The 57,671-nt window shown below is 61.7% G+C and carries 49 protein-coding genes; 24 read left to right on the top strand and 25 right to left on the bottom strand.

What is annotated here, in order from left to right:
* The first annotated feature begins 235 nt into the window (after positions 1 to 235).
* The 3 genes from AC1D35_RS08365 (at position 236) to AC1D35_RS08375 (ending at position 2,613) form a co-directional block, all read left to right on the top strand.
* Positions 236 to 1,072 carry a dienelactone hydrolase family protein gene (locus tag AC1D35_RS08365; RefSeq protein ID WP_113309826.1) on the top strand — a complete coding sequence of 279 codons (837 nt, stop codon included), beginning with the start codon at positions 236 to 238 and terminating at the stop codon, positions 1,070 to 1,072.
* A 402-nt stretch (positions 1,073 to 1,474) separates the two neighbouring features.
* Positions 1,475 to 1,804, top strand: coding sequence for a hypothetical protein (locus tag AC1D35_RS08370; RefSeq protein ID WP_113301402.1), 330 nt, complete (start codon positions 1,475 to 1,477; stop codon positions 1,802 to 1,804).
* 200 nt (positions 1,805 to 2,004) lie between these two features.
* Positions 2,005 to 2,613 carry an exonuclease domain-containing protein gene (locus AC1D35_RS08375; protein WP_113309827.1) on the top strand — a complete coding sequence of 203 codons (609 nt, stop codon included), beginning with the start codon at positions 2,005 to 2,007 and terminating at the stop codon, positions 2,611 to 2,613.
* Between the two features lie 11 nt (positions 2,614 to 2,624).
* On the opposite strand, the gene AC1D35_RS08380 is transcribed toward AC1D35_RS08375, so the two are convergent.
* The 6 genes from AC1D35_RS08380 to uvrB all read right to left on the bottom strand — a co-directional run bounded on the left by AC1D35_RS08380 (position 2,625) and on the right by uvrB (position 8,290).
* Entirely contained in the window at positions 2,625 to 3,011 is a 387-nt protein-coding gene (locus tag AC1D35_RS08380) for a GNAT family N-acetyltransferase (RefSeq protein ID WP_113309828.1), read from the bottom strand.
* Positions 3,012 to 3,145: 134 nt separating this feature from the next.
* Entirely contained in the window at positions 3,146 to 3,451 is a 306-nt protein-coding gene (locus AC1D35_RS08385) for a hypothetical protein (RefSeq protein ID WP_113309829.1), read from the bottom strand.
* Between the two features lie 187 nt (positions 3,452 to 3,638).
* Positions 3,639 to 3,899 carry a BON domain-containing protein gene (locus AC1D35_RS08390; protein ID WP_113309830.1) on the bottom strand — a complete coding sequence of 87 codons (261 nt, stop codon included), beginning with the start codon at positions 3,897 to 3,899 and terminating at the stop codon, positions 3,639 to 3,641.
* Positions 3,900 to 4,037: 138 nt separating this feature from the next.
* A complete protein-coding gene (locus AC1D35_RS08395; RefSeq protein ID WP_113309831.1) occupies positions 4,038 to 4,304 on the bottom strand; it encodes a DUF1488 family protein in 267 nt (88 codons plus the stop codon).
* A gap of 430 nt (positions 4,305 to 4,734) precedes the next feature.
* On the bottom strand, positions 4,735 to 5,202 hold the full coding sequence (locus AC1D35_RS08400; protein ID WP_477938511.1) for a DUF3828 domain-containing protein: 468 nt from the start codon (positions 5,200 to 5,202) through the stop codon (positions 4,735 to 4,737).
* Positions 5,203 to 5,344: 142 nt separating this feature from the next.
* Positions 5,345 to 8,290 (bottom strand): excinuclease ABC subunit UvrB, encoded by a 2,946-nt coding sequence (gene uvrB, locus AC1D35_RS08405; protein WP_477938512.1) that lies wholly within the window; start codon positions 8,288 to 8,290, stop codon positions 5,345 to 5,347.
* 526 nt (positions 8,291 to 8,816) lie between these two features.
* Between uvrB and AC1D35_RS08410 the strand changes: the two genes are divergently transcribed.
* On the top strand, positions 8,817 to 13,766 hold the full coding sequence (locus AC1D35_RS08410; RefSeq protein ID WP_477852155.1) for an IPT/TIG domain-containing protein: 4,950 nt from the start codon (positions 8,817 to 8,819) through the stop codon (positions 13,764 to 13,766).
* 140 nt (positions 13,767 to 13,906) lie between these two features.
* Here the strand turns inward: AC1D35_RS08410 and AC1D35_RS08415 are convergent, their stop codons facing one another.
* The 7 genes from AC1D35_RS08415 to AC1D35_RS08445 all read right to left on the bottom strand — a co-directional run bounded on the left by AC1D35_RS08415 (position 13,907) and on the right by AC1D35_RS08445 (position 22,757).
* Positions 13,907 to 15,697, bottom strand: a complete 1,791-nt coding sequence (locus tag AC1D35_RS08415; protein ID WP_113309851.1) for a glycoside hydrolase family 15 protein — start codon at positions 15,695 to 15,697, stop codon at positions 13,907 to 13,909.
* Between the two features lie 66 nt (positions 15,698 to 15,763).
* Entirely contained in the window at positions 15,764 to 16,390 is a 627-nt protein-coding gene (locus AC1D35_RS08420) for a cysteine hydrolase family protein (protein WP_113309836.1), read from the bottom strand.
* Between the two features lie 90 nt (positions 16,391 to 16,480).
* The gene (locus tag AC1D35_RS08425; protein WP_113309837.1) at positions 16,481 to 17,785 is read right to left on the bottom strand and encodes a hypothetical protein; all 1,305 of its coding nucleotides are present in this window, start codon (positions 17,783 to 17,785) and stop codon (positions 16,481 to 16,483) included.
* Positions 17,757 to 18,803: a type 1 periplasmic-binding domain-containing protein gene (locus tag AC1D35_RS08430; RefSeq protein ID WP_113309838.1), complete on the bottom strand. Its 1,047-nt coding sequence runs from the start codon at positions 18,801 to 18,803 to the stop codon at positions 17,757 to 17,759. The genes AC1D35_RS08425 and AC1D35_RS08430 overlap by 29 nt, the downstream gene beginning before the upstream one ends.
* A 185-nt stretch (positions 18,804 to 18,988) precedes the next feature.
* Positions 18,989 to 20,164 carry an MFS transporter gene (locus AC1D35_RS08435; protein ID WP_113309839.1) on the bottom strand — a complete coding sequence of 392 codons (1,176 nt, stop codon included), beginning with the start codon at positions 20,162 to 20,164 and terminating at the stop codon, positions 18,989 to 18,991.
* Positions 20,165 to 20,442: 278 nt separating this feature from the next.
* Positions 20,443 to 20,643 carry a hypothetical protein gene (locus AC1D35_RS08440; protein ID WP_113301388.1) on the bottom strand — a complete coding sequence of 67 codons (201 nt, stop codon included), beginning with the start codon at positions 20,641 to 20,643 and terminating at the stop codon, positions 20,443 to 20,445.
* Between the two features lie 395 nt (positions 20,644 to 21,038).
* Positions 21,039 to 22,757 carry a BTAD domain-containing putative transcriptional regulator gene (locus tag AC1D35_RS08445; protein ID WP_477852153.1) on the bottom strand — a complete coding sequence of 573 codons (1,719 nt, stop codon included), beginning with the start codon at positions 22,755 to 22,757 and terminating at the stop codon, positions 21,039 to 21,041.
* Positions 22,758 to 23,033: 276 nt separating this feature from the next.
* Between AC1D35_RS08445 and AC1D35_RS08450 the strand changes: the two genes are divergently transcribed.
* From AC1D35_RS08450 to AC1D35_RS08485, 8 genes are all read left to right on the top strand, one after another.
* The gene (locus AC1D35_RS08450; protein ID WP_113301385.1) at positions 23,034 to 23,699 is read left to right on the top strand and encodes a peroxiredoxin; all 666 of its coding nucleotides are present in this window, start codon (positions 23,034 to 23,036) and stop codon (positions 23,697 to 23,699) included.
* Positions 23,700 to 23,890: 191 nt separating this feature from the next.
* Entirely contained in the window at positions 23,891 to 24,928 is a 1,038-nt protein-coding gene (locus AC1D35_RS08455) for an MBL fold metallo-hydrolase (RefSeq protein WP_113309842.1), read from the top strand.
* A gap of 158 nt (positions 24,929 to 25,086) precedes the next feature.
* Positions 25,087 to 28,887 carry an AAA family ATPase gene (locus AC1D35_RS08460; RefSeq protein ID WP_162748536.1) on the top strand — a complete coding sequence of 1,267 codons (3,801 nt, stop codon included), beginning with the start codon at positions 25,087 to 25,089 and terminating at the stop codon, positions 28,885 to 28,887.
* A gap of 131 nt (positions 28,888 to 29,018) precedes the next feature.
* Positions 29,019 to 29,918 (top strand): helix-turn-helix domain-containing protein, encoded by a 900-nt coding sequence (locus AC1D35_RS08465; protein WP_477938513.1) that lies wholly within the window; start codon positions 29,019 to 29,021, stop codon positions 29,916 to 29,918.
* A gap of 182 nt (positions 29,919 to 30,100) precedes the next feature.
* Positions 30,101 to 30,847 (top strand): SDR family oxidoreductase, encoded by a 747-nt coding sequence (locus tag AC1D35_RS08470; protein ID WP_113309845.1) that lies wholly within the window; start codon positions 30,101 to 30,103, stop codon positions 30,845 to 30,847.
* Between the two features lie 241 nt (positions 30,848 to 31,088).
* Positions 31,089 to 31,703: a hypothetical protein gene (locus AC1D35_RS08475; protein WP_113309846.1), complete on the top strand. Its 615-nt coding sequence runs from the start codon at positions 31,089 to 31,091 to the stop codon at positions 31,701 to 31,703.
* A gap of 82 nt (positions 31,704 to 31,785) precedes the next feature.
* The gene (locus tag AC1D35_RS08480) at positions 31,786 to 32,280 is read left to right on the top strand and encodes a GNAT family N-acetyltransferase (RefSeq protein WP_477852149.1); all 495 of its coding nucleotides are present in this window, start codon (positions 31,786 to 31,788) and stop codon (positions 32,278 to 32,280) included.
* 210 nt (positions 32,281 to 32,490) lie between these two features.
* Positions 32,491 to 32,868 carry a hypothetical protein gene (locus AC1D35_RS08485; RefSeq protein WP_477852148.1) on the top strand — a complete coding sequence of 126 codons (378 nt, stop codon included), beginning with the start codon at positions 32,491 to 32,493 and terminating at the stop codon, positions 32,866 to 32,868.
* Between the two features lie 98 nt (positions 32,869 to 32,966).
* Here the strand turns inward: AC1D35_RS08485 and AC1D35_RS08490 are convergent, their stop codons facing one another.
* From AC1D35_RS08490 to AC1D35_RS08515, 6 genes are all read right to left on the bottom strand, one after another.
* Positions 32,967 to 33,764, bottom strand: a complete 798-nt coding sequence (locus AC1D35_RS08490; RefSeq protein WP_113309847.1) for a class I SAM-dependent methyltransferase — start codon at positions 33,762 to 33,764, stop codon at positions 32,967 to 32,969.
* Between the two features lie 371 nt (positions 33,765 to 34,135).
* Positions 34,136 to 37,294, bottom strand: coding sequence for a multidrug efflux RND transporter permease subunit (locus AC1D35_RS08495; protein WP_113312234.1), 3,159 nt, complete (start codon positions 37,292 to 37,294; stop codon positions 34,136 to 34,138).
* Positions 37,295 to 37,300: 6 nt separating this feature from the next.
* Positions 37,301 to 38,494 carry an efflux RND transporter periplasmic adaptor subunit gene (locus tag AC1D35_RS08500; RefSeq protein ID WP_113312235.1) on the bottom strand — a complete coding sequence of 398 codons (1,194 nt, stop codon included), beginning with the start codon at positions 38,492 to 38,494 and terminating at the stop codon, positions 37,301 to 37,303.
* A gap of 137 nt (positions 38,495 to 38,631) precedes the next feature.
* Positions 38,632 to 39,201, bottom strand: coding sequence for a TetR/AcrR family transcriptional regulator (locus AC1D35_RS08505; RefSeq protein WP_113312236.1), 570 nt, complete (start codon positions 39,199 to 39,201; stop codon positions 38,632 to 38,634).
* A gap of 140 nt (positions 39,202 to 39,341) precedes the next feature.
* The gene (locus tag AC1D35_RS08510) at positions 39,342 to 40,100 is read right to left on the bottom strand and encodes an adenylate/guanylate cyclase domain-containing protein (RefSeq protein WP_477835105.1); all 759 of its coding nucleotides are present in this window, start codon (positions 40,098 to 40,100) and stop codon (positions 39,342 to 39,344) included.
* 83 nt (positions 40,101 to 40,183) lie between these two features.
* Positions 40,184 to 41,101: a LysR family transcriptional regulator gene (locus tag AC1D35_RS08515; RefSeq protein ID WP_477852146.1), complete on the bottom strand. Its 918-nt coding sequence runs from the start codon at positions 41,099 to 41,101 to the stop codon at positions 40,184 to 40,186.
* Between the two features lie 111 nt (positions 41,102 to 41,212).
* Between AC1D35_RS08515 and AC1D35_RS08520 the strand changes: the two genes are divergently transcribed.
* Positions 41,213 to 42,088, top strand: coding sequence for an NmrA/HSCARG family protein (locus AC1D35_RS08520; protein ID WP_477938514.1), 876 nt, complete (start codon positions 41,213 to 41,215; stop codon positions 42,086 to 42,088).
* Positions 42,089 to 42,271: 183 nt separating this feature from the next.
* On the opposite strand, the gene AC1D35_RS08525 is transcribed toward AC1D35_RS08520, so the two are convergent.
* Positions 42,272 to 43,009, bottom strand: coding sequence for an SDR family oxidoreductase (locus AC1D35_RS08525; RefSeq protein WP_477852144.1), 738 nt, complete (start codon positions 43,007 to 43,009; stop codon positions 42,272 to 42,274).
* A gap of 93 nt (positions 43,010 to 43,102) precedes the next feature.
* On the opposite strand from AC1D35_RS08525, the gene AC1D35_RS08530 reads away from it, so the two are divergent.
* Positions 43,103 to 44,005: an AraC family transcriptional regulator gene (locus AC1D35_RS08530; protein WP_477852143.1), complete on the top strand. Its 903-nt coding sequence runs from the start codon at positions 43,103 to 43,105 to the stop codon at positions 44,003 to 44,005.
* 87 nt (positions 44,006 to 44,092) lie between these two features.
* Entirely contained in the window at positions 44,093 to 44,545 is a 453-nt protein-coding gene (locus AC1D35_RS08535; protein ID WP_477938515.1) for a TspO/MBR family protein, read from the top strand.
* A gap of 122 nt (positions 44,546 to 44,667) precedes the next feature.
* On the opposite strand, the gene AC1D35_RS08540 is transcribed toward AC1D35_RS08535, so the two are convergent.
* Positions 44,668 to 45,432, bottom strand: a complete 765-nt coding sequence (locus AC1D35_RS08540) for a hypothetical protein (RefSeq protein ID WP_113312242.1) — start codon at positions 45,430 to 45,432, stop codon at positions 44,668 to 44,670.
* A 156-nt stretch (positions 45,433 to 45,588) separates the two neighbouring features.
* On the opposite strand from AC1D35_RS08540, the gene AC1D35_RS08545 reads away from it, so the two are divergent.
* The 3 genes from AC1D35_RS08545 to AC1D35_RS08555 all read left to right on the top strand — a co-directional run bounded on the left by AC1D35_RS08545 (position 45,589) and on the right by AC1D35_RS08555 (position 48,355).
* Complete coding sequence (locus AC1D35_RS08545; protein ID WP_113312243.1) at positions 45,589 to 46,494, top strand: hypothetical protein; 906 nt, start codon at positions 45,589 to 45,591, stop codon at positions 46,492 to 46,494.
* A gap of 31 nt (positions 46,495 to 46,525) precedes the next feature.
* Entirely contained in the window at positions 46,526 to 47,383 is an 858-nt protein-coding gene (locus AC1D35_RS08550) for an N-acetylmuramoyl-L-alanine amidase (RefSeq protein WP_113312244.1), read from the top strand.
* A gap of 168 nt (positions 47,384 to 47,551) precedes the next feature.
* Positions 47,552 to 48,355: a class I SAM-dependent methyltransferase gene (locus AC1D35_RS08555; protein ID WP_113312245.1), complete on the top strand. Its 804-nt coding sequence runs from the start codon at positions 47,552 to 47,554 to the stop codon at positions 48,353 to 48,355.
* A 97-nt stretch (positions 48,356 to 48,452) separates the two neighbouring features.
* Here the strand turns inward: AC1D35_RS08555 and AC1D35_RS08560 are convergent, their stop codons facing one another.
* Positions 48,453 to 49,289: a hypothetical protein gene (locus AC1D35_RS08560; RefSeq protein WP_113312246.1), complete on the bottom strand. Its 837-nt coding sequence runs from the start codon at positions 49,287 to 49,289 to the stop codon at positions 48,453 to 48,455.
* A gap of 230 nt (positions 49,290 to 49,519) precedes the next feature.
* Complete coding sequence (locus AC1D35_RS08565; RefSeq protein ID WP_113301537.1) at positions 49,520 to 49,786, bottom strand: hypothetical protein; 267 nt, start codon at positions 49,784 to 49,786, stop codon at positions 49,520 to 49,522.
* A 339-nt stretch (positions 49,787 to 50,125) separates the two neighbouring features.
* Here AC1D35_RS08565 and AC1D35_RS08570 point away from each other — a divergent pair, with 339 nt between their 5' ends.
* Complete coding sequence (locus tag AC1D35_RS08570) at positions 50,126 to 50,815, top strand: type 1 glutamine amidotransferase domain-containing protein (RefSeq protein ID WP_113312248.1); 690 nt, start codon at positions 50,126 to 50,128, stop codon at positions 50,813 to 50,815.
* 151 nt (positions 50,816 to 50,966) lie between these two features.
* Here the strand turns inward: AC1D35_RS08570 and AC1D35_RS08575 are convergent, their stop codons facing one another.
* Positions 50,967 to 51,599, bottom strand: a complete 633-nt coding sequence (locus tag AC1D35_RS08575; RefSeq protein WP_477938516.1) for a Vgb family protein — start codon at positions 51,597 to 51,599, stop codon at positions 50,967 to 50,969.
* A gap of 30 nt (positions 51,600 to 51,629) precedes the next feature.
* On the bottom strand, positions 51,630 to 52,850 hold the full coding sequence (locus AC1D35_RS08580; protein WP_477852141.1) for a helix-turn-helix domain-containing protein: 1,221 nt from the start codon (positions 52,848 to 52,850) through the stop codon (positions 51,630 to 51,632).
* Positions 52,851 to 52,968: 118 nt separating this feature from the next.
* Here AC1D35_RS08580 and AC1D35_RS08585 point away from each other — a divergent pair, with 118 nt between their 5' ends.
* The 5 genes from AC1D35_RS08585 to AC1D35_RS08605 all read left to right on the top strand — a co-directional run bounded on the left by AC1D35_RS08585 (position 52,969) and on the right by AC1D35_RS08605 (position 57,619).
* Positions 52,969 to 53,751, top strand: a complete 783-nt coding sequence (locus tag AC1D35_RS08585) for a DUF899 domain-containing protein (RefSeq protein ID WP_113312287.1) — start codon at positions 52,969 to 52,971, stop codon at positions 53,749 to 53,751.
* Positions 53,748 to 54,029 carry a hypothetical protein gene (locus AC1D35_RS08590; RefSeq protein ID WP_113301532.1) on the top strand — a complete coding sequence of 94 codons (282 nt, stop codon included), beginning with the start codon at positions 53,748 to 53,750 and terminating at the stop codon, positions 54,027 to 54,029. The genes AC1D35_RS08585 and AC1D35_RS08590 overlap by 4 nt, the downstream gene beginning before the upstream one ends.
* Positions 54,030 to 54,204: 175 nt before the next feature.
* On the top strand, positions 54,205 to 54,795 hold the full coding sequence (locus AC1D35_RS08595; RefSeq protein WP_162748669.1) for a hypothetical protein: 591 nt from the start codon (positions 54,205 to 54,207) through the stop codon (positions 54,793 to 54,795).
* A gap of 182 nt (positions 54,796 to 54,977) precedes the next feature.
* Positions 54,978 to 56,231: an MFS transporter gene (locus AC1D35_RS08600; protein ID WP_113312285.1), complete on the top strand. Its 1,254-nt coding sequence runs from the start codon at positions 54,978 to 54,980 to the stop codon at positions 56,229 to 56,231.
* 200 nt (positions 56,232 to 56,431) lie between these two features.
* Entirely contained in the window at positions 56,432 to 57,619 is a 1,188-nt protein-coding gene (locus tag AC1D35_RS08605; RefSeq protein ID WP_113507737.1) for a GGDEF domain-containing protein, read from the top strand.
* Positions 57,620 to 57,671 lie beyond the last annotated feature (52 nt).

Consider the following 57,671-nt stretch of genomic DNA (forward strand, 5'->3'; position numbering starts at 1 on the left):
GCGTATGGAAACGCTGACGGCCGCCGCCATGCGGGATCTCGCTCGACCTCTGTGATCTTCTCGGTGATCGGCCTGTTTGAACCGCAATCGCTGTCACCCACCGTGAGACCGCTCCATACCAGCAGCGGTCGCCGGAACATGCGCCTCTCCGCCGCATTGCCTTGATCGTCGCTTCACCCAAATTGCGTGGTGAAGGTGTCAACGTCGTGCCATCCATCCGCCAAGAGGTCATTCAGTGAAAATCGCGCGGCTCTTCTTCCGCCTCGTCGTCTCCCTGAACTTCATGCCGCAGGCTTATGCCGACGAGCTGGTTCACTTCGACAGCGCCGTCGTGAAGCCAAGCCCGTTTCTGGAGCGCAAGGCGAAGGAACAGGGCGAGGCGCTGCCATCACTGCAGGCGACTCCATTGATCGGTTATCTGACCCGCCCGCAGGGTGACGGGCGGTTTCCGGCTGTCGTGCTGATGCATGGATGCGGCGGTATAAGGTCTCACGTGAAGGATGCTTGGCCGGAGCAGCTGGCCTCCTGGGGTTATGCCGTGCTGGTCGTCGATAGTTTCACCACCCGCAACATTAAGAATACCTGCAAGACCTATCTTCCCGATCGCGTCTTCGATGCCTATGGCGGTCTGGATTTCCTGTCGAAACAGGGCTTCATCGATGCCAGCCGCGTGGCGCTGATGGGCTTTTCGGCCGGCGGGATTGCGACGCTGGAGGCGACGAAGATCGACGGGAACGAGCAGCTGATGGATGAAAAGTTCAAGGCGGCGGTTGCCTATTATCCCGTCTGTGCCGTGCATGAGAGCGATGCGACCGTACCGACGCTGATCATGGTCGGCGAACTCGATGACTGGAGCCCGGCCGAGAAATGCCGCAGGCGGATCGCCAATCTCAGCGGCAAGGGGCCGCCGATCGAACTTCATGTTTATCCGGGCGCGCGCCACGATTTCGATGATGAGGCGATGACGAAACCGAAGACGGTGTTCGGGCATGTGGAGGAATATAATGCAGCTGCGGCAGAGCAGTCGATCGCCACCGTTCATGACTTCCTGCAGACCTATCTCGGGAAATAGGGGCCGGCAGCCGGCCTTTTTCCCGTCAATCCGCCTTGCTCGCCTCCGCTACGGCCCGCGTTTCTGGATTGCCGCCAATGCCCGGTACGACGGCGCGAGAAAAAAGCCCGGTGGGGTTTTCCGGGCTTGAGATCAGATGATGGGCGTGGCGGCTCGTTTCCGCCTGCCTCCTTATGCGGCCTTCGTCTCCTCCGACCGTGTCGCTTCAGCCATTTCGATGAGGTATCCGGGAAATATCCGTCCTCCGGCGCATGCGATCTGGCTAATGTAGCTTGATTGAAACCTGCAGCCCAGCTCGTCCAGGAATTGCGCAGGAGAAAACTGTGGACATCGCCGGGGAACAATCGCCATCACCAGCGGTTCCATATGGGTCAACCAACTGATCCACCTAGGAGAATGCCAATGCGCATGAGAATTGTCGCAGCCTCGCTGCTCGCCCTCGGCATGGCCACATCAGCCTTCGCCCAGTCCAACCCGGCTCCAACTGGCGCCACCATGGATAAGAACACCACCGATTCCGGCGGCGGCGCCGGCACCGATATGAAGAAGAAGCCTGCCGCGATGGACAAGACCACGACCGGCAGCACGACGGGCGGCGCGATGAAGATGAAAAAGCCCGACTGCCCTGACCACGCCAGCAGCTCAGGCACCGGCTCCGGCAAGCTGCAGACGCAGGGCGGCACCAGCAACGCCACCCCGATGGACGAAGCCTGCGCCTCACATAACAATTGATCGCAGCGTGGGTCGAAGGATGCCCGGTCATGATGTGGCCGGGCATTTTTTTGTGGGCTGGGTGGCACTTTCGCTCCCGGATTGGCTTTTCGGGGAGAGAGGCGACGGCGACGGACTATCGTGGGACGCCCCCATGGCAATAGCCAAATATCCGGCTATGCTCACTCCAAGACCAAAGCAGACTTGGGAGCACATCGCGCGTGCCGCATATCTACATCGTCACCGATTGCGAATTCGACGGCCCCATACCGGGCACCCATTCGATGCTCTCCTTCGCCTCCGTTGCCCTCTCCGAGACCGGCCGGATCGTCGGCGAATTCGAAGCCGTGCTGCAGCCGCTCGAGGGAGCCGGGCGCGACCCTGTGACCATGGCTTTCTGGCAGGCCCATCCGCAAGCCTTTGCCGCCGCGACTGATAATGCCGAGCCCGCAGCCGAGGTCATCTCCCGCTTCATCGCCTGGGTGAAATCCTTGCGCGCCGAGCCGATCTTCGCTGCGCATCCGGTCGCGCTCGACGGCCCCTGGCTCGATCATTACCTGAAGCGCTTCACCGGCCGGCCGCTGTTCGAAGGGCCGTGGATCGCCGACCGCCTGTTCCGCCATCCGCCGCTCTGCATCCTGTCGCTGGTGGCGGGTGCGACGGGCCGCAGCCCCTGGGAATGCGATATCGCCCATTATCCGCGCGAATGGCTCGGCAATATCGAGCACACGCACCGCGCCATCGACGATGCCCGCGGCTATGCCAACCTCCTGCATTTCTTCCTGACCCGGCGCGAACCCGGCGGCGGCTATCGCCCACTTCTGTCGTAGGGTCTCCCCGTCTAGCCGAGCTGTATCAGCCCAGCCTCGGTCGGCCTGAAGCCGCAGGCGCGGTAAAAGCCCTGAAGATGCGGCTCGTAATCGACATGCAGCCATTCCGTCCCGCGCTCCCGCGCGATCCGCGTCGCCTCCATCACCAGCTGTGTGGCAATGCCCTGCCGGCGCAGATCCGGATGCACACAGGTATCGAGGATAAAGGCATGAATGCCGCCATCCCAGGCGACATTGACGAAGCCGATCAGCCTGTTCTCGTCATAGGCGCCGACATGGGCAAGGCTGCGCGGCAGGATGCCGGTAAAATCCGGCGCCCGCGCGCCATCCCAGGCGGCGGCCCAGAGAGCGGCGAATTCATCGGGCGAGGGGAAGGGGTTGATGCGCAGTTCTGGCATTGCTTGTTGTCCGAGTCCGGTCGGTGGCGTTTCTGTCGATTCACACTACAGAAAATGCAGCCGCTTGGCGATGCTGGCGCGCAGGTTCGGCTTTCCGAGCCTGCCTTGCAAGGTATCCGCCGCGCCTGTGCAGCTCAATCCTCCCCATCCGCCTCTCTTCCGACGATCTTCCTGCTGTGATCGTCCCGGGCCAGTTCCAGCTCTTCCATTGTCGGAAGCGGATCGCCGGTTGGCGTCTTGTCGCCCGCTTCGCCTTCGCCGGCCTCTTCCCCCACAGCCGCCTCATCGCGGGCCGCATCCACCGCAGCGCGGGCGGATTCGGCTTCGGCGATCATCTCTCTGGCGGAGGGGTTTTGGGCAGGGCGGTTTTCATTGGCGGTGTCATGCCGGCCTGTGGCGGAAGGGGCCCGTCTGGTGATCTTGTCGATTTTCTTGCGCATAGCTTATCCATCGGTCGTTTGGGGCCGATCGCGAATCGGTCGTGTGTGGGGGGAACCGGCTTCGGCTTGCGGGCGGCTCGCGCCCGGCAACGCGGAACCCGGCGCTGGGGCCGGGCTCCTCGCCTCCGGCCTGCGTTCGAGCTTTGCCGGAGGTCGGCGCGCAGCCGCGCCGAGACGAATGGGTGCGCTAAAGATCCCGCGACAGTTCGTTGTGAACGCTGCGCACGCCGCGTGTCCGCAGGGTCACCTGCTCGGCGAGCGAGATTTCCTCGCTGACGTGAACCCAGCCCGCGAGCGTGACGTCGCTGCCGTGCGCCGTCACGAAAATATAGCTCGGGTCGAGATCGCCCGTATGGGCAAGCGCATCGTAGACAGCCGTTTCGAGATCGGCGTCTTCGGGGCGAGCACGCTTGTCCACCACGCTCAGATGTTTTCTGTTGACTGACATGTCTCATCTCCGTGCCGGTTCATCCCGGGCGTGAAACTGAAGCGTGTCGCGATCTCCAGGATTCGCCCGCCACGCTTTACGTCCTTGTCTCGCGCATATCGTTGTCGCAAACCGCTGCGCACTATTGCGCGACATGCTTTAGCGGCGGATATCCCTCTCCGTCAGCGTATAGCGGTCCTTGCCGCCGCGGCCGTAGAGACCGGATGCGGCCTCCAGAATGGCGGGGCGCGCCGCATCGAAGGCGCTCAGGCATTCGGCTTCCGTTCGGCCCGTCTGGGCGATGGAGCGCAGCGCGCTCGCCTCGATCAGAAACCGCACCTCGAACATGCCGTCATAGCCGGAGAAACGAACCCCATCGCGGCCCTCGTCGAAACTGCGGCTTCTATTGGGGAAAATCAGGGACATCGCAGTTTCTCCAGAAATTGGTGCCTCCGGCTCCTGCCAAGGACGCATAAGCGGCCACGCCTGATGCAGGCGGGATATGCACGGCTGATCATCGAATGCATCAGAGGTCTTTTTCAGCACGGTCTCTTAAATGTCTGGGCGTATGAGAAACATTGCTCTTTGCCAGCCCTTGCGGGCGCGGCCATGCTGCTCAGGATCGCTGCGAAAAAGCTGTTTTGCAGAGTGTCGGAAGACAGCGCGTCTTCCCTTGAGGGCATCGGGAAACCGATGCAAAAGGCGGCTTTATTCCATATGCCGCCATGATGGGATATGGGGTGCGGGCCGGCCATTGCAATGACCGGGCGCTAATAAACCCGGCCCGTTTCAGAGGGGCCCGGCGTTGTTCGAAGGCTGGTTCGGTGGCAATGACATGCCAAGCGCTCAGGGCCGCCTATTGCGCGTCGCCCAGCAGCGCACTGAGGCTCCACGGCTCTTCGCCCTGCTGGTTGGCAATATCCTCCACCTTCCAGCCGCCATGCTCCTTCACCAGCGTGTAGTAGAGCGTCACCTCTTCGCCGTTGCGGAACTGCACCTCCAGCTCGGCCCGGTCGTCCAGCAGGATCGGTTGACCGATCCGGAGATTGCTCGCCTCGCCGTCCTGCCCGGCAATGACGGGATCGAAATCGAGCGCTCCGACATCGCCTTCCTGCGTGTTGTCGAGGTCGGCTTGAAGGAGCTCGTTCAGGTGGTCGGAGAAGAAAGCCGAGTAGGGCGAGGGGGCGTCGTCAGCGGCGGCGTCTGTGTTGAAGGTGTAAAGGGCTTGGAGGAGGGCCTTCGGGGTTTTGTAGGTTGCGGCGAGAACGGGAGAGGCGATCAGGCTGGACAGGACGAGGCTGAGCATGAGGATGGGCAGGYGCATGCGGGCTCCTTCTGGTGCGGAGGGGATGTTTAGCAGGAGTCGCGAGTGTGGGTTGATATTTCGGAATCAGTCGCGCCGACGTCGTCAATCACTAGGACCTTGCCGCATCAAATCGCTCATAATCGCCGAAGAGCCGCGTCCATTACCGTCCCGGCCGGCCAGTCTTTCCCTTCGTCCGGCTCTTGCGCTTCTGCTCGCCCGGATCCTCATAGCTCCCGACACCCGTCTTCCCACGCACCAGTGGCCGCACATCGCGCTCCGGCTGCCCCTCCAGCAGCGGTGAAAACCGCTGCGTGCCCTTTGCCGCATCCGGCTTTTCCGGCACATGTCCAACCACGGGCTTCTCCRTCCGCCCCACGGTCATCTCATCCAGCGTGTTGCGACGGAAGAGGGTCTTGCTGTCGGCTGGGGTGGTGGGGTCGTGGCCCATGTCGTCGAGGTGCGGCTTGGCGAAGTAGGAAGGCGTGGCCCCCTCATCCGCCCTGCCGGGCACCTTCTCCCCGGCCGGGAGAAGGGATTCGCGGGTCGCCTTGGCGTTCCGTCTGATCCCTTCCATCGACTTGGCTTCCTCGCGGGCCAGCGGGTCGTCCATGGCGGCGAGTTCGACGGCCTTGAGGCGTTTGATTTCGTCGCGCAGGCGGGCGGCCTTTTCGAAGTCGAGGTCGGCGGCGGCGTCGCGCATGGACTTTTCCAGCGCGTTGAGATGGGCCTGCAGGTTGTTGCCGACGAGGTTGCCGCCATCGGCGAAGCCCTTGCCGGAGGCGCCGGAGATATCGGCGCGCACGTGGTCGCGCTCGTAGACGCTGTCGAGGATGTCGGAGATGCGGGCCTTGACGCTTTCCGGCGTGATGCCGTGCTGGGTATTGTAGGCCACCTGCTTTTCGCGGCGGCGGGCCGTCTCGTCCATGGCGCGCTGCATGGAGCCGGTGATGTTGTCGGCGTAGAGGATGACCTTGCCGTCGACGTTACGCGCGGCGCGGCCGATCGTCTGCACCAGCGAGGTCTCGGAGCGCAGGAAGCCTTCCTTGTCGGCATCGAGAATGGCGACGAAGCCGCATTCGGGAATATCCAAGCCCTCGCGCAGCAGGTTGATGCCGACGAGCACGTCGAATGCACCGAGGCGCAGGTCGCGGATGATCTCGATGCGCTCCAGTGTGTCGATGTCCGAGTGCATGTAGCGCACGCGCACGCCCTGTTCATGCAGATATTCGGTCAGGTCCTCGGCCATGCGCTTGGTCAGCACGGTGCAGAGGGTGCGATAGCCCTTGGCGGCCGTTTCGCGGATTTCGCCGAGCACGTCGTCCACCTGGCTGCGGGCGGAGCGCACTTCGACGGGCGGATCGATGAGGCCGGTCGGGCGGATGACCTGTTCGGCGAAGACGCCGCCGGCCTGTTCCATTTCCCAGCCGCCGGGTGTGGCCGACACGGCAATCGTATCCGGGCGCATGGCGTCCCATTCCTCGAAGCGCAGCGGCCGGTTATCCATGCAGGAGGGCAGGCGGAAGCCATATTCGGCCAGCGTCGCCTTGCGCCTGAAGTCGCCCCGATACATGCCGCCGATCTGCGGCACGGTGACATGGCTTTCGTCGATGAAGACGATGGCATTGTCGGGCACATATTCGAAGAGCGTCGGCGGCGGGTCGCCGGGGTCGCGGCCGGTGAGGTAACGCGAATAGTTCTCGATGCCCTGGCAGGAGCCGGTGGCCTCCAGCATTTCGATATCGTAGCGGGTACGCTGCTCCAGGCGCTGGGCCTCCAGCAGGCGGCCGGCTTTCTCAAGCTCGGCGAGGCGAAGTCTCAGCTCCTCCTTGATCGATTTGACGGCGGCGTTCAGCGTCGGGCGCGGCGTGACGTAGTGCGAATTGGCGTAGATCTTCACCGATTTCAGGTCGCCGGTTTTCTGGCCGGTCAGCGGGTCGAATTCGGTGATGGAGTCGATCTCGTCGCCGAACATGGAGATGCGCCAGGCGGCATCCTCAAGGTGGGCCGGGAAGAGCTCGATCGTGTCGCCGCGCACACGGAAGGAGCCGCGCTGGAAATCCATGTCGCGGCGCTTGTATTGCTGGGCCACGAGGTCGGCCAGCAGCTGGCGCTGGTCCAGCTTGTCGCCGACATTCATCTGGAAGGCCATGGCCGTATAGGTCTCGACCGAGCCGATACCGTAGATGCAGGAAACGGAAGCGACGATGATGCAATCGTCGCGTTCGAGCAGCGAGCGCGTCGCCGAGTGGCGCATGCGGTCGATCTGCTCGTTGATGGAGCTTTCCTTCTCGATATAGGTGTCGGAGCGCGGCACATAGGCTTCCGGCTGGTAATAATCGTAGTAGGAAACGAAATATTCCACCGCATTGTCGGGGAAGAAATTCTTGAATTCGGAATAGAGCTGGGCGGCCAGCGTCTTGTTCGGCGCGAGGATCAGCGCCGGGCGCTGCGTTTCCTCGATCACCTTGGCCATGGTGAAGGTCTTGCCCGATCCGGTGACGCCGAGCAGAACCTGGCTGCGCTCGCYGGTTTCCAGTCCGCCCACGAGATCGCGGATCGCCGTCGGCTGGTCGCCGGCCGGCTGGTATTCGGAATCCATGCGGATGGTAATGCCGCCTTCGGATTTGTCCGGCCGGGCAGGGCGGTGCGGCGTCCAGATCTTGCCGTTCTTGTGCAGCGGGTTGCCGCTCTCGATCAGCGCCGAGAGCGCCTCGACTGTGGCGGTGACGCTGCCGGGCGCCAGATTGCCCGCATCTTCCAGCGAGATATCGAGACCTGCGACGGGATTGAGGCCGGCGGCCGCGCGCGTCTTCGGGTCGGACGAACCGCCGATGGAAACGCCACGCGCCGTCTTGCTGATGGTGGCCTTCTTGTTGACGCTCACAGCCTCGGTATGCTTGCGCGCCTCGTTCTCCACCTTCTTGCGGTGCTTGCCCGCCTTGGAGGCGATTTCGCGCTGGCTCTCGACGCCCGCCTGCTCGGCATCGGCCTCGAGCTGCTTCACCCAATCGGAGACGCTGCCGCTGAGCGGCGCACCTTCAAACGACGACTGGGGGGCTTCTTCGAAGCCATTCGAAGCGGGGGATTTCTTCGGAGATTTTGCCATGCGCGGAATATGGCTGTTGTCATCATGAAATGGAAGGGGTTGAGAGTACAAAAGGGAAACGAATGAATCGTTCGGATTTTCGAATAGTCGAGCTATTCCGCTGTAGAAATCTCCGGGTGCGGCAAACCGAGCAGCCTCCGTCATGCCAGTACTCGCGATCTTTTTTGGGGTGTTTCAACCTCTTGTTCACTTTTGAAGAGAATCGCGAATTGACGATTCGACCCAAGCGCGATACGCGAGAACTTGGGGGATTTTTCTACCTTTATTAGAAAATTGTACTTTAGATTCAGCCTTTGATGGCCGGCGGTGCGCGCTTTGAGTTGAGGAGTTTCAGGCCGGAACCGGCCTGGGAGCGCGCTCGTTACCTCGTGGGTTTCGGTTTCATGGGATGGGTTTGTACATGCGGAAATTGCCTGGGCGTCCGAGCGAAGCGGCGAACACTATCGCTGCCCGGGATATTTCTAGAGATCCAGCTCATAGGCTCCGCGCATTCTTTCGATCGCTCTGGATCGCGGCTGCTGCGATCATGTCGCGCGGGTTGCGGCGGAGTGTCCTGGCTATCGTTCTGACGCTTCTTGCCGGGCAAGCGTTCGCGTTGTCGAACGCCTGCAATCAGGTCAACAGCGATTGGAGTGGCGGACGAACGATTGCGCCCCTCGGCGGCGGACAGGATGGGGTGAGCTTCAACTACAGCAATTTCAATGCCAATGAAGAAATCTTCTATTCTGCTACTTCGACTAATAGTAGCAGCGATGAATTGGCGGGCGTTATCACCCCCCCCTATGTCGGGATGACTGACGATAACGTCAATCTGTTCGAATATTCCGCATCAGGAACAGAGTTGTCGGTGAGCGGAACGCAGGCACTGGTGGCGAATATGAGCTACTATCCCTACGCCTACAGTGGCGCGCAATCCGGTGTGATGCACGTTACCATGGGGTGCCGTCTTGTGGCGGTTGCGCCGACCGTGACGGCGGTGAGCCCGGCATCCGGCCCGACCGGCGGCAACACGTCGGTGGTGATCACCGGTACCGGCTTTTCTGCTGCAAATCCCTCCGGTGCAGTCAAGTTCGGCGCGACGAGCGCGAACTATACTATCGACAGCGATACCCGGATCACCGCAACCTCGCCCGCCGGCTCGGCCGGAACGATCGATGTCACCGTTACGACACCTGGCGGCACGAGCGCCACCAGGGCCGCAGATCAGTTCACCTATGTCGCCGCACCCACTGTGACAGCCATCAGCCCGGCATCCGGTCCGATCAGCGGCGGCACGACGGTGACGATCACCGGCACCGGCTTTGCCACCGCCGGGGCGGTCAAGTTCGGCGCGACGGTCGCCGCATACACGATCAACAGCAACACGCAGATCACGGCGACGTCGCCCGCCGGCACTGGAACGATCGATGTCACCGTCACGACATCTGGCGGCACCAGCGCCACCACGGCTGGCGATCAGTTCACCTATGTCGGCGCACCGACCGTGACGGCGGTTAGCCCGGCATCCGGTCCGACCAGCGGTGGCACGACGGTGACGATCACCGGCACCGGCTTTGCCACCGCCGGGGCGGTCAAGTTCGGCGCGACGGTCGCCGCATACACGATCAACAGCAATACGCAGATCACCGCGACGTCGCCCGCCGGCACGGGAACGATCGATGTCACCGTCACAACACCGGGCGGCACCAGCGCCACCACGGCTGGCGATCAGTTCACCTATGTCGCCCCGCCGGTTTTGTGGAGTGTCAGCCCGAACACGGGCTCGACGGCAGGCGGAACGTCGGTGTGGCTGATGGGCACGAATTTCACCGGCGTGACCTCGGTCACTTTCGGCGGCACGTCCGCAACGGTGACGGCCAACACCGGAACCTCGCTCACCGTGACCACACCCGCCCATGCGACGGGAGCGGTCGATGTCGTCGTCACCACACCGGGCGGCTCGGTAACGGGGTCAGGCGGTTTCACCTATCTCACCCCACCCACGGCGACATCCATCACCCCGGCATTCGGGTCGCCCGTCGGTGGCACATCCGTGACCATCACAGGTACGAACCTCACCGGCACGACCTCGGTCGCCTTCGATGGAATTGACGGAACCGGGCTGACTGTCGTCAATGCGAATACGCTGACCGTAACGACGCCGGCCCATTCGCCAAGTTTTGCCAATGTCGTCATCACCGCGCCCGGTGGCACTGCGACAGTGTCAGGCGGCTTCCTATACGCCGCTGTGCCGATGGTATCATCGGTCAGCCCGGCATCCGGCCCGATCTCCGGTGGGACGACCATCACGATTAACGGCTTCGGCTTTTTCGCTGCCAATTCGACGGGTGCGGTCAAGTTCGGCTCGACGGTGGCCACCTATAACGTCGACAGTGATACGCAGATCACCGCGACGGCGCCCGCCGGTGCGGCCGGAAAGGTAGATGTCAGGGTAACAACACCTGGAGGCACCAGCCCCACCAACACCTTCGACTGGTTCACCTATGTCGGTGCACCCACCGTCAGCGCCGTCTCACCAGCCAGCGGTCCAACCGCCGGCGGCACGGAGGTCACGATCACCGGCAGCGGTTTTGCGGATGCGTCCGTCACGAATGCCGTCAAGTTCGGCGCGACAGTGGCGACCTACACGATCGACGACGATACGCAGATCAGAGCGACCGCCCCGGCCGGAACGGGAACAGTCGACATTACCGTCGCGAATGCTGGCGGCACCAGTGCTACCGGCAGCGACGACCAGTTCACCTATGTCGCACTGCCTTCAGCCGATGCGACGCTGTCGAGCCTGACATTGTCGGACGGCACGCTCAGCCCGGCCTTTGCCTCGGGCACACAGGCCTATACGGCAACGGTGCCCAACGGCACGGCCTGGATTACCGCCAGCCCCGTCAAGGCGGACACTCATGCCAGCGTCAAGGTCAATGGTGTTCTTGTGACGGGCGCGAGTTCCGGCCAGATCACCCTTGCCGTGGGTGACAATACGGTCACCGTCGAAGTCACCGCCGAAGATGGCACGACACAATTCAGCTATACGGTGACCGTCTTCCGCGAACCGCAGGCGCTGGGCTTTTCGCCGGCCGCAGGCTCGACTTTCAACTGGCAGGTGGGGCAGACCTACAGCCAGCAATTCGTCGCCACTGGCGGTATCGGTCCCTACATATTCACGGTTGCGCCTTCGGGCGACGCCCTGCCGGCCGGCTATACGTTCACATCCGCGGGCGTGTTATCCGGGGTTGCAACGGCGACCGGCAATGCCGACGTCGATATAACTGTCACCGACAGCGGCAGCCGGACGGCGACCAACACCTACCATTTCCATATCACTGCAAGCCCGATCACCTTGGCTCCGGCGACCGGATCGACCTTGACGGCGGGCACCGTCGGCACGGCCTACACCAATTCCGTCACCGCTTCGGGCGGGGTCGCGCCCTACAGCTACGTTGCGAGCGGCTCACTGCCGCCGGGCATCAGCGTCGGCGCCGACGGCTCTCTTTCGGGAACACCGACGGCGGATGGAACCTATAATTTCAGCATCGAGGCTACCGATAGCGACAGTACGCCGGTTTCGGGCAATGCGAGCTACACGCTGGTGATCGCGCCGGCGCCGACGACCTTGACGCTTTCGCCTGCGGCCGGCAGCCTGACGCACGGAACGGTGGGCACGGGCTATACGACCGGCATCACCGCTGCAGGCGGAACCGGCCCCTACAGCTATGTTGCAAGCGGCTCGGTGCCGACGGGCATGACACTTGCCGCCGACGGCACGCTTTCGGGAACGCCGACGGTGGCGGGAAGCTACAGCTTCACGGTAACGGCGACCGACAGCGCCAGCCCGGCCAATTCCGGCGACGCCGCCTATACGCTGGTGATCGATGCCGCCTCGACCGGGTCTTTCACTTTCAGTCCGGCGAGTGGATCGCATCTGACCACCGGCATGCCCGGTGAGGCCTACAATGCATCCGTCACGGCGACAGGCGGCACGGGTGCGCTGGTCTATAGTCTCGATCACGGCGATCTGCCCGATGGCGTGGTACTCAACATCTCGACCGGCGCGCTGACCGGGCCGGTGGATGCGGGCGCCGATGTCAAGGATTACACATTCACGATCGGCGTTCGCGATGGCAACGGCGCGACGGGAAGTGCCAACTATACAATCACCGTCAAGACGCGGGCCGTTACCGCTGCCGACAAGAAGATCACTGTTGCCCCGGGATCGTCTCCCGCCAATGTGGACCTTACCGCCGGTGCGACGGGCGGACCCTTCGTGTCGGCCGAAATGCTCTCCGTGGAGCCTGCCAATGCCGGCACGGCGGCCATCGTCAACGGCGAATTCGCTCAGGCGGGCGGCGGCGGCGCGATCGGCTGGTATCTGAAATTCACACCGAACGGGCACTATTCCGGCGAGGTGCGGGTGGGCTACCGTCTGACCAGCGCGCTCGGCATTTCCAACAACGGCACGATCACCTACGCGCTGACATTCGACGCAGCCAAGGTCGCCGACGATGTCGATAATCTCGTGCATGGCTTCGTGCAGAGCCGCCAGAACCTGATTGCTTCCAGCATCAAGGTGCCGGGTCTCTTGGAGCGTCGGCAGATGGCGAACGCGACCGATCCGGTCACCGCCCGCATGATGCCGTCGGACCAGGGGATGACATTCGGCTTCTCCACCAGCCTGGCGCAGTTGGAAGCCGCCCGCGACAATGCCGATGGTCTCTCAGGCGGCGGCAATGCGGAACTGTCGCCGTTCAACATCTGGATCGACGGCAAATTCCTGGCGCATAGCCGCAATGACAATGACGGAAAATGGGGCGCTTTTGCCATGATTTCCGCCGGCGCCGATTACCTCGTCACCGACAAGGCGCTGGTCGGCCTCTCCGTTCATTACGACCGGATGACCGATCCGACGGAGGAGGATGCCGAACTCACCGGCAATGGCTGGCTCGCCGGCCCCAATGCCTCGCTGGAGATTGGCAAGGGCGTGTTCTGGGATACGAGCCTGCTCTATGGCGGTTCGTCCAATGATATCGACACGGCCTTCTGGGACGGCAATTTCGACACGTCGCGATGGCTGTTCGACACCTCTGTCACCGGCCGCTGGAACCTCGATACGGTCACGACGATCGAGCCGAAGCTTCGGGCGATCTATCTCTCGGAAACGGTCGACGATTACATGATCGAAAATGACAAAGGCGACATCATCGGCCTCGACGGTTTCACCGAGGAGCAGTTGCGCATCAGCCTGGGTGCGGAGATCGCCCGGGTGTCCACGTTGGAAAACGACCAGACCCTGACCAGGAAGTTCGGCGGCTCGGTCGGTTACTCGGCAATCGACGGCAATGGCATGTTCGGCTCCATCTCGGCGGGACTGTCGCTGCAGACGGCAGGAGGCTGGTCGATCGATGGCGGGCTGTTGCTCAACATCGAAGGCGACGGCGACAAATCCGTCGGTGCGAAGATCGGCGTCAGCGGGCGCATGTAGGCCCGCATGGAGATGAGCAAAGGCAGGTGCCGCCGAGGTGGCGGCATCTGTGTCATCGGATCATGGGCCGCTTCGATCCAGCAGATGGTAAGCCGTGAAACACTGCGCTCCGGTAGGAGTCGCCTGCATCCTGCATATCATCAAGCCGAACGCTGATCCGCCGGCCCTTCTACCGGTGAGAGGTTCAACGCACTGTTGATCAACCCGATATGGCTGAACGCCTGCGGGAAATTTCCCAACATGCGCCCGGCAACGGGATCGTATTCCTCCGCCAGCAGCCCGACATCGTTGCAGATCGCCAGCAGCCGCTCGAACAGGTGCTGCGCATCGTCCCGCCGTCCGATCATGTAAAGGGCATCGACGAGCCAGAAGCTGCAGGCGAGGAAAGCGCCTTCGCCTGGCGGCAGGCCGTCATCGACCTCCTGCGTTTCGTAGCGCAGCAGGAGGCCATCCCGCATCAGCTTGCGTTCGACCGCTTCGACGGTCGCGACATAGCGCGGGTCATCAGGCGGGATGAAGCCCACCATGCCGAGATGCAGCAGGCTGGCATCCATCGCCCTGGACCCGTAAGCCTGAACAAAGCAGCCAAGTTCGAAATCGAAGGCCTTTTCGCAGACCTCGGCATGGATGCGATCGGCGATGGCTCGCCAGCGTGCGGCGGCTTCGGGCTCGCCGTCCTCCTCGGCAATCTTGACGGCGCGGTCGAAGGCGACCCAGGCCATGACCTTCGAATAGGTGAAATGCTGGCGCTGGCCGCGCACCTCCCATATGCCTTCATCGGGCTCCACCCAGACTTTTTCGAGAAAGGGCAGAATGGCGGTCGCCAGTTCGCGCCCGCGCGGATGCGACGGCAGTCCACTCTTGCGGGCCTGCAGCATGGCGTCCGCCACCTCGCCGTATACATCGAGCTGCACCTGTTCGGCGGCGGCGTTGCCGATGCGCACGGGCGTCGAGCCTTCATAGCCCTTCAGCCAGGGAACCTGCCATTCCAGCAGATTGCGCTCGCCGGCGACGCCATACATGATCTGCATCTGCGCCGGGGCGCCCGCCACCGCACGCAGCAGCCAGTTGCGCCAGGCGTGTGCTTCCTCGTAATAGCCGAGTTTCATCAGGGCGAGCAGGGTCAGCGTCGCGTCGCGCAGCCAGCAATAGCGATAGTCCCAGTTGCGCGGCCCGCCGATCTTCTCGGGCAGGGAAGTGGTCGCGGCGGCGACGATGCCGCCTGTCGGCATGTAGGTCAGGGCCTTCAGCGTGATGAGGGAGCGCTTTACCTGCTCCGTCCACTTGCCCACCTTTGGGCACTTCGCCGCGAAGGATTGCCAAAATTCCTCGGTGTCGGGCAGCGCATATTCCACCTGCCGCTGGGCCGGCGGCGGCAGATGCGAGGGAGACCAGGTGAGGGTGAAGATCTGGCTCTCGCCGGCCGCAACTTTGAAGGAGCCGACCGTGCTCATCCCGCGGCCTTCGAGCGGCACGGCGCAGTTCAGCGTCAGCCGGTCCGGCCCGGCAATGGCTGTAATGCCGCCGTCTTCGCCATGCGTGACCCAGGGAACGGTTCGCCCGTAATCGAAGCGGAGGTTGAGCTCCATGTCGAAGGCGACGGTGCCGCTCTTGCCCTCGACGATGCGCATCAGGTCGCTGGTGCCATCGCGCAGCGGCATGAAGTCCGTCATGATGGCGGTGCCGGTCCCGGTCTGAAACTCGGTTTCGAGAATGAGCGTGTCGTCCCGGTAGCGGCGCGTGACGCTGACATCGTCACCTGTTGGTGACAGCGACCAGAAGCCATTCTCTTGCGTGCCCAGCAGGGCGGCAAAACAGGCGGGGGAGTCGAAGCGCGGAAAACAGAGCCAGTCGATGGAGCCGTTCCTGGAGACGAGTGCCGCGGTCTCGCAATCTCCGATCAGGGCGTAGTCTTCAATAAGTGCCGCCAACATAGCCTCCTTCGCAAACAAGCCCGGCTTTAGTTAGAGGGCATATGCGCAGGTCAACCGTGGACATCACCGTGAGGGGGCAACAGCCTGCAGGAATTCTTCCGTATTGGTGATGATCGTATCGCCCATGAAGCGAAGGGATTCGACTGAACGTTTTGCCGCTTCCGCATGGCCGGAGCCGCAGGCATCCTCGATCAGGATCGGAACGATGCCGAGGTCGGCGGCCTGCCGGCAGGTCGGCTCGATGCCGATTTCCATGGCGATGCCGCAGATCGCCAGCGCCGAAAGGCCGGCGTCGCGCATGGCGAGCGCGAGCGGCGTTCCCTCGAAAGCCGACATGCCGAGTTTGTCGAAAACGAAATCCTGCTCTTGCGGCTGCAATTCCGGGATGATCTGCACCGCTTCGCTGTCGCGCATGAACCAGGGTTTGACCTGCCCGGGATCATCCGTGCGCTGCCATGTCATGGCCATGCGCGTCGCAAACAGCCCCATCCACGGCTTCGGCAGCGAAAGATGGCGGCAGAACGCAATGCGCATGCCGGCTCGGCGGGCAGCGGTGACGATATCGGCAATGCGCAGCGCCGTTTCCTCGGAGCCCTCGACCTGCCGGGCGATACCGATCTGCATATCGTAGACCAGCAGGGCAGTTCGATCGGGTGTGAGCCAGTCGGCGAGCGTTTTGGGTATCGTCATTGGCTGGATATTCCTGGCAATGGTGATGGCGTTTTGTAGAGCATGGAGGGGGATTTGCATAGCGCAGGCTGGGGGCTCGACACCGACCGGTCAGGCACTCACGATCCTGAACAGAGCCACCAGCGAAATCACCAGCATCAGTATCCCCGTTGCGGCCACGCACCAGAAAGCGGTCTCCGCGCGGCCGACGGGCGTTTCGACGAGGCGTTTGTAATCGTCGTCGGAGAGGAACCTGTAGAGGCTGTTGCGCCATTCGTTGCGCAGGTAGCCCTGTACCCGGATATAATGCACGCCGCTGCCGATGACCGACAGGACATAGATGGCGAGCACGATGCCGACAAGGATTGCCGCCGGGCCTACGAACTTGCCGCCGGCCGGCACATTCATTCGGGCGATGATCAGGCCGATATTGGCGAAGACGGCGCCGGCGACGGCCGTGCCCAGCGTGCGCATGATTTCGGAGAGTTTTGCGGTGTCTTCCGAAACCGCCTTGCGCAGGTCGCCGAGCGCCCTGAGCGTGTCCTTGTTCTGCTGGGTGACGCCGAAACTGTATGCGATGCGCGCCCCTTCGAGAGCGAGGCGCAACGTACCTGCCAGATCCATGGCGCTGCCGCCGCGCGTGGCGGTTCGCGCAATTTCGGCGGCCAGCAGGCCGTGGCGGTTTTCCAGCTCGCGATCGTTCTCCAGCAGCCATGTGGCGACCGACTGGAGCGTGGCAAACAGGTCGGCGGCCAGATCCTCCTCGTCCTCGACGATGAATCTCGCCGGCGGCGGCCCCTTGAACAGCAGCTTGTTGTCGGGCTCGATTTCCTGCGCCATGGCGCGCAGCAGCCGCGAGGCCGCCCGCTCGCGCCACGGCTCGAGCGCCTTCTCGTCAACCGGCGTGGCGGGCGCTTTCAGTAGCCAGCGGCCGAGATGGTCGCCCGGTCCTTTCCTGCCGAGCAGGCGCGTGACCCTTGCGACGCTTTCGGCGCCGCCCTCGGGCTTGAACTCGCCCTCGTGCCACCAGGGGCAATAGCGAACGGCCCTTGTGTCGATGGCAGCAGTCAGGCCCTCGACCCAGACGATCGTCGATTCCGGAGGTTTGTCCAGCAGCGCCTCGAACCCGCTTCGGGTCAGGATCACTTCGATGCCATCAGGCGTCGCCGGTCTCTCGGCGGTGATCGTCAGGCCCTTGCCGTTGCCGGCTATCAGATGGCGCGGGATCTCGCCGCCCTTGTCGCGGCAGCTAATCCTGGTCCACGCGGCCTCTTCGAACAGTGTGTAGAGCCGGTCGGCATCGGGGCCTTCGAGCTGGTAGACGGAAATGCCGGCCGCCGTCTCGGTGACGGTCGCCTTCTTCTCGTCGATGAGAGTGTTCAGCGCTTCAGCGAGTTTTGACTGGGAGGGTGCCATCTTCCACCAATCTTCGCGTGCGAACGGTAAAGATTATCTCATCGTCATCGGTCTCGCGGGTGACGCTGCGACCCAGTTCCGCGCCCGGAAATTCCAGCCGCACTTCCTCGGCGGTGCGGACGAACTGCCGGGGCTGCATATCCAGCGTGGCGCGGTCCGGGCGGAATTCCACATCCTGCAACTGCTGACGCTTTAGGCCCCGGCGCATGGCCGTATCGATGCGGGCAAGCAGGTTTTCATCGGCGGGGCGATCGGCAGCATGCATGACGGCATCGACGACATCGGCATTGGAAACCGTGGCGCGGCCCTGCAGGGCGAGCTTGGCCTTCGACATGGCGGCGCCGACATCGGCGTCGGGCAGGATATCCCTGACCTCCTGCAGCGTGCCGCGCAGCGCCTCGTTCAGCCGGCTCGACAATTCGGCATTGGTCTTGGCGCGCTTCACGCCGAGATAGCGCTCGAAATAGTCGGTCAGATCAGGCGATTCCTTCATGCGGTCGGAGGCGCAGACCATCTCATCGGCCACGCCATCCCGGACGCGGATCAGGCAGAATTTCTGGACCGCCTGACGCTCCTTGACGAAGGCCTGGACGATCGCCCGCAGAATGCTCCGCCCATTCGCATCGGAGAGCTCGACGGCTTCGCGGTAATCGTACTTGATCAGCACGAAAAGCAGCGTATTCGCCACATCGGGGCGCAGCTGCAGCACGAAGAAGGCGCCGGCAACACTCTGGCGGACATGAAGCTCGAAGAAGCGGCGGGACAGCGCCTGCCCACCCTCGGTGAAACCCAGCCTGCCGCTGGCGATGGCCTCCACCAGCCGGCGGACTTCGGAACCGGCAACGAAGGAGTGGACGCCGTCTCCGGCCTCGCTTTGAATGCGGGCCCGGAAGAATTCCTCCTGCTGGACATTGATCTCGCCGCGCGGCTGAAAGGGCTCGCCCGGCCTGCCGACCAGATGGATGATCATCTTTTCCACCCTGAGCCGGGCAAGTTCCTCGTCGGTCAGATAACCCAATAGTTTTCCTCCCGGTATGGATTACGTTGTCGAACCGCAGGTTGGGCGAGGCAGGCCATTCGATCCGGCGCAGCGGGCAGTTTGCGGCGCTTGAAAAGGGCTCGGTGCAGTAGCATCAGCTTAGCCTGCAACCGCCGCTGAACTCAAGCTGCTGGTCGCCAGATTTTACGCCGAGGCCTGCCGCGTCAGCCATGCGGCCGAATAGGCTCGGCACCTCCGGCGACCGCGACAGGCGTCGCGGCAAACGCCCTGGTGACCAGCAGCGCGGCGATGACGACGGGCACGACAGCCCAGTAGGAAAAGCGGATGCCGAAATATTCACCGATGAAACCGAGCAGCGGCGGGCCGGCGAAGAAGACGATGAAGGTCGTCTGTCCGAGTGCCGCGACATTGATGGAGGCCGGGCGATCCGTGCGCCGGGCTGCGGCGGAAATGGCGAGCGGATAGACCGAGGAGCAGCCGATGCCCGTCAGGCCGAAGCCCACGAGTGCGACGACCGGATGCGGCGCCGTCGCGACCATGACGAGGCCGGTTGTCGCGATAAGCAGGAGGGCAATTGCGACCGGGCGCGGATTGAAGCGGTCGATGACGGGATCCATGCCGAGCCGGCCGATGGCGATGAGCAGGGAGAATATCGTCACGCTGAGCCCGCCGACGAAGGGCGCGACCGCAAAGACGTCGCGCATGTAGATCGCCGACCAGTCGACGCTGGCGCCCTCGGCGAGAAGGGGTGCCGCGCCGATGAGGCAGAGCGGCAGCAGCCCGAGCGTGGGAACGGCGATGAGCGGCGCATCTCCGGGGTGGGCATCCTGCCGCAGCGGCGCGTTTTCGATGCCGGCGAAAATGATCGTGCCGGCGATGATCACGAAGGCGACAGCGGCGGCCATATGCAGCTCGACCGGAACGGCAGCCTGCCGCATGCCGGCGCCGACAAGCGCGGTGATGCAGAAGCCGGCGCTCCACATGCCGTGCGCCCGGCTCATGATGCGGCGGCCGAGCAGCGCCTCGTGGCGGTCGGTCTCGATATTGGCATTGATCTCGAATGCGCCGGTGAAGAGACCGGCAATGAAAAACAGGGGCACCGCCGGCAGGGCCGATGGCATCCAGGGGATCAGCGCAAAGAACAGCGAGGCGCCGAAGACGGTAACGAAGGCGGTGGTGCGTGCGCCAAGCCTTTCGATGAACCGCACGGAAAAGGTCAGGCCGAAGAGCACGCCTGCCGACATGACCGCGAGCAGAAGGCCGAGTTCGCCTTCGGTCAGCCCGAAGGCGCGCTGAAGATCGGGCAGCCGCGACACGAAGGCCCCGAGCGAAAAGGCCACGGCAAACTGGATGAAGAAGATACGCTGGTGCGGCTTCATGTCGGGCGCTCTGCTCCGATCGTGTCTGGACTGAAGCCCAGCTATCCCTCGGTTATCCGGGTTCCGGCTGATGGTGACTGGCGGATAGGCACGTAGTTTCGACATCATGCGGCATGGCTGCTGACAGTTCCTGTCAGCAGTGCGCAAATGCAGGTGAATGGTTCATTCGGTCATGCCGGCCGGCGCGGGAGAGCAGGGAGCTTCGCTGCCCAGATCAGGCCTCAAACAGACAGAGGCGCTCGCCATCTATGAATTTTGCGGAAAAAATGTTGCCCCACCTACAACAATAACCGCTCCAGACTGCCCTGGTCCTTCACCCCATGCTGATAGAAATGCAGGATCTGGATGGCCAGTTCCTCGCGTTCGCCGTCGGTGGCGATATGTCTTGCCATGCAAATATGCTCGTAGACGCGCTGGCAAAGAGCGACGTCGTCTTCCTGCATCGGCGAGTGACTCGCCGACATTTTATCTCTGATCATCGACATTCCCTCAAACGTCCCCTCGAAGACGTTCTAGGGCGCAGATTGTGTTCTTCAACTTTTGGAAGATCACGTCATCGTGCAGCCCCGTTCGCCCGGGGATTTCTTGAATGCCCGTTCAAAATGTTACGCATGTAATAGAAACTGGCCGCCGCTTGCTGTATGGAAGGAGAAGGGCCACCCGATTTGGAAGATGTGGGCAACCCTTCTCCACTGGTTTTGCAGCATCCAGCGTGGAGCATTGTAGGCCGGAATAATGGAACCGCAATTTCACTTTTTAAATCGCGGCGAAATTATTTCAGCTATTGCTTAATAAATGCCCGGCGGTGCTTTCCGCCGGGCATTTGCATTATTTTTGCACAGTAAAAACGGGGATTTGACCGGAATCGGGCAGCTCACACAGCCACGCCCATCTGCGCCTCGTTCATCTGGCTCAGGCACCGCGCCTGATCGAGCGGCCGGCCGAGCTCTTCGTAGCGGGCGGCGGCCTCCGCGAAGGCGGCGACAGAGCGAATCTTGTTGGCCTGCGCCTTGCGCTGCACGCCGCGCGCTTCCCACAAAGCTGCCGCCCAGGGGCCGCCCTGCCACATGCCGGCGATGCGTTCGGCCTCGTTCAGGCGCTTGTCCACCTGTTCCAGATTGCCTGATTGGGCGAGCGCGATCGCCGAGGCGGTGCGCAGGCCCATGGAGCAGGGCTGGCAGGCGCCGGGGGTCAGCAGCCGGTCGCCCGTGAGGATGGCGTCAGCGAGCTTCTCCCTGCTGGTGGCGGAGCGCACGGCGAGCGCCTGCAGGCGCAGGAGCAGGTGGTTGGAAAGCCAGGAGCCCTGCGCATCGGCGAATGCCTTCTGGATCAGCCGGCCGGCGCGCCATTTCTGGCCGCGGGCCAGCGCGATTTCCGCCAGCCGCTCCAAGACCAGCACCCGGCCGGAAACGGCATTGGCTTCCACATGCAGACGCTCGGCCTCGGTCAGCAGCCGTTCGGCCTCATCGAGATTGCCGGCGCAGCGGGCGATTTCGCCGAGGATCAGGCAGGCAAGGCCGCGGCCGGCCGATGATTTCGCCTCATCGGCGACGCCGAGCAGCTCATTGGCGCTTTCGGCAATCAGGCCGTGACCCTTCGCGTCGCAGAGGCAGAATTCCGCAAGGCAGAGATGGCCATCGAAGACGGCGGGCACGAAGGCGCTGCGCTTGCGCACCCATTCGGTGAATTCGCTGCGGAAAAGCTCTCGCCACTGGCCCTGCATATGGGCGGTGAGGCCGAGGATGGCGCCTGCTTCGCCGACTTCGCGGCCAAGCCCTGCATCCAGCGCCTCGGCGCGCGTCTGCCGCGCCAGATCCGCCGCCTTGCCGAACTCGCCGCTCTGCAGATGCACCAGCGCCCAGGCGAGCGAGGCGCGGATGCGCTCGACAGGGGCGGGCGGCTCCACGCCCGAAAGCCCAAGCGCCTGCTCGTAGAGCTCTATCGCCGGGCGGCTCGGGCCGACGCCGAGCTCGGCATGCAGCCTTTCGCGCAACTGGTCGAATTGGCGGATCGCCTCCGTGCGGTTGCCGGCATCGAGCGCTGCCTGCATCAGGGCGCATTGCGCCTCCTCGTCGGTCGGGTCGAGCGCGATCAGCCGGCGCCACAGCTTTCCGGCGCGCAACGTGTCCGTATAGAGCTGCTGCAGGCGCTGGCGGGGGCTATCAAGCCATTCCAGGAAGCGATCGTCGGGCAGCAGCGCGCCGGCATAGAGATCGGCGGCGGCTTCGCATTCGGCCGGGTCCTTGCTGCGGAGTGCGGCTTTCGCCGATGCCTCGAAGCGCGCCGCATCGGTTTCCACCTCTGCCTCGGGCGAAAAGGTGACGATCTCCTTCGAAATCGCAATGGCATCGGGCGCATTCAGCGCCTTGCGGGCGAAATGGATCGCCTTGCGCAGATTGGCGCCGGCCGCTTCGGCATCCAGATCCGGCCAGAAGGCATCCATGGCCTGTTCGCGGTGGACGCGATGATCCGGCGAGATGGCGAGCAGCTTGATGACGGCTGCGGCGCGATCGCGCTTCCAGGCCGCCGCGGGAATTTCGGCATCATCGATGCGGACGGCAAAGCGCCCGAGCAGCTGAATGGAGATTTTCAAGATACGCCCCTGTCGAATGCAATCTGATCGAAGTCGGGCCGGTCAAAAACCGGAGAGTGAAGAAAAAAAGCCATGTCTGAATATGCGCCCCGGCCGCGTTCCCGCCCGCCGCACGGAAAGCTGCGCCGGGGAACGCTGAGGGAACGGGTCGTTCGTAATGTCTGCATCGTACATCCAACACGCCAGACATCAATGACTTCGCGGCGTGTGATCAGGATCAACCCAGATTTCGCGACCCGGCCGAGGAGGCCGGCAACTCAAGAGAGGATCAAGACCATGTCACTGCGTATCAACGACATCGCCCCCGACTTTACCGCCGAGACCACCGAAGGCATGATCGCCTTCCACGAATGGCTGGGCAAGGACTGGGGCATCCTGTTTTCCCACCCGAAGGATTTTACGCCGGTCTGCACCACGGAGCTCGGCTACATGGCGCGGCTGAAGCCGGAATTCGACAAGCGCGGCGTCAAGATCATCGGTCTCTCGGTCGATCCGGTCGACAGGCATTCCGGCTGGGCGATGGATATCGCCGAGACCCAGGGCACCGCGGTGAACTTCCCGATGATCGGCGATCCCTCTCTCGAAGTCTCCAAGCTTTACGACATGCTGCCGGCCGCTTCCGGCGACACGTCCGAAGGCCGCACCGCCGCCGACAACCAGACGGTTCGCAATGTCTACGTCATCGGCCCTGACAAGAAGATCAAGCTCGTCATCTCCTATCCGATGACGACGGGGCGCAATTTCGACGAGATCCTGCGCGTGATCGACAGCCTGCAACTGACAGCCAAGCATCGCCTGGCAACGCCGGTCAACTGGAAGCCGGGCGACGAGGTGATCATCGCCGGCTCGGTTTCCAACGACGAGGCAAAGCAGCTCTATCCGCAGGGCTGGAAGGAGCCGAAGCCCTATATCCGCATCGTGCCGCAGCCGATCCTGACCTGATTACGGGCCATGACGTAACGGCAAGGCTTACATCGCCTTACGTCAGCTACCAAGATTAGGCGAGGGCGGATCTGCCATCCGTCCCCGCCCGCTTCTTCCGCTTTCCCCGGCGCAATATTATGATCGGCCGATAAGTCCGATGCAGTTCGCAGCACGGTTCAGGACAACCAAGCCAGCAACGGAGTGGACAGATGATTTTCCGACAGCTTTTCGACAGTGTTTCCGGCACCTACACCTATCTCATCGCCTCCAGGCGGGGCGGCGAGGCGCTGATCATCGATCCCGTGCTGGAGAAGGTGGACCGCTACATGCAGCTCGTGCGCGAGCTGGACCTGAAGCTGGTCAAGGCGGTGGATACGCACCTGCATGCCGACCACATTACCGGGCTCGGCGCGCTGCGCGACCAGACGCATTGCATCACCGTGATGGGCGAGCAGACCAAGGCGGACGTCGTGGCCATGCGCGTTGCCGAAGGCGACCGCGTCGGCATCGAGGGCCTCAGCCTCGACGTGCTCTATACGCCCGGCCATACGGACGATTCCTATTCTTACCTGATGGGCGACCGCATCTTCACCGGCGACACGCTGCTCATCCGCGGCACCGGCCGCACCGATTTCCAGAACGGCGATCCCCGCGCCCAATATGACTCGATCTTCAACAAGCTCTTGCGCCTGCCGGAGGAAACGCTGCTCTTCCCCGCCCATGACTACAAGGGCGACACGGTCTCCACCATCGGCGAGGAAAAACGCTTCAACCCGCGCCTGCAGGTGAAATCGGTGGAGGAATATGCCGACCTGATGAACAACCTGCATCTGCCCAACCCCAAGATGATGGACGTCGCCGTCCCCGCCAACAGCCACATCGGCCTCCACCAGGACGAGATTGCGCGCAAGGGCTGGGCGGTGAGTGCGAAGGATGCGCTGGGGCTGCGCGGTCGCAGCGATGTGGTGATCGTCGACCTGCGCGAGAGGAGCGAGCGGGAGCGGCATGGGGTGATACCGGGCGCGCTGCATGCGCCCTATGCGGATCTGCAGGAGAACCTGTCAGCGGGCGGGATGCTGCATGAGCTGGCGGTGGCGACGGGCAAGAGGGTGGTGTTTTACTGTGCGTTTGGGGAGCGGTCGGCGATGGCTGTGCAGGCGGCGCAGGATGCGGGGGTGGGGAGTGCCTGCCATATTGAGGGGGGGATTGATGCTTGGAAGAAGGCTGGGGGATTGGTGGGGGAGTGAGGGCATTTCCTCGATATTGGACGTTGTCTAAAAGTCATCTGTCAATGAACCTTTGAGTAGAGTGATAACCGATATTGAAATCCAGCATTTTCTAATGCAGGTTGTTGTCGGGGATTCTCTTGGGGGTTGAATTGACTAGACTTACGAAACAAGAAATCGTGAAGCGACTGCTTAGTGGGCTGCCCGTAGTCTGGGCAGATGCTGCAAGAAAGATTCATTCGACAACTCTCGAAACCCCTGCTGCGCGTCGTCTATTTCAGTTTCTTTTAACGTCGAATGTTCGAGTGCCTACTGATCTACCTGAAAGCTTCATCAAGGGACTAGAGTCGGAGAATTCGGATGAAGACGATCCCGCAAATACTCAAGCGGATTTAAACGAAGGTGTGGTTGTTAACAGCTGGAAGCTGAAGTCGATTACGACTGAGGGATTTGGTGGCCTCAATATTTGGAAAGGTAGCCCCTTTGAATACCACTTTGATAAACAAAGCTTGTTAATCGAGGGACCAAATGGCAGCGGAAAATCGTCCTTTGTCGGGGCGATACTGTGGGCTCTGTCAGGAGAAAGACCTCGCGATCAAACTAAGAGTCAACCAGACGCCCCTCAGCCGGTTTACGGAGACGATCAAAAGAGTATTGGGAATTGGCCACCAGTCGCGACCTACCCGTCAACTGAAATTGGTCTGTCTACACCCCCGGAAGTAAGGGTCGAGCTGGTATTCGAGAATGAGAGCGGCAACAGTGCCCGATTTGAAAGGCGCCTTCGAAACGGTGCTGTCACAGTAACGATTGATCCGCTTTTGAAATTGCCGGATGTTCTGATCGAAACAAGTCTTCTTATGCCGTCTCGATTACCGCTTCTAAGGCTCGATGAAGGTGCAGGTCAACTTACCGCCGCTGTCCAGAAACTCACCGGCTTGGATGATTTGATTGCTTTGGGAGCATTGGTATCCGGCCTATGCAATGGTGGTCGCGAATACCTTTCGTATCGGAAAAAAGAGCTCGCATCAGAAAGGATCAGGTTTGAGGCTGCCTTGCAGGAATGTAAGACAGCTCTAACATCGATGGATATTGCGATGCCGGCGTTCGTACCAGGCGATACAAAGTCCTCCGGAAGCGAAGCTGAAAGCTTTGGGAAAGAACTTGTATCTAAGGCCGGAGCGCTTAGCGAAGCTATTCGTGGAGATATTTCACCTGACTTAGATTTAGGAAAGCTGGCTGTTCAGACGCATGTCGCCACAGCTATCGAAACGGCTCGAAGTGAAGTTAGCATGGGGCTTCAATCTCTTGCGACGTGGAACGATCTCGAACTTGTTCATCAGGCACTTAATGAGGAAAACATCAAGGAAATTGATACCGCCATTGCCAGGGCAATCGCTGCAAAAGAAGATGCCTTGAGTTTGTTAAAGAGAAGCGAGGCCGATAACCGATTTCAGTTGAAAGCCTTGGCGGCTCGTTGGCACGTCAACCATGCAATGGGTCCAATCGATAGTTGCCCTCTTTGCAAAAGGGGATTGGAGCAACTGCCGGAGCTAAAAACAGAACTGGAAGAGTTTCGCGCTTTGGGCGAACGCGCAACTCGTCAGTTCAACGACAATATGAATTTAATTTCAGCGGAATTGGATAAGGTCTTTCCGCCCAATCTCAAACGACTTAGCGATGGCTTTCTAGCTTCGGAGCCTAGCGCCTCGCTGGTTCGTGATTTCACCCAGAAATATGTAGCGTCAGCCCGATCAACCGCAATACTAGTCGGTTTCAAAAGGCTAGCAGACAATGCGTTAACAAGGGTACCGTCTGTTGCTCTGAACGAGGATTACAAGGACCTTAGCCAAGCTGCGGAAACTACAGCCGTAGATCGAAAAGTTAAGGTGCTGAGACGACTGCTGTCACTTGGACGGTGGCACGCCGAACATGGTGCTGAATGGTTGGCGTGGTGGAATGGGCACACCCTAATTAGAGAGCCAGAGCTTCGCGTTGAGGGTGCAGAGGAAACTCTTGGAGAGCATCTCCATAGACTGTCGCTCGCTCTACGAGAAGCCGAACCGTATAGAAAAGCGGCTAAGGCAATGCGTGATGCTTGGGCGGCTGGTACTTCGATTTCAGGGATGGAAGATGAGATTGCCAAGCGTAAGGCTGTTGCTGACGAAATAGGCCCGCTCAAGGAACTGTCGGCTTTAGCGGAATCCGTGGCGCGAGACGCAATTAACGGATTATCAGATCGAATTTCACAAAACCTTGACCGCATCCATTTGGCTGAAAATCTGAAGTTCAAAGACACGACCCTGCGGAAAAAAGAAGGGTTGGTGGTGTTTGGGAACCTTGTTAGCGACTACCGAATTGATGCTACGCTGATCGCCAACACATCTTGGCTCCGTGCAGTCTTATGGGCATTCATTTTTTCGCTACGTGAAGAGGCTCTTGAACAACTGGGCAAAGATGCCTTGCCGTTGTTTGTATTTGATGACCCGCAAACGACATTCGATCCCGATCATCGGCATCGATGGTGCCAGCATATCGCAGCAATGCAGCAGCCGCCTCATGACATGCAAGTCATATTGGTGACGCATGACCCGTACTTCGTAGAGTTGATAAAGATTGGCGGCGTGACAGGGAGAGAGGCCACGATTGCTTCGGCCAACCAAGACATTGGATACCTTGGTGTCTTCGAAGGTGATGCATTGGGACGGCGGTGGGAGCGCTTCACGGATAGTCCAACTCCGACATCTGGTCGGGACTATATTGGGAGAGTTCGCGAACATGTTGAAGGATTGCTCCGAATTATGCTTCGTGCCGAAGATGCAAATGTCTCTGCGGTCGGACGGGGTTTTACTGTGGGTAATTCCCGAAGCAAGATTGAGTATCTCCATGCAAAGGGCTTTGCACCTTGGGACCGAGGTGAGTTCAAGGCCTTGATTAAAGTACTGAATCAAAATCTCACGCCAATTAAGCATATGGAGATGGCTCATCATGCCAGCGGCCTTGCACTCGGTATCGCTGAGGCCGAGGACGTGGAAAAGCATTGGAGCAAGGAGCTTCGGCCGGCAATCGAAGCCTGTGCTGCAATAGCCAGAGAGTATCGGCTTCTACATGCTCCATACACCGCGCTGTATAGCCCACCTCCGAAGGTGCAGTTGCCCGAGGGGTATAAGACTTCGGTACGGAAAATTCAGCTTCAAGTCGTTGGCCGCGCTGCCGCACTTAGCAATGGACGCGCTGCAGATGGGATATTTGAATCTTCAGAGTTTGAATCCGGCACTGCCAAGAAAATCGTTCTGGCGCAGCATGCGGCTTATCGGTGCACTTCAGCCACTATGGAACCGGTGGCAAAGATTGGAGATATTGTCCTCGTGAAGGAGGCGGCCGAACCGTCGGCCAAATCTCTCGTCGTCGCGTTGAGTGGYGAAAGAATTTTGGCGCGTCGGTTTGAGATAGCTGATAATCACAGCGATGTGGCGGTTTTGACGGCACAAGCTGTGAACCCCCGAAACATCGCGCCTCCGGTAATAGCGAAGAGAGCTACCTTGACCCTTCATAAGGTAGTTGGTGTGATTTACCAGCATTCAAGTTTGGTACATCGGGAGGGTGATGACGAGGTTGCCGATTGTGGCGGCGCTGCTGCTATCGATCGCATCACAGAGCAGATGATCGGCCTAATCGAAGTTGTCGGACAAAGCGCTGAGCCATATGCACTGGACAAGCAATATCTAATGGTCTCGTCGGAACTTACGTCCTTGACGGCACTGTCGCAGTTTGAGGGTCGCCCCGTTGTTGCGAGTGACAGCTTCGACAACTACTACTTTAAACGGTTGCGTATTACCGGCGACGGGCGAAACGTCGTGCTGGAAAGCCTTGACAGCGGAGGAGGTCATGGTCCGGTCGTGGTGTCYGCGCCGGGCGGTGAAGGAAATAGCCTCAGTCGCGTGTGGCCGGTTGAAGGCGTTCTTTTTGAGCTTCCATATTAAAGGTTGAGCGCCGAAAATAAATATTACTCGTCTCTAAGACCGGGGTGGCTTCGGTAAAAGTTCAGGTATTGCTCGCACAGTTTTCCTCCGCGGCATAATCAGTCGCTTTTCATCGCTTCCCGAGGCTACCCATGCCCGAAAAATCCACCGCCGAAGCCCTTAGCCAGCGCATCCACGCGCGGCTTCTGGCGCGCAGCCACGGCCCGGCGTGGAGCACCATCTCCGTCCACCTGCTCTCCCACCAGCCGCTGGAAACCAATCTCCTCATACCCGCCGTCGCCGAACCCTTGCTGGTCTGGATCGTCTCGGGCTCAGCTCGCATCGAGGAGCGTGACATCGGCGGGGAGTGGATGTCGGTGGAGGTTTCGGCGGGGGATTTTTATCTGACGCAGAGTGAGACGCCCTATGAGATGCGGTGGGAGACGAGTGAAGGCGAGCCGCTTTGCGTCATGCATCTCTATCTCGGGCTGCCGATCTACCAGCGGGCGATATCAGAGGTTTTTGGTGCTGACGGCGCGGAGCGGTTTCGGCTGGCGGATATTTCGGGGGCGYGGGATGAGGCGATTTCGGGGTTGATGGGGATGATCCTGAAAGAGCTGACGGACGCTGCCGAGCCCAGTGAAATGGTTGTGCAGGGCATTGCGCAGGCGCTCGCCGTCCATCTCGTGCGGCAATACGGCAAGCGGGATAGCGCGGTGCCCGCCCGGCGCGGGGCGCTGCCGGCCTTCAAGCTGCAGCTGATCGTGCGGATGATGGAGGCGGGGCTCGATCAGGCTTTCAATCTCAAGAGCCTGGCAGCCGAGGCGGGGCTTAGCGCCTTTCATTTTTCCCGCGTCTTCAAGCAATCGACCGGTTCTTCGCCCTCGGATTATTTCATCCAGCTGAAGATGGCCGAGGCGCGCCGGCTGCTGCGCGAGACGGAGGCCAGCGTCATCCAGATCGCACTCGATCTCGGCTATTCCAGCCCCAGCCATTTCGCGCAGGTGTTCCGCCGGCAGGTGGGCGTCAGCCCGCGTGACTATCGCGGGTAGAGCCTTTTTCTTTTACGCAATTCCGGACGCAAAACCGCTGCACGCTTTTGCTGGAATTACTTTCTTTCGCAGCAAATCCCCGACAGTTTCAGCAAGCGGCCGAGCGAAAGGCCGCGGCCATCTTTGTAGTTTGTTCCCGTCGAAACCAACCGTCTCAGGACGGCAGAAAAGGGAATGAAACCATGTCTCTCCAAGGAAAAGTTGCTCTTATCACGGGCGCATCGAGCGGTATCGGCGCTGCCGCGGCGCTGAAGCTTGCGGCCAGTGGCGCCAAGGTCGGTCTTGCCGCGCGGCGCACCGATCGGCTGGCGGCCCTCTTTGCCGAGATCGAGAAGGCCGGCGGGCAGGGAATAGCGCTGGAGATGGATGTCGTCGACAGCGCTTCCGTTGCGTCAGGCGTCGCAAGGCTCGCTGATGCCTTCGGCACGATCGATATCCTCTTCAACAATGCCGGCCTGATGCCGCTTTCGGATATCGATGCGCTGAAGACGGATGAGTGGCACCGGATGGTGGACGTCAATATCAAGGGCGTGCTCAACACGACGGCCGCCGTGCTGCCGCACATGATCGGCCGGAAATCCGGTCATATCGTCAACACCTCGTCGATTGCCGGCCGCAAGGTCTTTGCGGGCCTGTCGGTCTATTGCGCCACGAAACATGCGATCACGGCGCTTTCGGATGGCATGCGCATCGAGCTTGGCAAGAAGCACAATATCCGGGTGACCTGCGTGCAGCCGGGTGCTGTCGAGACCGAGCTCTACGACCAGATATCGGACCCGGCCGCGCGCCAGCAGATGGAGGAGCTGAAGACGCAGATGGAATTCCTCAAGGCCGAGGATATCGCCGAGACGGTGCTGTTTGCGCTGCAGTCGCCCCGGCATATGGATATTGCCGAGGTGTTTGTGATGCCGACGCAGCAAGCGTGGTGAGTTTTGCCAGGCCAGTCATTGCCAAAGGAACTGGCTGAAAACCATACACCTCCCGGGATTCGTCAAGGCCCGGGAGGCCTATGATCTGCCCGCGGGATATAGGGCAGCGATCAATATTCCGTCGCGAAGAGGGGAGGTCGAACAAATTCGGCTTTGCCCCAGTTTAAAACTTCTAGGCGAAAGTTTATGTTCTTCAAACTATCGTTTTGACGTTGCTTGAGAAGCATACAAACGAGGCGCGATGATTGATCTCTCCTTTCCATGGGCGATCGGGCCTGTTCCCCTCGGCCTGACCATGGCTGGAGCTTACGGCCTATTCTCAGCTTTTGGCGCCCGCAAAGGTGTCTCCTTTACTGCAATTATGTCCATCTTGGCTCTTGTCTCGGGCGTTGCCGCCTTCACGGTTCACCTTTGGCGGCCATCTGTCGATCACATGACGATTGTGTTGACGGCCCAGGCGGTTTGCACCGTTGTGCTTCTTCTCTTGTGCTGGCTTTTGTCGATCGTTCGGAAGTCGGACGGGAGGAATCAGCAGCCGGAGCAGAACACGGCGCAAACTCGGGCGAGCTTCCGGGAAGTAGTCAAGGGGTTGTTGGTAAGTCTCGCATGTCCGCTTGTCATGAATCTCCTTATTTTCTTTTTCCCTTCCACGCCAAACTATTGTCGTAGGCTCGATTATCGCGGTGGTTACAGCGCCAGCGCCACAAAATGTCATCTTCGGGAGAACTTATTTGGACTTCATGATCTCCCACTGGAGATTTATTTCGGTGTCCTTGTTGGTGTATTTGGGCTCGGCTTATTCATTCTGATCGTATTTAGGCTCTGCCTGAAATCAAAAGCCTTCGTCATCACTTGATATCTGGCCAAGCCTGGCGCCTGCAGCCGCATCATTATCGACGTGACATTAAACGACTACCGCCGCCACGACACATGCCCTAGTGAATCAGGACGAATACCGCGCCGGCAAGCAGGACCATCACATGCAGCTTCTACCCAATGAAACCCAGGCTTTCGAGTGGAGCCGGGATGGATATACCGTCAACACCGATCGCGCCCGTCTCGACATGGACATGATCAGCCGCTTCCTTGCCGAGGAGGCCTATTGGTCTCCGGGCATCTCGCGGGCGCTGGTGGAAAAGGCGATCGCGGGTTCCATGCCTTTCGGTCTTTACGGCCCCGATGGCGCGCAGGCGGGTTTTGCGCGGGTGGTGACGGATGGTTCGCTCTTTGCCTATCTGCGCGATGTCTTCGTGCTCGGCGCCCATCGCGGCAAGGGGCTTGGGATGTGGCTTGCGGAGAGCGCTATCAACCATCCGGATCTTTCAACGGTCAAGCGCTGGATGCGGTCTACCAGCGATGCGCACGGGCTCTATGCCAAGCTCGGTTTTCAAACCCTGCAGCACCCGGACCGGTATATGCAGATCATCCGCTAGGGCGGCCGGGCCGGGATAGGCCCCGCTCACCCACCCGCAGGACCCGCGCCTCCATCGGCTGTTCTATGCTCTTCAACGCCGGCATGCGTATCGCGCCTTACGTTCGCGTGACCCTGGTCATATTTTTCGCCGTGTATTGCAAATATTACTCTCGCAATGTTTGTAGGAAATGTCCGCGCTGTGCGCTTATCCATGGGGAGATAGAACTGAATGAGGACGACTGTACTTCTTGGTGCCGCCGCGCTGGCGCTTGCCGGCTGCCAGACTCCGGCGCCGCAATCCGTTGCGGATTCTCAGCGTCCTCCTTCCAGCTCGGTTAAACGCGAGTATGTCGATGCCCTGCGCGGGACCATCAAACCGGGGAACTTCGTGAAGGCCGAGATTTCCAGCGTGGTGCTGCTCGATCCTGAAAAACAGATTTACGCTTATTGCACGCGGACGGCAGAGCGTGCCTACCCGAACTGGTCCTATATCGGCCTTTCCCTGAAACAGAACATGATCGTCGGCCTCAAAAAGAATGACTATCGGTGCCACGACAAGCGGTTGCGCTACTACGATTTTCCTGAGCTGCGGAATATGGCGTACTGACGAGCGAGGCTTTGTATAGTCACCTTGCCAATCGGCGGATCACTTTCCCATGGCAGTCGTAGCGGCTATGCTGTGGCCCGTGGAGGATGAAGGCGAGTTCAGGCAATGCCTCTTACCGCCCAGGCAACACTCTCGAACCCACGCGGTCCATCCTCTGGCCTGCCATCGAGATAGGCCGCCTTCAGCGCCTCCCGCAGCCGCTCCCGCCTGACCTCCGGCAGTCCATCGAAGAAAGCCGAAAACCGTCCCTGCCCATAGACTTTCGGCAGGTAGAAATCGTCGAAATCGGCGTAGTCCATCATGATCGTCAGCCTCGCCTCGGTGACATTGGCAAAGCCCGCGCTTGCAAACAGCGCTCGCAGCTCGCCCTCCGCCGTCATCGGCCGCGGGCCGGAAGGGATGCCGCTGCCTTCGGCTTCGGGTTCGAGGGCGCGGATCGTGTCCCAGAAAAGGCGCCAGCTCGGCATGCCGCCATAGGACCAGACGGCGGCGGCAGCGGTGGCGCCCGGTTTGAGGACGCGGCGCATTTCGGTGATGGCCTTGTCGGCATCGGAGACGAAGTGCAGGACGAGCAGCGAATAGGCGGCGTCGAAGCTCTTGTCTTCATAGGGCAGGGCGCAGACGTCGCCCTGTCGGGCTGATATCCTCGCGTCATCCGAGCGGGCGCGCAGGGCGGCGACAAAGTTCTCCTCGAAGTCGAGGGCTTCGATGGCGATGATGCCGGGGTGGGCCGATAGCGCCAGCGTCAGGCTGCCCGTGCCGCAACCGGCGTCCAGCACGCGGCCGGTTTTGGGCACGCCGGCGAAGTCAAGGAAGGGCGTGGCGAGCTTGCGGCTCCAGCGGCCCATGCTGGCTTCATAGGCGGTAGCGCCCTTGGCGATGAAGGTGGATGGCATGGGCGCTCCTGGCAATTGTGCTTTTGCCGGGCGGATATAGGGCGGGTGGATGGGGTGTCTATTGGGCAAAAGTTTCGTGTGTGCCGCGTGGCACCCCCCTCTGGCCTGCCGGCCATCTCCCCCACAGGTGGGGGAGATAACGAGCCGCCCGACCTTCGCGTCTCTCTACCGTTTCGCCAAGCTATAACGCTGATTGTTTGGGGAAGTCGGTGCGCCCAGCGTTTCTCCCCCACTTGTGGGGGGAGATGGCCGGCAGGCCACAGCGGGGTGCCACGCTGCACAACGTCTCGATTGGCTTCAACTACACCCCAAACAAAAAAACCTCCCGGGCCCTCAAGGGAGCCCGGGAGGCATGACGCACCGGTCGTAGGTCAGGAGTGGATGGCCGGTGCGGGTGGCGGTGTCTCGGGTGCTGCCGGCGTTTGCTCCTCAGTGACCGGGCGTCTCGTCCTCATCAGCTTCAGCACGAAGACGAAGAAGGCCGGGACGAAGAAGATGGCTAGAACCGTGGCTGATATCATGCCGCCGAGGACGCCGGTGCCGATGGCGTTCTGGCTCGCGGCACTCGGCCCTGTGGCGATCGCCAGCGGCACGACGCCGAGGGTAAACGCCAGCGAGGTCATGATGATCGGGCGGAAGCGGACGCGGGCGGCTTCGATTGCCGAATCCATGAGCGATTTGCCTTCGGCGTAGTAGTCCTTGGCGAATTCGACGATCAGGATGGCGTTCTTGGCCGAGAGGCCGATGATCGCGATCAGGCCCACCTTGAAGTAGATGTCGTTGGGCATATCGCGCAGCATCACTGCCGCGACCGAGCCGATGACGCCGAGCGGCACCACGAGCATGACCGCGAGCGGGATCGACCAGCTTTCGTAGAGACCTGCAAGAAGCAGGAAGACGAAGAGGATCGACAGGCTGAAGAGGATCGGGGCCTGGCTGCCGGAGGTGATTTCCTCCGCCGACTGGCCGGACCATTCGAAGCCGAATCCATCAGGAAGCTGCGACGCGAGGCGCTCCATTTCGGCAATTGCCGCACCCGAAGACTGGCCGGGGGCGGGGGCGCCGGAGATGCGAACGGTCGGATAGCCGTTATAGCCGACGATCTGCGGTGCGCCCTTCTGCCACTGGGCAATGGCGAAGGAGGAGAGCGGCACCATGCCGCCGCTGGCATTGCGCACGTTGATCTTCATCACGTCGTCGATCTGCAGGCGGGCGCGATCATCCGCCTGGACGATGACGCGCTGCATGCGGCCGGTATTCGGATAGTCGTTGATATAGGACGAGCCGAGATTGGCGGTGATCGCATTGTTGATGTCGGCAAAGGAGATGCCGAAGGTGTTGGCCTTCTCGCGGTCGATCACCATCAGCACCTGAGCTGCGTCAGGCATGCCTTCGACGCGCATGCCCGTCAGGACCGGGCTCTTGCCCGCCATCTGCATCAGCTGGCCCGCCGCTTCGGAGAGGGCCACCTGGCCCTTGCCGCCGCGGTCCTGCAGGCGGAAGGAGAAGCCGCCGGTGGCGCCGAAGCCTTCGATCGGCGGCGGCGAAAGCGCGAAGGTCGTGGCATCCTTCAGGGCGAAGAGCTGGCCGTTCACGCGGTTGGCGATTTCCTGCACGGTATTGCCGGGGCCGCGGTCTGCCCAGTCCTTCAGGGTGACGAAGGCGAGGGCGGCATTGGCGCCGTTGCCCGAGAAGGAGAAGCCCTGGATCGCCACGATATTCTCGACGGCGGATTCGGTGCGGAAGATCTTTTCCACCTGCTTGATGGATTCGATCGTGCGGTTGGCGCTCGCTTCCGGCGGGCCCTGGATATCGACGATCATGAAGCCCTGGTCTTCATCCGGCACGAAGGCCGTCGGCAGGTTGATGAAGAGATAGCCGAGGCCGATGACGAGGGCGAGATAGACGATCATCATGCGCCCGGCGCGGCGCGCCATGCCGGTGATGCTTTTCGAATAGCCCGCGGTGATGCGCTCGAAATTGCGGTTGAACCAGCCGCCGATGCCGCGCTTGTGGTGGTGGCCCTGCTTGATGGGCTTCAGGAATGTGGCGCAGAGCGCCGGTGTCAGCGACAGCGCCAGGAAGGCCGAGAACAGGATCGAGACGACCATGGTCAGCGAGAACTGGCGGTAGATGATACCGGTCGAGCCGGGGAAGAAGGCCATGGGGATGAAGACGCAGGAGAGAACCAGCGTGATACCCAAGATGGCGCCGGTGATCTGGCTCATCGCCTTCTGGGCGGCGGCCTTTGGCGACAGCCCTTCCTCGGCCATGATGCGCTCGACATTTTCGACGACGACGATCGCGTCATCGACAAGGATGCCGATCGCCAGCACCATGGCGAACATGGTCAGCACGTTGATGGAAAAGCCCGTCGCATACATGACCGCGCAGGTTCCGAGCAGCGCCACCGGCACGACGAGGGTCGGGATGACCGTGTAGCGGAAATTCTGCAGGAAGATGAACATGACCACGAAGACGAGGGCGACGGCCTCGACCAGCGTGTGGATGACCTTCTCGATGGATGCGGAGACGAAGGGGCTGGTATCGTAGGGAACGGAATATTCGATGCCCTTGGGGAAGAAGCGGGAAAGCTCCTTCATCTTCGCGTTGACCGCATTGGAGACGGCGACGGCATTGCCTGTCGACGAGAGCTGGATGGCGATCGCCGCGCTTGGCTGGCCGTTCAGGCGGCTGGTAAAGTTATAGGATTCCGCACCCTGCTCGACGCGGGCGACATCCTTCAGGCGCACGGTGGAGCCATCGGGATTGGCGCGAAGGATGATCTCGCCGAATTGCTGCGGCGTTTGCAGCTGGCCCTGCATCAGCACCGTTGCCGTCAGATCCTGGCTGACGGGGTTCGGCGCGGCGCCGATCTGGCCGGCGGCGACCTGGGCATTCTGGGCGGTGATCGCGGCGTTGATGTCATCGGTCGTCAGGTTCAGGCCGACCATCTTGTCCGGGTCGATCCAGACGCGCAGCGCCCGCTGGGCGGCAAAGAGCTGGGCGCGACCGACGCCATCGATGCGGCGCAGCTCGCCGATGATGTTGCGGGTGATGTAATCGCCGAGCGCCACTTCATCGCGCGTGCCGTCGGTGGAGGTGAGCGCGATGAACATCAGGAAGCCGGAGCTTGCCTCTTCCACGTTGATGCCCTGCGAGCGCACGGTGGCGGGCAGGCGGGCTTCGACGCGGCGGATGGCGTTCTGCACGTCGACGGAGGCCTGGTCGATATCGGTGCCGGCGCGGAAAGTGGCGTTGATGCTGACCGAGCCGGAATTGTCCGAGGTCGATTCGAAATACATCAGGCCTTCGACGCCGTTCAGCTCATCCTCGATCTGGCGCGTCACACCCTGATAGATTTCCTGCGGAGAAGCGCCCGGATAGGAGGTGGAGATGGAGAGCTGCGGCGGGGCGACCTTCGGATATTGCGAGACCGGCAGGAAGGGGATCGCGATGATGCCGGCAATCGAAATGAACAGTGCGAAGACCCAGGCCAGAATCGGCCTGCGAATGAAGAATTGTGCCATGAGTTCTTACTCCGCCTTTGCCGGGGCGGGCGCCGAAGCGTCCGCTGCCGCGTCCGGCTTCCAGGGTTCGGGCGCCACTGTCGCGCCGGGCTGCACTTTCTGGACGCCATCGGCGATGACGGTTTCGCCGCTCTTCAGGCCGGATTCAACGACCCATTCGGAGCCGAGAACCTGGCCGAGGGTAACAGGGCGAAGCTCCGCCTTGTTGCCTTCGGCGAGCACGTAGACCTGCGCCTGGCCGGCCTCGTTTCGGGTCACCGCGCGCTGCGGCACGGTCAGCGCATCCTGGCGCACGGCCTGTTCGATGCGCACGCGCACATACATGCCGGGCAGGAGATCGTCGTTCTTGTTGGGGAATTCGGCGCGCAGTGTCACCTGTCCGGTATTGGGGTCGACATTGGCGCTGGCAAAGAGCAGCCGGCCGGGCTCGGCATAGAGGCTGCCATCGTCGAAGACGAGTTCGACGCGGGCTTCGCCGGGTGCGGTGCTCGCAAGCTTGCCGTCGGCCACCGCCCGCTTGAGGTTCAAGAGATCCTGAGCCGACTGGGTGAAGTCGGCATAAACAGGGTCGACCTGCTGAATGAGCGCCAGATTGGAGGTGCCGTCGGCGGTCACGAGCGCGCCCTCGGTCACCAGCGCGCCGCCGATGATGCCCGAAATCGGCGCACGGACCTCGGTGTAATCGAGATTGATCTTCGCTTCATCGAGGCCGGCCTCGGCACTTGCCACATCGGCATCGGCCTGGGCGACGGCGACGGCTGCCGAATCGTAATCGATGCCGGTCGCGATATTGCGCTCTTTCAGGTTCTGCTGGCGCTCCAGCTGCAGGCGGGCATTCTGCAGTGTCGCCTTGGCGCGCTGCAGCGTGGCTTCAGCAGAGGCGACGCGGACGCGGAAAATGCGGGGATCGATGCGGTAGAGCACGTCGTCCTTCTTGACGAAGGTGCCCTGTTCGAAGACGCGCTCCTGCAGGATGCCGGAGACGCGGGCGCGCACTTCCGAAACGCGGGTGGCGGCAATGCGGCCCGGCAATTCGTTGACCACAGGCACGGCATGGCTCTTCATCTCGACCACGCCGACGGCCGCCGGCGGCATCTGCATGCCACCTTCCTGGGCGAACGTCTGCCCGGCGACCAGTGCGAGAAGGGTCGTGGCTGCCATCAACGCCAAAGGGCGAGGCAGTCTGGTATTGCGCAACATCGGTAACATCCCTTTTTGGCCGCCCCCGGCGGCTTGCTAGGTTATTGCTTTGGTTTCTTCATTTTCACGCAATTCCGGACGGAAGGCCGTTTCAGACTTTTCCTGGAATTGCTTAAGGTATTGTGGTTTCGAGGTTTTCAAGTCTTCGTTTCAGGCTGCTCGGGGAAGGTCGTGTAGACCTTGCGGATATCCTCGAGCAGTTCCTGCCGCTCCTCACCGCTCCAGCGGTGGAAATCGAAGAGTTCGGTACAATAGAAGCCGGTCAGCGCCAGATAGGCCATCAGTGCTGCCCGCGGCTTCGGCCCGGCGGCCATCGCCGCCAGATCGGTCACCACCCATTTGCGGATGATCTGCTGCAGATTTTCCTCGCTCGACATGGAGGCGCTGATCGCCATCGCCACGGCGCGGTCGGTATCGTCAAGCGTCTTGTCAGCAGCCGCGATGCGACCGTAAAGCTCCGGGTGAGGGGTGTCGCTGCTTACCTTCACGCATTCTTCCATATGGGCGATATCGGCGCCGACGCGGCGATCGACCAGCGCTTCCAGCAGTGCGCTCTTGGTCTTGTGGTCATAGACGACGCGCGACTTGCTGACGCCGGCTTCCTTGGCCACCGCATCGATCGACAACCCGGTCGCACCTGATCGTACGACGACGCGCTCGGCAGCGTCGAGAATGTCGTCAGTGGTGATCTTGCGCGTTCGCGTCACGAATACGGTTCCCGGTTTCGTGGATAAAAATACGAACGTTCGGATTTAAATGCAAGTGGTTTTGTTTTGATGGAATGACGGGGCGGTGAAAGGAGCCGGAGCCATAGCGCTGAAAAGCCTGGGAAATATGGGATTTCGGCTCACTCTACCCGCAAAACCCGCGCCTCCACTGGCTGCTCGATACCCTTCAACGACAGCGACCGTGCTTCCGTGCCGCCCATCAGTTCGGGGGCCTGGAGCGTGGTTTCCAGCGAGACAAGAATCTCGCCGGGTGCCGCCTGCGATTCCAGCCGGGCCGCCTGGTTCACCACGCCGCCGATCGCGGTGAAATCGCTGCGGAAGCTGGAGAATTCGCCGATCTGCACGTCGCCCGTATGGATGCCGACGCCAACGCCGAGCGGTTGGCCGATATTGAGGGTGGCCAGCGCCTCGCCGCAGAAACGCTGGATGTCCTTGCCCGCCATGATCGCGGCTGCGGCATGGTCTTTGCGGGTGATCGGGAAGTTGAAGATCGCCATCAGCCCGTCGCCCATCTGCTTGTTGACGATGCCGTCATTGGCCCAGATCGCCTGCGCCGCACGGTCCTGGAAGAGGCTGACGATATGGCTGAGCTCGACGGCACCGATGCGTTCCGAAAGGCCGGTATAGCCCCTGATATCGGCAAACAGGATGGTGGCACCGGAGGTGATGTGGCGCTGTTTCTTCACATATTTGAAGGAGCGCTCGCAGATCGTGCAGATATCGGGGTTCATCTTGCTTCTGGTGATGCCGAAGGCGCGCAGGGGCAGCGAGAGCGGACCGCCAATCGGGATCGGCATATGCATCTGGTCCCAGCAGCCACGGCAGATGCCGGCGCTGCCGGATTTTGCCGGCTGCCCTGATATCGCTGATATCGCCATATGCCGCTTTCCCCCGATCACAGAAAACGAGCTTCTGCCTATCGGGCGGCTTTGGCAACCATTCAGGCTGAAGCGCGGCTGACCTATGGACTATCCGGCAGGATGTTTCGTGTATCGGCCGCATGCAGGCGCTTTTCCGCGAGCGCGATGAAGGCGCGTACCAGCGGCGAAAGGTGCTTGCTGCTCGGATAGACGACATACAGGCCGCCGGAGGCCGTCGTATAGTCCTCGAGCACGCGCTGCAGTCGCCCGTCTGCGATACAGGCGAAGGCGACGCCGTAAGGCAGCTGCGCGATGCCGTGGCCGGCGATCGCGGCCTCCATGACCGCCTGCATTTCATTGGCGGCAAAGCGGCCGGATACGGACACCGTTTCCTGCCCGGCCAAGCCTTCCAGCACCCATTGCGCGTGGGCGGCCGATGGCCCGGCGATGACGCAATCATGGCCTGCGAGATCGTCAGGGGTGGCCGGTTTGCCGGCGCGGGCGAGATAGGCGGGACTGGCGCAAAGCAGGCGATAGGTGGGGCCGAGCTTGCGGGCAATGAGGGTAGAATCCTCAAGGGATCCCGTGCGGAAGGCAAGGTCGATGCCATTATCCACCAGGTTCAGCCGCTCGTCGGTCAGCCGCAGCTCGACCTTGGCCTTCGGATAGGTGGCCATGAATTCGAAGGTCGCTTCCTGCAGGAAGTGGCCGCTGAAGCCGACCGGCGCCGATATGCGGATCGTGCCGGAGGGTTCGGCCTGCGCTTCGGCAAGCCTGTTGTTGGCGCCTTCGATCTTCCTGAGTGCCTCGCTTGCCTCCTCATAATAGAGCCGCCCGGCCTCCGTCATGCCAAGGCTGCGGGTCGTGCGCTGCAGCAAGCGCACGCCAAGGTCACGCTCGAGGGCTGCAACCCTGCGGCTGACCGTCGTCTTGGGCATGCCGAGCAGACGGGCCGCCGCAGTGAAGCTGCCGGTTTCGATGACGCGGGAGAAGATCACGATGTCGTTGAGATCGATCATTGTTGCTCTCAATGGGACGATGTTTGGCATTTTTAGGCCATTATGAACCAATGCGGCAATCCTAAATCTGCTCCATCAGCAACTGCCATGAGCAATAGAAGGAGCAGAGACATGAGCAACACCAGAACCATTCTCGTATCGGGCGCCACCGGCCAGCAGGGCGGCGCCGTCGCCCGCGCGCTCGCCTCACGCGGCCATCGCGTCAAGGGGCTGACGCGCAGACCGGACAGCGATGCCGCCCGACGGCTTGCCGCCACAGGCGTCGAAGTGGTCGCCGGCGATCTCGATGACAGGGATTCCGTCGTGCAGGTAGCAAAGGGCGCCGAGACGATGTACCTGATGGGCAACAGCTATGAGGCCGGCATCGAAGCGGAGACGCGCCAGGGTATTGCCGCTGCCGATGCAGCCAAGGAGGCCGGTATCGGCCATCTCATCTACGGCTCGGTCGGCGATGCCGACAGGAAGACCGGTATTCCGCATTTCGACAGCAAATATCTGGTCGAGCAGCATGTCGCCGGGCTCGGCATTCCCTATACGATCAGCGCACCCGTCGCCTTCATGGAAAATACCGTCGCCCCCTGGTCGATCGGCGGCCTGAAACAGGGCGTCTACGCTGCGGCGCTGCCGGCGGCTCGCAAGCTGCAGCAGATCGCCGTCGACGATATCGGCCATTTCGTCGCCGCCCTTGCAGAACGGCGCGAGCAGGTCTTCGGCAAGCGTTTCGATATCGCAGGCGACRAGCTCTCCGGCGAGGAGCAGGCTAAGATTCTCACCGAGGCGCTCGGCCAGCCGATCCGCTTCCAGGAGCTGCCGATTGCGGCCATGCGCCAGCAGAGCGAAGATGCGGCGCTGATGTTCGAATGGTTCGACCGCACGGGCTATTCCGCCAATATCGCCACCCTGCGCCGGGATTTCCCTGATGTTGGCTGGCACAGCTATGCCGACTGGGCGAAGAGTTTTGACTGGAGTGTTCTCGACAAGGCGTGAGTGAGTTCTCGCGTTATGTGGGAGCGACTGCCGCGCCTTCCGTCATCCTCGGGCCTGTCCCGAGGATCTAACCAACGTGCCATTCGTGGAAACGTCGCAGATGCTCGGGAGGAGCCCGAGCATGACAGAGGGTGGGGGTGGCCGTCGTCGTCATATGGGCGGCGCTTGCGAGTGGCGCCATCCTCACGCCTGCGCCGTCGGCCGGATGACGATATCGCCGACATCGACATCGGCGGGCTGCTCGATGGCAAAGGCGATGGCGCGGGCGATCGCGTCAGGCGTGATCGCCATCTCCTCCATGCTCCTGGTTATGCCGGCTTTCATCGTCGGGCTGGTCATGGAGTCGGCGAAATTCGTCTTGATGAAGCCCGGCGAGATATTGGTGACACGCAGGTTCGGGCCGGCCTCCTGCCGCAGGCCCTCGGCAATGGTGCGCATGGCGTTCTTCGTGCCGGCGTAGACGGCCATGGTCGGCTTGATGGTGATACCGGCCGTCGAGAGCGTATTGACGAAATGGCCGAAACCCTGGCGGCGGAAAACGGGCAGGGCGGCGGCGATGCCATAGAGCGGCCCCTTGATATTGACGTCGATCATCTCCTCCCAATCCTCGACCCTCAATTCATCCATCGGCGAGATCGGCCCGATGCCGGCATTGTTGATCAGCACGTCGAGCCTGCCATAGGTATCGCAGGCCAACGCGACCAACGCTTCCAGATCGGCGCGCTTCTTCACATCGACGGCGAGATGGATGGCTTCGCCGCCTCGCTCCCTGATACGCCGTGCGAGGTCTTCCAGCCGGTCGGTGCGTCTTGCGCCGAGCACGATCCTGGCGCCGTGCTCGGCCAGTATAAGCGCGGTCGCTTCGCCGATCCCGCTGCTGGCGCCGGTAATGGCGATAATCTTGTCCTTGATCGGTGACATCTCGTTCTCCTTTGTTATCCCCAAGGATTGCAGCCGCAGCTTGGAGAATCTATGCTGCAGGCTCTGTCATTTCGTCGAGATCGTCCGGAAATCATGATCGATCCCCTGTCGGATGTCTTTTCGCTTGTCGATATCCAGAGCGCCCGCTGCACTCGTTTCGAGGTCGGCGGCCAATGGGCCTTTCGCTTCCCGCCGAAGCCGGCGCTGAAATTCGTCGCGGTGCTGAGGGGCGGGTGCTGGATAATTTTGCCGGGCGAGCCGCCCTTCAGGCTTGATGCCGGCGATACGTTCCTGCTTGCCAATGCGCCTGATTATGTGATCGCCAATGATCTCCAGAGCGAGCCGGAGGATGGCATCGCCTTTTTTGACTGGGAGCATTCCAATATTGCCCGGCATGGCGGCGACGAGACGGCGCTGATCGGCGGCAGTTTCATCATATCCGGCGGCAATGCGCAGCTTCTGCTCGATGCGCTGCCGCCCTTCATCCATATCCCCGCAAGCGACCGCGCCGCCGCGCTCCTCAGCGCCACCCTCGCCACTCTCGATGACGAGCTCGGGACCGGCGAAATGGGCTCGACGCTGATGACACGGCGGATGGGCGATATCCTGCTGGTGCAGGCGCTGCGCGCCCATGTCGCCCGTGCCGGCGCAGACAATGCGGGCTGGATCGGCGCGCTCGGCAATCCCGCAATCGGCAAGGCGATCAGCCTTGTTCATAACGACCCGGGATACCGCTGGACGGTGGGCGAGCTCGCAAGCCGTATCGGCATGTCGCGTTCTGCCTTTGCAGAGCGCTTTCGCGACCTGGTCGGTGTTGCGCCCCTCGATTACGTCACCCGCTGGCGCATGCATCGCGCCCGCGAGGCACTCCGCCGCAAGGAGGCAACGGTCTCAGGGCTTGCCGCGACCCTCGGCTATTCCTCCGAAAGCGCCTTCGGCAATGCCTTCAAGCGTGTCTTCGGCCGTGCGCCGAAGCGCTACTGGCGGGATGCCTGATCGGGCGGACTCCTGGCGCTCTTGACGACGCGCCGGCGGACGCCACTTCAATCGTCACTCAAAGTTAGGATTCTGGCGGGGGGGGCGTTGCACCGGTTTGATCATTATCTCGTTTTCATTCTGCTCACGCTCGGCGGCGGGCTTCTCATCGGTMTCATCAATCTGCCGGATGAATGGTACCAGTCACTCGCCAAGCCCTGGTTCACGCCGCCGAACTGGCTGTTCGGTCCGGCCTGGACGGTCCTTTACATCCTCGTCGGCATTGCAGGCGCGCGAACCTATGCGCGCAGCAGGCGCTCACCCGTCATGACCACCTGGATCGCCCAGCTGGTGTTGAATTTCGCCTGGTCGCCTGCCTTCTTCGGCCTCAGATCCCCGAGCCTGGGGTTGATGATCATCATCCCGCTGCTCCTGCTGATCCTTGCCTTCATCGGCCTGTCGTGGAAACGTAACCGGATATCGTCGGTTCTGTTCATGCCCTATGCCGTTTGGGTGGCTTATGCGACGGCGCTCAATGCCGCCATCGTCTCGATGAACTAGAGCCTTTCCGGCGAAAACGGATTCGCCTTCAGTGCTCTAGCTTATTGTTTTCTCTGCAATTCCGGACGCAAAATCGGTTCCCATTTTTGCTGGAATTGCTCTAGATAGACGGGAACACACGGTCAGTGGAATTTCCCATTCGCCTTGTCGGCGATGGCAGCACCTGAGATCAGGCGGTTGCGGTCGGAGGTCCAAGCGGCGACAAATTCCTTGCGCACCGCATCGGGAAAAGCCGTGCCCGCCAGAGCGGACTCGCTCGGGGCGCCCGGGGCAAGCGCCAGCTCGGCCCTGGTGGTAGACGCGATCCGCGCATAGGTGAAAGCGCGCGTGATCGGATCATTTTCCGCAGTTTGCGGAGCGCATTTGCCGCCTTGCGGCGGGCGTGAGGTCACCGCGGCCGTCCTTACCGTCACGCCATCGCGGAACAGAAAACAGTAGGCCTTGTCTGGCGGGCCACCGATCACGGACTGCGGCTCGATCACATAGCCGCGCACCGGAAACTGGGCATTCGAAGCCGACCAGATGCGCTTCTCGATGTGGCGCGCGCAAGCCTTCATGTCGGTCGCTCCGGCGTCGCGGCAGGCGGAAACTGTCCAGCGTGCCAGCTGTGCGGCGCTCGGCAAGGCGAGCGTCACCGTCGCCTCGGTGTTCAGTTCTCTGTAGGTGCAGCGCAGGAGTTCGACGCCCGGCCAGTCGTCAGCCGCCGTTGGCGAGCAGGATGACCTCATATACTGGCCGCCGCTGATGCGCATCTCGAAGCGATGTTCCATTTCAGCCACCAGCGATGCCGGGTCGGTTTCTGCCGCCTGCGTGACGCGCGTGGCGCAACCGGCGACCACAATGGCAAGCCCAACGTTTCTCAAGGTCATAAGAAGCAGCTGCTGCATTTTACCGTCCGTACAAAATATTTATGGGAATTACTTTCAACCTGCGGAGACATTGGTGTTTTTATTGTCGTTAATATTGCACAATCTAAGATTAAATGAAATAGTCACTTGGGTTGCTCACGTTGCACCGGAGCCGAGCAGGAGGAGCCGCAGACCATGTCTCTTTACATGCTTCAACTATCCCGCGTTTTAGTGACGCTTGGCGTCGCGATGCTCGCTATTCACGCTCACGCCGCGGAACCGCCGGCGAGCTCCGCCGACGTCCTCAAAGCCGTCGAATTCTCCGCTGCGACGCCGCTCGACGAGTCCTACCGGGGAGAGTTTGTCGGTTGCGACGGCGCGGCCGGACAGAGCAGGAAGGATAAGTTTCTCGGTTTTAACCTGAGGCTTCCAAACGTCGCGGAATCGAAACAGTACTACCTGTGCAGTCGCGACCCCAGCAATGTGAAGGCGTTGCTACGTCTCAAGGACGGCGCGATCTACTGGCGCAGCAAGATGGCGCTCGATGTCGATGGATCCTGGGCGGCATGGAACGGTCTGCCCGGCGCTACGGACCTGAAGGAGACGTCCTATAAATGGCCAGGTTCACCTAATCCTTCCGCGCAGTCCGCGCAAATCGATCCGGACCGCATTCCCTTCATCGTGATGCCGACGGCCGGCCTTTCCAAGATAACCGGCAGCAAGAGCGGTGAAATGGGTCGCATGTTCGCGGGCAAGACCGGACTGCGGCTCGGCGATATGGGGGTCGTCGTCTACAAGGACCGGTGGACGCCGGTTCTGATCGCGGACGGTGGTCCTTTCATGCGGCTCGGTGAGGGATCGAGCAGGGTCTTCGAGGCAATCGGCGAAAGCCGTTGCAAGAAGTGGAACAGCGATGGAACTGCCTGCGTCGGGCCGGGACACGTTTATCCCTACAAGAATTTCGGGCTCGGCCACGATGTGATTTTCATCGTCTACCCAGGCAGCCGGGACACCGATCTGAAGCCGGAGAACGCCATCTCGAAATTATGTGCCTTTGCCAAGCAGAAGCTCAACCTGACGGGCGGCGCAATGTGCCCGTGATGTTTCCAAGCAAACAGGAGAGGAGTTTGCGATGCGTTACCTTTTGACCCTGGGCATTCTCATACTCGCCGGTACGACCGGCCAGACGAGTGCAGCGATTTTCGGAAAATGCAAATTCGACACGGAAACCATGGCCTTCGCCGGAAATTCCACCGAACAGGCGTCCTGTCTGCTGCGCAAGGTGAAAATACTGGGAAATGTAGATGCCGCGCCGGCGCAGCTGCCGTCCAATCTTGCCGGCTTCATCGGCAAACCGGTCGATATCTCCAAGGCCAAGGTGCAGCATGAAATCTCCGCCCAGGGGCTCACCGAAGCCGGGCTCGGAGGCAGTCTCGACGCCCCGGTATCCCGTGGCAACTCGAACAATCCGCATGCGCCGTTCGCGCGCTATTTCGTCATTCACGACACGAGTTCGCCGAATTTCGGGAACGTGGCGCAGTTTCCCGCCGACATTGATACAAGCAACCAGGTCAATCGGCTTGACGGGTTCAAGAGCGCGTCGAACGCCAAGGCGCACATATTTCTCAACCGCCGGGGCGAGATTTATGTCGGCCATGATTTTGGCGTGCCCTGGCGCGCAACCAAGCTGGAACTGCAGATAGGAACCCTGGCGCGTGGCATGTTCCTTCACATCGAGAACGTCCAGCCGCGCCGGAAACACCCGAGCCAGCCCGACGGCAATGCGCCGATGCCGGGTTTCTCGCAAGCCCAGTATGATCGCCTCGCGCTTCTTTATCTCGTGGCGAGCATGCGTGCCCAGACTGGCCTCGTTCCGGCATTTCATGCGGCAATCGATCAAGGCCTGAGCGACGGGCATGACGACCCGCAGAATTTCAGCCTGGAGGATTTCGATGCCGCATTCGGACGCCTGCTCGTCAAAGTGAAATAGCTTAGCGCGCCCCGAAAACCATAGGGCAACTGCAGCAAACCGGGACGCGGTCTTGCGGCCGAATTTGTGTGAAACGAAGACAGCCGATTTGCTTGCGGCGTGGCTCGCGCAGCCCTAATGTCGGTGCAGACATTGTCCCGTTTACTTGCCTCTTTTGGGGGGACTGCGATGCCGTCGAGTTTCAATGTCGAAAGTGCAGATGGTTACGAGCGGCTGATGGGGCGCTGGAGCAAGAGGCTCGCGCCCGGGCTGATCGATTTCGCCGGGCTTGCTGATGGGGAAAGCATTCTCGACGTCGGCTGCGGCACGGGAAGCCTCGCCTTCACACTGGCGGAAAATCCCGGTCTCAAGGCGATCTCGGCGATCGATTTTTCGCCCATCTTCGTGGAAGCTGCAAACCGGTGCAACACGGACCCGCGGGTAGCGATCCGTCAGGCGGATGCCTGCGCGCTTCCCTTCGAGGATAACAGCTTCGACCGGGCACTGTCGCTGCTCGTGCTGCATTTCGTGCCGGAGGCCGGCAAGGCGGTCGCCGAGATGCGGCGTGTCGTGCGTCCGGGCGGTGTCGTTGCCGCCGCCGTCTGGGATCATTATGGCGGCATGTCCGGCATGCGCATGATGTGGGATACGGTCACCATGATCGACGCCAATGCGCGGGCGATGCGCCATCGCTATTCTTTCCAGCCGATGACGCAGCCGGGGGAAATGAAGGCGAGCTTTGTCGGCAACGGACTTGTCGATGTCGAGGAGACTTCGCTGACGATCCGGATGGATTACGGCTCGTTTGCCGATTACTGGGACCCGATCGCGTCAGGAGAAGGCCCGCTCGGCAAGTATGTGGCGGGGCTGGATGCGGAGATGCGCAAGGCGGTCGATACTGCCGTGAAGGATGCCTATGAGGCTGGTGAGCCCGATGGGCCGCGCTCGTTTGCCTCGGTTGCCTGGGCTTGCCGGGGCAGGGTGCCTGGGTGAGCTGACGTAATTGCAGCGATGAAGCGTTGTGCTGAGCCAACCCCCTCCGCCTTCCTGGGCAGAGGGGTGCGAGCACTGCCATCATCCGCAGTTGGCTCTATTCCCGCCGAAAGCCCTGCGACTGGCTCTGGCCACCACCGCTCTGCGACTGCGACTGGCCGCCCATCCGTTCGTCACCGCGCTCCGCTTCCATCTTCCTCGCGCTATCACCGAGCGTCTCGCTGCTGCCGGATGCCATCTTCGGCACGCCGGTCTCCTCGCTCAACTGGGTGTCATCGGAGACGGCGGGCTGCTCGACGGTATAGGCGCGCACGCGCAGCGACCCGTTGTTGACGTCACGCCTGCCGACGCGCGGGTTTTCCCCGGCGCCGGGACCGGCCTCATCCGACACGGTCGCCGATGCCATGGCGCGCTCCGTGGCAGTCGTATCTGGCGCGAAGGCGTCTTCTGAAACGGTCATGTCGCCTTCCGCTGCTCCCTTGCGGTTATAGCTCGAGACGGCATAGGCCTCGGTCGAGCGCTGCGCCTCCCAGCCTTCGCGCCGCCAGTGGTCGGCGCGCTCGTCCATGTCGATCGAGCCTTCATCGTCAAGAATATCGTGCGCGGTTTCATAGCTCGCATCGTCGACCTGCACAGAAACGAGGAAGCCGCCGCGGCGCAGGCCTTCGGCATAGACGGCGCGGTCATCATCGGGGAAGAGCCAGCCCTCCAGCTTTGCCCAGAAACCGGAGCGGTCGTCGCTTGCGACATCGGCGCGGTCGCCATCGGCCTCGTAGCCGGGCATGAGGCGGATCGAATCCATCGGGATGCCCGCATCCTTCAGGCGCTCGACGGTACTATCGGCGGCGTCGCGGCTGTCGAAGAAGGCGGTGAGGTTGCTGTTTGCCGTGCCCGTTGCAAAAGTTGGCGCGGTCTCACTGTAGGGATTTGCCATGTGATCACTCCCTGGCGTTATCATCATCCTGGATGCGCTCTGTGCCACCGCTGCATTCGCAGCCGCTTTGGCGCCCTGCTGATGACAACGGCCGCGATTCCGGAAGGTTCCATGACGCCGGCAATGGGATCCTGCCTGCCGGATCCGGCCATTATTCCTCTTCAATCCCCTGGTGAAGATGGCTATTCCGGCACCGCTGAAAACCGGCGCGCCGCAGCCGATCGCCGATATCACGCACCGGAGTTGCGGCGGTCGCGGTAAAAGCCGAGGCTGACGACATTTGGCCCAAGGGCTCTTTCCTGCGGCACTTTGGCAGGCTCTTCGGTCACGTCGTCCGGCTCTTCGGCGGGCTGCGGAGCGTCCGTCACCGGCGCCTCGGCCCGCGCCCGCAAATCCCTGACATTGCCATGGAGCTGCGCCACCAGCTTGCGATAATAATCGACAATCCGCTGATGCTCTTCGCGTGCGATATACCGCTCCTGAAACCACTGAACCATGTCATTCCCACCTGCTCGATTACAGGAGGGAAACTTCCCGCCGCGGGAGGCGGTTCCGGAGGGGTTCTCGTATGGTTAAGTTTCCGTTGCGGTCGTGGGGAATACGGAGTGCGCTGTTCAGTTCGCGGGACGGCCTTGCCATTTACTCGGCGCATCGCCGGGCTTGTCCCTGATATCTTCGCCCGTAAGCGGTATTCCCTCGTCACAGTTGTCCGCTACTTCCGCCCTGACCCAAATCTTCATGCAGTCGTCAATCGCAGATGCCATCGTCTGCACGATGGCAGGTTTTCGGTTTCGGTCTCTGATCAGTTCAACCCCAGGCCAAGAAGGATAGGTAGCATGAAAGTTCTGCTCGTACTGACTTCACATGACCAGCTCGGCAATACCGGCAAAAAGACGGGCTTCTGGCTCGAGGAACTCGCGGCCCCTTACTACGCATTCAAGGATGCGGGCGCCGAGATGACGCTGACTTCCCCCAAGGGCGGCCAGCCGCCGCTCGATCCCAAGAGTGACGAGACTGAATTCCAGACCGATCTCACGCGGCGCTTCAATGCCGACGAGGCCGGCAAGGCGCGGCTCGCCAACACGGTGCGGCTCGACAGCGTCAACCAGGCCGACTACGACACGGTCTTCTATCCCGGTGGTCATGGTCCGATGTGGGATCTGGCCGAGGATGCCAACTCCATCAAGCTGATCGAGTCCTTCATTGCGGCCGGCAAGACCATCGCTCTCGTCTGCCATGCGCCGGGCGTGCTTCATCATGTGAAAAACCCTGATGGTACGCCCTTCGTGGCCGGCCGGCAGCTTACCGGCTTCACCAATGGGGAGGAGGAAGGCGTCGGCCTGACGAAGGTCGTTCCCTTCCTCGTCGAGGACGAACTCCTCAGCCTTGGCGCGATCTTTTCCAAGGTCAAGGACTGGGGCGTTCACACCGTTACCGACGGGCAATTGATCACCGGCCAGAACCCGGCATCGTCTGGCCCGGCCGCGCTGGTCCTGATCGACGCGCTTCGCAAACAGGGCAAGTAACTCGCTCCAGCACCGGCCAGGAAAATCGGAATCGATTTTCGGAAAGCCTGATGCGCAGATCCGAGGAGTTAGAGCGTCCCTTGTGCGTCCGGATGGACCACGGCGGTCAAATGAGACAGGCGCAATCAGGCGCTTGTCTCACATCGTCCCATCATCGCGGCCGCCGGATCGCCCGCACCTTGCCGCTGCCGCCGCCGCCGGCGTAGAACACACCGTCACCATCGGACTCCAGCCCGGAAACACCTGTGCCTTCGGGCATCTCCAGCCGCTCCAGCACGTCACCCGTCTTCGGATCGATCCGGCGCACGTCGCTCTTGTCGTCCTCCCAGGTCRCATGCCAGAGCTCGCCATCGACCCAGGTGACACCCGTGACATGGCGCTTGGATTCGATCGTGCGCAGGATCGTGCCGGTTTCTGGATCGATCTCGTGGATGCAGCGGTCGCGGTACTGGCCGACCCAGAGGCTGCCCTCGCACCAGGCCATGCCGGAATCCGCACCCTTGCCGGGAGCAGGAATGGTGGCGACGACGGTGCCGGTTTCGGGGTCGATCTTGCGGATCTTGTCTTCGGCGATCTGGAAGAGATAGCGGCCGTCAAAGGCGGTGCCGGCATGAGCGGCGACGTCGATGGTGGTGAGCTCGGCACCGCTTTCGGGGTCCAGCGCCCGGAGGTTTTCACCGGCGGCGAACCAGACCCGGCTGCCGTCATAGGTGACGCCGCCGACATTACGCGCGCCTTCGAAGGGGCCGTATTCGCGGATGATCTCTGCCTGTGATGTCTTCATGGTGTTCCATCCTCTGTTTCAGGAGAGATGCTATTCGCTCGGCAGCGGACCGGGGAGTAACAATGTTGTCGGGAAGCCGACGACCGGCGGCATCATCCAGCGCCGCGCCGGGCCATTGCCGAAATACTGCACCTTGCCGGCCTCTTCCAGCGTTTCCAGCGCCCGCTGCACGGTGCGCGAGCTCAAGCCCAGCGCAATCGAAAGCGCCGTGCTGGACCAGGATTCTCCATCCGCGAGAAGCGCCAGCAACGGGGCGTGTTCCTCCTCGACCGGTGGGGCAAGCACCACGACATTACGGCCGCCGAGCGGGATCAGCATGAAACCACCGCTTGTCGCCTTCACCTCGGCAAGGTTGGCAAGCGCCGCGCGCAGCCGGCCGATCTCGACACGCAGACGCGCCCGGTGGGATTCATCGGCATGGCGGGCGCGGAAGGCGCGGACCAGCAGAAGGGAACGGATGACATCTGATGGTGCTGCTTCGGCAAGCGTGCGGGCGAGCATGAAGAGCACCGGGCGGCTTGCCAGCGGCAGGATCTCGCTGCCTGATCGTATCACGTTGCGGCAGGCATCGATGACCAGCGTGTCGGAGGCAAGCAGCGCCTCGACTTCCTGAAGCTGCAAAAGGCGCTCCGTGCCGCTATCGATCAGCCGGGCGGCGGGCGCTTCCAACACCTTTGCCGCCTCGCGCACCTCGATGGCAAGTGCCGGGATATCGGCCTTCGACGCCGCTTCCGCCGCGCGTGCCAGCGCTTGCCTCGCCGGCTCCGTGCGCAGCCGGCGGATCGCGACGCCGGCAACGGCAAGCTCATGGCCGGCACGGGCAGCGGGCGGCAGCGGTGAGGGGTCGAGATCGGCGAGCAGCTTTTCAGCCGCATCCAGATGGCCGATCAGGAGCAGGCGGCGGATCTGCAGATTGCGGGCGTGGGCGGCATTGACGCGGTCGCCACGCCTTGCGAGCGTCAGGCGAGCGGCTTCCAGCGCCTTTTCCGGCCAGGTGAGATCGCGCGAGACCAGAGCGATCTCGGCTTCGGCGACGATGCAGCGGGCGCGCGCCACCGCCTCCCGCGGGCCGAAGGCGCGGGCCGCACTCTTCAGCAGCGCCTTGGCGCGGGCGAGATCGCCGAGCTGAGCCATGGCAATGCCGCGCAGGGCGAGCGCCGGCGGGTCGTCGCGCAGGGCCACGCGCTTCATCGCGCCCAGCGCATCGCCGGCGGCCAGCGCCTGTGCGGCAGCAACGATCAGCGAGTCCATCGGAATCCCGTCACACTTGTAACTCCCACCTCTTGGGCAACAAGACCTAGTTTATTCCCTATCGGCAGGCAACGGGCCGGCCGGCACCGAAGTTTCAACGCTAATGAGGAGAAGACCCATGATGATGCACAAGACCGGAACACGGGCGGAATGGCTGCAGGCGCGCATTGCGCTGCTGGATCAGGAAAAGGCGCTGACGCGCCGCAGCGACGAGATCGCCGGCATGCGCCGGGATCTGCCCTGGGTGAAAATCGAGAAGGATTATCGGCTGGAGACGGAAACCGGCATGAAGTCGCTTTCGGAGCTCTTCAAGGGCCGCTCGCAGCTGCTCGTCTATCATTTTATGTTCGGCCCGGACTATACGGCCGGCTGCCCCTCGTGCTCGTCGATCGCCGACGGCTTCAACGGCGTCGTGGTCCATCTCGAAAATCATGACGTCGCCTTCAGCGCCGTCTCGCGCGCGCCGCTTGAGAAGCTTCTGGAGTTCAAGCGCCGCATGGGCTGGACTTTCGACTGGGCCTCTTCCGATGGCAGCGATTTCAACCGGGATTTCAATGTCTGGTTCACGCCGGAGGAGCAGCAGAGCGGCGGCATCGACTATAACTACCGCCGCGAACCGCCGATCCCCAATGTGCTGCAGCAGAAGCCGAGTAGCGGCGAAAGCCCGGCCGACCTGATCGCCTCGATAACTGGCACCGACTTCACCACTTTCATCCGCGACCGTCCGGGCCTCAGCGCCTTCGTGATGCAGGGCGGCGACATCTACCACACCTATTCCTCCTATGCTCGCGGGCTGGATGGCGTGTGGGGCATGTACCAGTGGCTCGACCGCGCACCGCTCGGCCGCAACGAGGAAGGTGTCTGGTGGCGGCATCATGACCGGTATGGGGCAGGGCAATGAGCACGCCCTCGAAGATGGAGGCCGGCGACAGCGCCGGCCCGCTCCTGTCCGGCATGGCGCGGTGGCTGTCGCTGGCGGCGGCACCGGTCTTTGCGGTGATGGCAGTTCTTTCGGCGAGTGAGCCGGCGGCCGAGATGATCTGCTCGATGAGCGGCATGCAGATGCAGGGGGCGTCGGTCTTCAGCGGCATGGTGCTGATGTATGTGTTGATGAGCCTGTTCCATATCGGGCCTTGGCTCAAGTGGATGGGCGGCGAGGGAGGCTTTCGCCGCCCGTAGGCGACGGAGGTTCGGCATATCATTGCCTTGGGATAAATTTGACCAAACGTTGCATATTGCCTGTGTGCCCGAATAAGTCGTATGAAGCCCAGGTTAATGTCGGCGCTGTTTTGGGGGCGGAATATTGCGGAGATTTGCGATCTCGTGCGGGCTGTTGATAGCCTTGACGGCCTCCGTGTCGGCTTTCAGCCAGGAGGAAAAACTGGACCCGTCCTGTGCGGAGTTGAATGACGCCTATGCCGCGACGCGGTCGACCACGATATACAGCGAGAAGCTCTACGATATTGATGCGGATGGCGAGCGCAAGCTTCAATTTGAGCACCGGTTCAATCAGGATACGGAGTATCACAAGCGGGTGGAGGCGGCGGACTGGGAGCGTTATCCCCGCTTGAAGCGGGCTCTCAGTGACGAAAACGGCCCAAAATACACATCCTGCGCGTTCATCGCCGAAGAGATGGAGGGTGGTGAGTCCGTCTGGCATTACAGCGGCATGTGGCACCAGAAATCCATCGAGGCTGATATGCATGTCTGGTTCCGGCCAAAAGACAAACGGTTTGTCCGGGTCGAGAGGCGCTTCAGGGATGCGGAATACGCGAGGTCGGAATTTGGATCGACCAGCGGCACCGTTCTGGAAGTCTTTGATTACGATCTCCGCAGGAGTGCTGCGCCTGACGGACCTTTCGATGACGGAAACTGGATTTCAAGGACTTGGAATGGGATCGCGAGCGGCCTTCCAGGCGGTAACGATGACACAACGGAGAAGTAAATCTGGCTTCTGGTTGCCTGTTTGTACGATCCCCAATCGCGCCAACGTGATGGAACCGGGTCAATAACCCTGACGTTTCCGCCTCGCTGTCTCCCGGCAGCCAATGCCCATCCTGGGCACCCCTTCCGACGGCATCCGGAATTGCCCCGCCTCGCCGCCGCTTTCGGACGGAGGAAACGCATATGTCCGCATTGGCAAGTCTGCGCGCGCTCACCCCGCAGCAGCGCAACACCGTCATCGCCAGCTATCTCGGCTGGACGCTCGACGCCTTCGACTTCTTCATTCTCGTCTTCGTTCTCAAATATATCGCCGAAGAGTTTCACACCGACGTTCCCACGGTCTCCGTGGCGATCTTTCTCACCCTTGCCATGCGGGCGCTCGGCGCCCTGATCTTCGGGCTTGCGGCAGACCGATACGGGCGGCGCATCACGCTGATGGTGAATGTGATGCTCTATTCACTGTTCGAATTCCTCACCGGTTTTTCGACCGGCCTCACCATGTTCCTGGTGCTGCGCGCGCTCTACGGCATCGCCATGGGCGGCGAATGGGGCGTTGGCGCCTCGCTCGTCATGGAGACTGTGCCGGAGGAAAGCCGCGGCGTCGTCTCGGGTATCCTGCAGGCGGGGTACCCTTCCGGCTATCTGCTTGCTTCGCTGCTGTTCTTCCTGCTCTTCCCCGTCATCGGCTGGCGCGGCATGTTCTTCGTCGGTGTTCTGCCCGCGCTGCTGGTGCTCTATATCCGCCGCAGCGTTCAAGAGAGCCCGGCCTTCCTGAAACGCCAGCAGCAGGGTGGTGGTCGGCCGTTCCTGACGGTGTTGCGCGAAAACATTCCGCTCTTCATATGGGCGGTGCTGTTGATGACCGCCTTCAATTTCTTCAGTCACGGCACGCAGGATATTTACCCGACCTTCCTCGAAACCCAGCGCAACTATTCGAGCTATACAGTCGGCGCGATCGCCATCGTCTACAATATCGGCGCCATCCTCGGCGGGCTGTTCTTCGGGGCGCTGTCGCAGCGCATCGGCCGCAGACGAGCGATCGTCATCGCCGCGCTGATCGCCGTGCCCATTGCCCCGCTCTGGGCCTATGCGCCGGGGCCGGTGCTGCTCGCGATCGGCGCCTTCCTGATGCAGTTCTTCGTGCAGGGCGCCTGGGGCATCGTGCCCGTGCATCTCAACGAGCTTTCTCCCGACGAAGTGCGCGGCACATTCCCCGGCTTCGCCTATCAGCTCGGCAATCTGCTGGCCTCGGGCAATGCGACGATGCAGGCGAGTTTGGCGTCTCATTGGAACGGTGACTACGCTAGCGCGTTGGTCATAGTAGCCGCCCTAGTTGCCGTCGTAGTCGCGGTGCTCTCCTGGTTCGGCCACGAGAAGAAGGATGTGCGTTTCGGCATGGAGGAAGCCGAAGAGCCGCGTGGCGCGATGAGAATCTAGCGCTGCCCGTGGCTACGAAGGCCGGTGGCGAAAGCTGCCGGCCTTTCCTTGCGCGCTGACTGTTTCATTGGGGCGTGTGTCCGCGCGAATGCTTAATTCTGGTACGATTTTCTAGGCCCGGCCGGTTTCTCCTTTTTTAAGGTCATAGTCCTAGCGTATCCCGAGCGCCGGTCATGTATTGCGTCCCGCCGCGAGGATTTATGGGTTCTACCGAAAATTTCGCCTTCCTGTTACCGGTCATGATGCTGACCTTCGGCTGCACGTTTCTCATTGTCGGCCGGTTCGGGTCGCGAGAGGCGAAGCTCTGGGGGCCGGGTTATCTCTTTGCCGCCGTTGCCTTTTTGATGCCGCTGACGGCGGGTGCGCTGACGGACCAGTATGCCTCGCTGATTGCCGATGCCCTGTTTCTTGCGGCTTTCTTCTTCTATGGCGGCGCGCTGCTTGCCCGCTTCGGGCGGCCGTCCTATCTGCGCTGGCGCCTTGGTTTCACGCTGGTGACCTATGCGGGCATCCTCTATTCGTCGCTGGTTGCCGAAAGCATTCCGGCCGAATTGCTGCTCGACGATCTCGGCTGCGCCGCTCTCCTGACCTTCGGCATCATCGAGAGCCTGCGCCGCATCCGCCACGGAGCCGACCGGGTGCTGCTTGGCGTCTCCGGCCTCGTCGTTGCCGAAATCCTCGTCCGCAATGCCGTCCTGGTTTTCATCGCGCCCTCCTATGGTGGTCCTGATGGTTTTCTTGCCTCGCAATATGCCTTCTTCATGCAGGTGGGCGCCTCGGTTTTCGCTCTGATGTTTGCGCTTTCCGCGCTTGCGGCGTCCACACTCGATATGATCAACGCGCACCGCGATGCCGCCGAGCGCGATCCGCTGACGGGTATGCTGAACCGGCGCGGCTTCGACAGGATGGTGGCCGACAACGGGCGCACCGAAGGCGCTGTCATCATCTGCGACATCGACAATTTCAAATGGGTCAACGACACCTTCGGCCATGGCTCTGGTGATACTGTCATCCAGGCCTTTGCCGAGATGCTGCAGTTGCGGCTGCCGGAAGGCGGCTTTGCGGCGCGCTTCGGCGGCGAGGAATTCGTGGCCTTCCTGCCGGCAACGCCGCTGGTTTCGGGCGCGGATTTCGCCAACAGGGTGCGGCTTGCCTTTGCCGGCGCCGACCGCAAGGCGATCGGCTTCGACGGCAAGATCACCGCAAGTTTCGGTGTCGCCGGCACCAGTTCGGCCGATCATTCCCTCTATGAGCAGATCGCCCGGGCCGACAAGGCGCTCTATGCCGCCAAGGAGGCAGGACGCAACAAGGTGATGGTCGAAGGCGAGCCCCCCAGCGACATGTCCGGACCGCGTCTTTATCGCGCATCCGAAAAGCACGGCTGCTGAGCGATCGGGTCTTGATTGCCCGGAAACCTCCGGTAAATGGTGCGTTTCCACC

Source organism: Rhizobium sp. P1_E6, from assembly GCF_056405875.1.

Coding starts and splice junctions, on each gene's coding strand:
- AC1D35_RS08370 (WP_113301402.1), top strand. CDS start 1,475: ATGCGCATGAGAATTGTCGCAGCCTCGCTGCTCGCCCTCGGCATGGCC.
- AC1D35_RS08380 (WP_113309828.1), bottom strand. CDS start 3,011: ATGCCAGAACTGCGCATCAACCCCTTCCCCTCGCCCGATGAATTCGCC.
- AC1D35_RS08385 (WP_113309829.1), bottom strand. CDS start 3,451: ATGCGCAAGAAAATCGACAAGATCACCAGACGGGCCCCTTCCGCCACA.
- AC1D35_RS08390 (WP_113309830.1), bottom strand. CDS start 3,899: ATGTCAGTCAACAGAAAACATCTGAGCGTGGTGGACAAGCGTGCTCGC.
- AC1D35_RS08395 (WP_113309831.1), bottom strand. CDS start 4,304: ATGTCCCTGATTTTCCCCAATAGAAGCCGCAGTTTCGACGAGGGCCGC.
- AC1D35_RS08410 (WP_477852155.1), top strand. CDS start 8,817: ATGTCGCGCGGGTTGCGGCGGAGTGTCCTGGCTATCGTTCTGACGCTT.
- AC1D35_RS08420 (WP_113309836.1), bottom strand. CDS start 16,390: ATGACGATACCCAAAACGCTCGCCGACTGGCTCACACCCGATCGAACT.
- AC1D35_RS08425 (WP_113309837.1), bottom strand. CDS start 17,785: ATGGCACCCTCCCAGTCAAAACTCGCTGAAGCGCTGAACACTCTCATC.
- AC1D35_RS08435 (WP_113309839.1), bottom strand. CDS start 20,164: ATGAAGCCGCACCAGCGTATCTTCTTCATCCAGTTTGCCGTGGCCTTT.
- AC1D35_RS08440 (WP_113301388.1), bottom strand. CDS start 20,643: ATGATCAGAGATAAAATGTCGGCGAGTCACTCGCCGATGCAGGAAGAC.
- AC1D35_RS08450 (WP_113301385.1), top strand. CDS start 23,034: ATGTCACTGCGTATCAACGACATCGCCCCCGACTTTACCGCCGAGACC.
- AC1D35_RS08455 (WP_113309842.1), top strand. CDS start 23,891: ATGATTTTCCGACAGCTTTTCGACAGTGTTTCCGGCACCTACACCTAT.
- AC1D35_RS08470 (WP_113309845.1), top strand. CDS start 30,101: ATGTCTCTCCAAGGAAAAGTTGCTCTTATCACGGGCGCATCGAGCGGT.
- AC1D35_RS08475 (WP_113309846.1), top strand. CDS start 31,089: ATGATTGATCTCTCCTTTCCATGGGCGATCGGGCCTGTTCCCCTCGGC.
- AC1D35_RS08485 (WP_477852148.1), top strand. CDS start 32,491: ATGAGGACGACTGTACTTCTTGGTGCCGCCGCGCTGGCGCTTGCCGGC.
- AC1D35_RS08490 (WP_113309847.1), bottom strand. CDS start 33,764: ATGCCATCCACCTTCATCGCCAAGGGCGCTACCGCCTATGAAGCCAGC.
- AC1D35_RS08495 (WP_113312234.1), bottom strand. CDS start 37,294: ATGGCACAATTCTTCATTCGCAGGCCGATTCTGGCCTGGGTCTTCGCA.
- AC1D35_RS08500 (WP_113312235.1), bottom strand. CDS start 38,494: ATGTTGCGCAATACCAGACTGCCTCGCCCTTTGGCGTTGATGGCAGCC.
- AC1D35_RS08510 (WP_477835105.1), bottom strand. CDS start 40,100: ATGGCGATATCAGCGATATCAGGGCAGCCGGCAAAATCCGGCAGCGCC.
- AC1D35_RS08515 (WP_477852146.1), bottom strand. CDS start 41,101: ATGATCGATCTCAACGACATCGTGATCTTCTCCCGCGTCATCGAAACC.
- AC1D35_RS08525 (WP_477852144.1), bottom strand. CDS start 43,009: ATGTCACCGATCAAGGACAAGATTATCGCCATTACCGGCGCCAGCAGC.
- AC1D35_RS08530 (WP_477852143.1), top strand. CDS start 43,103: ATGATCGATCCCCTGTCGGATGTCTTTTCGCTTGTCGATATCCAGAGC.
- AC1D35_RS08540 (WP_113312242.1), bottom strand. CDS start 45,432: ATGCAGCAGCTGCTTCTTATGACCTTGAGAAACGTTGGGCTTGCCATT.
- AC1D35_RS08545 (WP_113312243.1), top strand. CDS start 45,589: ATGTCTCTTTACATGCTTCAACTATCCCGCGTTTTAGTGACGCTTGGC.
- AC1D35_RS08550 (WP_113312244.1), top strand. CDS start 46,526: ATGCGTTACCTTTTGACCCTGGGCATTCTCATACTCGCCGGTACGACC.
- AC1D35_RS08555 (WP_113312245.1), top strand. CDS start 47,552: ATGCCGTCGAGTTTCAATGTCGAAAGTGCAGATGGTTACGAGCGGCTG.
- AC1D35_RS08560 (WP_113312246.1), bottom strand. CDS start 49,289: ATGGCAAATCCCTACAGTGAGACCGCGCCAACTTTTGCAACGGGCACG.
- AC1D35_RS08565 (WP_113301537.1), bottom strand. CDS start 49,786: ATGGTTCAGTGGTTTCAGGAGCGGTATATCGCACGCGAAGAGCATCAG.
- AC1D35_RS08570 (WP_113312248.1), top strand. CDS start 50,126: ATGAAAGTTCTGCTCGTACTGACTTCACATGACCAGCTCGGCAATACC.
- AC1D35_RS08580 (WP_477852141.1), bottom strand. CDS start 52,850: ATGGACTCGCTGATCGTTGCTGCCGCACAGGCGCTGGCCGCCGGCGAT.
- AC1D35_RS08585 (WP_113312287.1), top strand. CDS start 52,969: ATGATGATGCACAAGACCGGAACACGGGCGGAATGGCTGCAGGCGCGC.
- AC1D35_RS08590 (WP_113301532.1), top strand. CDS start 53,748: ATGAGCACGCCCTCGAAGATGGAGGCCGGCGACAGCGCCGGCCCGCTC.
- AC1D35_RS08600 (WP_113312285.1), top strand. CDS start 54,978: ATGTCCGCATTGGCAAGTCTGCGCGCGCTCACCCCGCAGCAGCGCAAC.
- AC1D35_RS08605 (WP_113507737.1), top strand. CDS start 56,432: ATGGGTTCTACCGAAAATTTCGCCTTCCTGTTACCGGTCATGATGCTG.